This window comes from Pseudonocardia ammonioxydans (assembly GCF_900115005.1).
GTDB classification, from domain to species: Bacteria; Actinomycetota; Actinomycetes; order Mycobacteriales; family Pseudonocardiaceae; genus Pseudonocardia; species Pseudonocardia ammonioxydans.
This window is the reverse complement of sequence record NZ_FOUY01000024.1, coordinates 1-55,774: the sequence shown is the minus strand read 5'-3', so window position 1 is coordinate 55,774 and position 55,774 is coordinate 1. Positions and strand designations below refer to the sequence as shown.

Here is a 55,774-nt window from a genome sequence, read left to right as displayed (position 1 = left end):
GCGGACGGGGGATGGTGGGCACCGCTGCGGGTGCACCGGCTGACGGTGCCGGTGCTCCGGCAGGAGCTGCTCGCCGACGAGGTGCTCGCCCCGGTGTTCCGGCATCTGCGCGGCCGCAGGCGGCTCCCGGTGGATCCGGCGCGACGGCTGCGCGACCTGATCGGGGGCGGCGACGCGTGCGCTCCGGGAACGCCCGGGACTCGCCGGAGCGGAACTGGTTGAGGCCCCGCTCTCCTTCTGGCACTCTCATGGGTAGAGTGCCAAAGCGCGCAACCGAGACCATCGCCCCGGCACCCGCGACGGCGGGGCGCAGGTCGCACGCGAGCGCTGCTGACACCGGACAGAACCCGTGATACCGGATTCACCCCAGGAAGGGGAGGTCATCGTCGTGGCGAACATCAAGCCGCTCGAGGACAAGATCGTCGTCCAGGCCAGCGAGGCGGAGACCACCACCGCCTCCGGCATCGTCATCCCGGACACCGCCAAGGAGAAGCCCCAGGAGGGCAAGGTCCTGGCCGTGGGCCCGGGCCGGGTCGACGACAACGGGAACCGCGTGCCGCTCGACGTGGCCGTGGGCGATGTCGTCATCTACTCGAAGTACGGCGGCACCGAGGTCAAGTACAACGGCGAGGAGTACCTGATCCTCTCCGCCCGCGACGTGCTGGCCGTCGTCAACTGACGCCGAGCATCGCGTGACGCGTACCGCCCCGGGCGGTCCACCGGACGGGTGGTCCGGCCGGGGCGGTCGCGTTTCACCCGGTTTCCCCCGAGAGACCCACGAGAGGCAGCGAGAACGAACATGGCGAAGCAGATCAGCTTCGACGAGCAGACCCGTCGCGCGCTCGAGCGCGGCGTGAACCAGCTCGCGGACGCCGTGAAGGTGACGCTCGGCCCGCGCGGCCGGCACGTCGTCATCGACAAGAAGTTCGGCGGGCCGACCGTCACCAACGACGGTGTGACCATCGCCCGCGAGGTCGACCTCGAGGACCCGTACGAGAACCTCGGCGCCCAGCTGGCGAAGACCGTCGCGACCAAGACCAACGACGTCGCGGGCGACGGCACCACCACCGCGACCGTGCTGGCCCAGGCCCTGGTCAAGGAGGGCCTGCGCAACGTGGCCGCCGGCGCCGCCCCGGCCGCGCTGGGACAGGGCATCGCCGAGGCCGCCAAGAAGGTCTCCGACGTCCTGCTCTCCAAGGCGACCCCGGTCGACGCGGGCAGCCACATCGCCCAGGTCGGTGCGATCGCCTCCCGCGAGCAGGAGATCGGCGACCTGATCGCCCAGGCGATCCAGACCGTCGGCAACGACGGCGTGATCACCGTCGAGGAGGGCTCGACCCTCGCCACCGAGCTGGAGATCACCGAGGGTCTGCAGTTCGACAAGGGCTACCTGTCGCCGTACTTCGTCACCGACTCCGAGTCGATGGAGGCGGTGCTCGAGGACGCCTACATCCTGCTGCACCGCGACAAGATCAGCTCGATCCAGGACCTGCTCCCGCTGCTGGAGAAGGTGCTCGGCGAGGGCAAGCCGCTGCTGATCATGGCCGAGGACGTCGAGGGCGAGGCGCTGTCCACCCTGGTCGTCAACTCGATCCGCAAGACCGTCAAGGTCGCCGCGGTCAAGTCGCCGTTCTTCGGTGACCGTCGCAAGGCGTTCATGGACGACCTCGCGATCGCCACCGGCGGTCAGGTCATCAACCCCGAGGTCGGCCTCAAGCTCAGCGAGGCCGGGATGGAGCTGCTGGGCCGGGCCCGCCGCGTCGTCGTCACCAAGGACAACACCACGATCGTCGAGGGCGCCGGCGCCAAGGCCGACGTCGACGGCCGCGTCGCGCAGCTCAAGCGCGAGATCGAGGAGTCCGACTCCGACTGGGACCGCGAGAAGCTCCAGGAGCGTCTGGCCAAGCTCTCCGGCGGTGTCGCGGTCATCCGGGCCGGTGCGGCCACCGAGACCGCGCTCAAGGAGCGCAAGCACCGCATCGAGGACGCCGTGTCGGCGACCCGTGCGGCCGTCGAGGAGGGCATCGTCCCCGGTGGCGGCTCCGCGCTGGTGCACGCCGCGGCCGAGCTCGAGGGCGGCCTGGGCCTGACCGGTGACGCCGCGACCGGCGTCGCGATCGTCCGCAAGGCGCTGTCGGCCCCGCTGTACTGGATCGCCGAGAACGGTGGCGACGAGGGCTCCATCGTGACCTCCCGCGTCGCCGAGAAGGGCTGGGGGACCGGGTACAACTCGGCCACCCGCACCTACGGTGACCTGGTCGCCGACGGCGTGATCGACCCGGTCAAGGTGACCCGGTCGGCCGTCGAGAACGCGGCCTCCATCGCGCGCATGGTGCTGACCACCGAGAGCGCCGTGGTGGACAAGCCCGAGGAGGAGGAGCCGGCTGCCGCCGGTGGCCACGGCCACGGGCACGGGCACTGAGCCACCCCTTCCGGCACGACGACGGCGGGCGACCTGTGGGTCGCCCGCCGTTGTGCGTTGCGTGGCAGGAGAAGGACGTGCCGGGGCCCGGGGGTCGGTTCAGGCCGAGTCCAGGGACCGGTGCACGGGCTCGGTGGTCGCGTCCCCGGCGACCTTGAGCCTGCGGCGCGGACCGCGGATGATCGTGTCGCGTTCGGACTCGGACAGCCCGCCCCAGATGCCGTACGGCTCGTGCACCGCCAGCGCGTGCTCGCGGCACTGCTGCAGGACCGGGCACGAGGCGCAGACCTGTTTGGCGCGAGCCTCCCGGCGGGCCCGCGCGGGCCCGCGCTCACCCTCGGGATGGAAGAAGAACGCGCTGTCCATCCCCCGGCAGGCTCCCTCCATCTGCCAGTCGTAGATGTCGGCGACCGGGCCGGGAAGCCTCCGGATGTCCGCCATGTTTGTCACCTGCCTTCGACCTCGACCGTGTTGTGGGCCAGATTCCCGTCGATCGACGGGCGCAAACCTGATTCGAGGTGAACGATCGTGCACGTCCGGGCGACGGTTCGCCGCCGTACCGTGGCCGCGCTGCTCGGTGGCGGCGTGACCGGCCGGGACGCGGCCCGGGCCGCGTCCTCCCCGGACCCGCGGGTGCGCTGGGCCGCGGCGGTGGCACTGGGCGGGTTCGGCCACTACGCCGCCGCGGCGGCGCTACTGGGTCCACTGTGGCGGGACCCGCGGGTGGGCGCGGCCGTGCGGGCGCACGTCGCGATCACCCGGGCGTCGCACCTGCGGCAGCTGGGCGGGCACACCGCCGCCGCCCGGCTCGACGCCGCGGCCCTGCGCCTGGCGCTGCCGTCCACACCCGGTGGGGCGGCGTGCTCTGCCGCACCGGACGACGCTGCACCGGACGACGCTGCACCGGACGACGGGGGACCGGAGGCCGGGAGCGGCCGGTGGGGGCTGGACATCGCGGCGGCCACGACGGACGCGCTGACCGGGCTCGCGGCCGACGCCCTGGGACGGTTCGACGCCGCGACGGCCGGCGTCCTGCTGGGACGGGCCGGGGCGTGGTGCGGCCCGCCGGGATCCCGGACCCGGGTCCGGCACGGCTGGGTGCGGGCCGAGACCGCGTTGGTCGCCGGCGACCCCGGTGCGGCACTCGCCGCGGCGGACGAGGCACTGGCCGGCGCGCGTGCGCTCGGGTCGCTCCGGCACGTCCTCAAGAGCCGCCTCGTGCGGGCGGTCGCCGCGGGCGTGGCCGGCGAGGACCGGGCGTCGGTGCTCGCGGAGCTGGGCACCGTCGCGGCGGACGCACTCCGGACCGGCCACCTCCCGCTGCACCGGCCGGCCCTGCTCGCCGCGGCGGACCTGGCCGGCCCGGTCCGGGCGCCCGCGGCCGGCCCGCCGCTGAACGGGGCCGGCAGTGGCCCGGATGCCGGAGAGCAGGCGGCACGAACCGGACATCCGGCCGCCGATCAGGCGACGACGCCGGGCCCGGGCCACGCGGATGCCGGGGCGCGACACGCCGGAGCGTCACGGTCGGATACGCGCAGTCGCCAAACGGATGCGGAGTGTCGCCGACATGCGGTGTTGCACACTGTGAGCGTCCTCTATACGCGAAGTGACGGGACCGGGCGCGATCTGCTGCGGGAGTAGTGCTGGAAACCGGGCTCCGACGATGTACCGTACGGACTACTCCATTCGGCGACCTTTCACCCACATGACGCTGAGTCAGGTGGGACGAGGTTCCGAACGGAGGGCACAAATTCGCCCCGACCGTGTCAAGGTGAGAGGGTCACCCGCCGATTCGGAGGGTGAATATCACCCGGCTGCAGGAAGCTGCAGGAAGGAATCGTCGTGACGACGGTACTCATCTGCGACGATCGTCGCAGCGTCCGCGAGGGTCTGACCCGCGTCATGTCCGCGGTCCCCGGGGTCCAGCGCATCGACTGCGTGGCCCACGGGGACGAGCTCCTCGCCCGCTACGCCCGCCAGTCCGTCGACGTGGTCCTGGTCGGGACCCAGCGTGCGGTGCCCACCGGTGTGGAGGCGACCCGGCGCCTGGTCGCGGCCCACCCGCAGGCCAACGTCATCGTCTTCGGTGCCCCGGACGACGCCGGCAGCATCGCCGCGGCCATCGCCGGCGGCGCCCGTGGCTACCTGCGCTGGGACGCGTCGCGCCCGGAGCTGGTCGCCGCGCTCGCGCACACCCTCGCCAGCACCTCGGTGCCGACGCCGCGGGTCCCCACCGACCCGGGGGTCCAGCTCACCGAGCGCGAGCTGCAGGTGCTGCGGGGCATGAGCCAGGGCAAGAGCAACGGCCAGATCGGCCGGGAGCTCTACCTGTCCGAGGACACGGTCAAGACCCACGCCCGCCGGCTGTTCCGCAAGCTGGGTGTGCGCGACCGTGCGCAGGCCGTGGCCCACGGCTTCCGCCGCGGACTGGTCTCCTGAGCCACCCCTTTCGGCCGCACCCGTCCCCGACAGGGGAGCCGTGCGGTCGTTTCCGCGCCTCGTGTGACCACGTCGGTGGCCGGGGCGTCGGTGGCCGGGGCGACGGACCTGCCGGGCCGAGCCGAACCCCCGCGGTTCCGTTCCGGTGCCACCCGGCCCTGCCGCTGTGCCGGTGGACGACGCCGGTCGTGCTCCCCGCGACCGGACCGTGCCGCCGGACCGTGCCACCGTACAGCGCACCATCGGCCTCCGCCACGCGTAGTGGCACCAGGGCCGTTCGGCCCTCGATCCGCCGACGTCGTCGGGCGGCGAACGGTCGCCTCCGAGCCGGGAACAGTCACCTCCCGCCACGGCCGCACCATCAGTCACTCTCGCCTCTGACGTCACACGCTTCCCCGGGATCCCGATCTCCGGCGGCGCCGAAGCGGACACCACCGGCGCCGGGCGGTCCACGACCGGCCCGACGGCGGTGACGATCCTCATGCCGCCGGCCCGGCGCGCCGCGTGCGTCCACGCGGACCGCTCGCCGACCGTGCCCGCCTGATGACCGCGCGCACCCGCGGCGACGGGCAACCCGTCGCTCCGCACGGACGTCCGACCCGGTGTGAAGCGATTCCCGGGGACGGTCGGCGCTCGGATACGGTGGACACACCGTGGTCCCACCTGCCGTCACGCGGGTTGCCTCCACGATCGGATGACACTGACGCGGACTCGTAACGCCTGGACGGTTCCCCACGATGAGTGAATCAAGAGACGTACCCGACGAGTGGATCGAAGCCGCCATGGCCGGCGACCGATCCGCGGTCGAGCGCGTTCTCACCGTGATTCGGCCCCTCGTCGTGCGCTACTGCCGCGCACGGCTCGGGGTGGATCGAGGGTCCGTCTCGGCGGACGACGTCGCTCAGGAGGTGTGTGTGGCCGTGCTCACGGCGTTGCCGGGTTATCGGGTGCAGGGCCGCCCGTTCCTCGCGTTCGTCTACGGCATCGCGTCGCACAAGGTGATCGACGCGCACCGGGCGGCGTCCCGCAACCGGTCCGAGCCCGTCGCCGACGTGCCGGAACGGATGGAGTCGGCCGACGGCCCGGAGGCCCGCGCCCTTCAGGTCGAACTGTCCGAGGAGATGTCCAGGCTGCTGGAGGTCCTCCCCGAGAAGCATCGGGAGATCATCGTGTTGCGCGTGGTCGTGGGGCTGTCCGCGGAGGAGACCGCGGCAGCCGTCGGCTCCACACCGGGCGCCGTCCGGGTGGCTCAGCACCGGGCGCTGACCCGGCTGCGGAAGATCATGAATGAGCAGGTGGTCCGGGATGCGTGACCAGGATCCGAACGGTCCGGGCGCGCCCCCACCCTCCGACGACGGGCAGGAGGGCACGCCGGCGTCGGTCACCCGCGGCCGGTTCGGCGAGCCGCGTCCGGAGCGGGGTGGCGGGGCGAACGGGCATGACTACTCCCACCACAGCGGTGCCGACGGGCGCCCGGTCGGGAACCGTCTGGACGAGGCGGACGACGAGGGCCCGGTCGACCTGGTCGAGCTGCAGGCCGACGACGAGCTGATCAACGCGCTCTCGTCCGGTCTCGGTGTCTCGGTCCCGGGCAACCGGGGGTACGACGTCGACGACCGCCTGGTCGCGATGCTGTCGTCCTGGAAGGGCGAGGTCGACCGGGACCCGGTCCCGGAGCTCGTCGGGACCGACGAGGCCGTCCAGATGCTGCAGCCGGCGAAGCCCTCGCGGAAGATCTCGTTCCTGCGGCCGCTGGTCGCCGCCGCCGCGGTGGCGGCCTGTGCCCTCGCCGTCGTCTCGATCGGCGCGCACGAGGCCCAGCCGGGCGATGCGCTGTGGGGCGTCAGCAAGGTGCTCTACAGCGAACGTGCGGACCAGGTCCAGGCCGCGACCGACCTGCGCACGGGCATCGAGCAGGTCAACGCGAAGCTCGCCGCGGGCGACATCGCGGGCGCGCAGCGGGAGCTGGCGACCCTCGGGCCGCTCGTCGACCGGACCGATCCCGACATGCGGGACGAGTTCGCCCAGCAGAACCGGTTCCTCTCGGCCAAGATCGCGGAGACCCCGCCGGGGACTCCGACCGACCCGCGGGCACCGCTGCAGGACGGCACCCCGGCCCCACCGCCCCCGACGTCCACCGAGGGCACCCCGGACCGGTCGCCGTCGCCGCAGCCCGGCTCGTCCACGCCGGGCAGCACGACCGGTGGCTCCACCGGACCCGAGGGCACCTCGCCCGGTGGCACGCCGTCGCCGGGGGGCACCTCCTCGCCGGGGGAGACCTCCCCGGGTGGCACCTCACCGTCGCCGGGCAGCACGTCGCCGGGCAGCCAGGACCCGCGGGTGCTGGGCGGCCCGGGCGGGACCACGGACCCGTCGGAGAGCACCAGCCCGTCCGGCAGCACGACGACGGCCCCGCGGCCGCCGGCGACCTCGCCGACCACCGAGGGCTCGGCCGACCCGACGACCACGACGTCGACGACACCGACGGCGTCGGGGGAGGGCACCGGCGACCCGGCCGAGCCGACGTCGTCCACCTCGACCGGTGCGGTCAGCAGCACCCCGAACTGACCCAGGCACCACCGGCAGTACGCACGATGGCAGGACGCACGACGAAGGCCCCGGAGATCACTCCGGGGCCTTCGTCTGCGTGAGGTCGTCCTGCGTGGGGCCGGTCGCGGCCCGTGACCGTCAGTTGTCGTGGTCGAGGGTCGCGTCGGCGTAGCCGCGGCAGTACTCCCACGTGACGTAGTCGGCGGGGTCCGGGTTGAAGGCCGGCTCGTGCGGGCGCATCCGCCCCTCGTCGAGCAGCTGCTGCAGGCTGGCGCGCAGCAGGTTCCACTCGTGGAAGTGCTGCTCGCCGCAGTCGGTGCAGTCCACGACGACACCCCGGATGCCGCGCCCGGACAACAGGGCCTGGTAGACGGCCAGATCGGCGAGATCGGCCAGGATCTCGCCCCGCTCGGCCTCGGTCAGCGGGGGGATCTCCGAGTCACCGGAGTCCGTCCACGCGCCCGCGCCGTGGTCGTCCAGCGCCTCCATGGAGCGCGCAGGGTCATCCGGGTCTCCGGCGAACGGGTCCGGTGGCAGCGCCTCTGGTGACACGACGTACACGGTACCCGGATGAGGGGTCGGGCCCCGGCCCACCCCGCGACGGTGGACGTACGATGGGAACATGACGAGCGAGATCGGCGGTCTGCCGGAGAAGTTCGCGACGCTCGGACTGACGTTCGACGACGTCCTGCTCCTCCCGGCGGAGTCGGACGTGATCCCGAGTTCGGCCGACACGTCCAGCCAGGTGACCCGCCGGGTCCGGGTCCAGGTGCCGCTGGTGTCCTCGCCGATGGACACGGTCACCGAGTCCCGGATGGCGATCGCCATGGCCCGGGCCGGCGGGCTGGGGGTGCTGCACCGCAACCTCGCTGCGGAGGCCCAGGCGGCCCAGGTCGAGGTCGTGAAGCGGTCCGAGGCCGGGATGGTGACCGACCCGGTGACCTGCTCGCCGGACGCGACCCTGAACGAGGTCGACGCGCTGTGCGCCAAGTACCGGATCTCCGGCGTGCCGGTGACCGACGAGGGCGGCCGGCTGGTCGGCATCATCACCAACCGGGACATGCGCTACGAGGTCGACCAGGAGCGCCCGGTCTCCGAGGTGATGACCCGTGCCCCGCTGGTGACGGCGAAGGTCGGGGTGACCGCGGAGGCCGCGCTGGGGCTGCTGCGCCGGCACAAGCTGGAGAAGCTGCCGATCGTCGACGGCGGCGACGTGCTGCGTGGGCTCATCACGATCAAGGACTTCAACAAGACCGAGCAGTACCCGTTCGCCACCAAGGACCCGGACGGTCGGCTCGTCGTCGCCGCCGCGGTCGGGGTGGGTGACGACGCCTACTCGCGGGCCATGCACCTCGTCGAGGCCGGTGTGGACGTGCTCATGGTCGACACCGCGCACGGTCACTCCCGCCGGGTGGTCGAGACGGTCGCGAAGCTGCGGGCCGAGGTCGGCGAGCAGGTCGACGTCGTCGGCGGCAACGTCGCCACCTACGAGGGCGCCAAGGCGCTCGTCGAGGCGGGCGCGGATGCGGTGAAGGTCGGTGTCGGGCCGGGCTCGATCTGCACCACCCGCGTCGTCGCCGGGGTCGGTGCCCCGCAGATCACCGCGATCTACGAGGCGACCCGGGCGTGTGCCCCGGCCGGTGTCCCGGTGATCGGTGACGGCGGCATCCAGTACTCCGGCGACGTCGCCAAGGCCATCGCGGCCGGTGCGTCGACGGTGATGCTCGGCTCGCTGCTGGCCGGTACCGCGGAGTCGCCCGGCGAGGTCGTGCTCGTCGGCGGCAAGCAGTTCAAGACCTACCGCGGCATGGGCTCGCTGGGGGCCATGCAGGGACGCGCCGGTGCGGCCGGCCGCTCGTACTCCAAGGACCGCTACGCCCAGGACGACGTGCTGTCCGAGGACAAGCTGGTCCCGGAGGGCATCGAGGGACGGATCCCGTTCCGCGGGCCGCTGTCGTCGGTGGTGCACCAGCTCGGCGGCGGGCTCCGCTCGGGCATGGGCTACGTCGGCGCGCAGACCATCACGGAGCTGCAGCAGGCGAAGCTGGTGCGGATCACCGCGGCCGGGCTGAAGGAGAGCCACCCGCACGACATCACGATGACCGTCGAGGCCCCCAACTACGCCGCCCGATAGGCGCCCGGCCCACGACGGGTGGGGCGCGACGCGTCGGCGTGAGCGCGCGGCTTAGGGTGAGGCCGTGCGTGACCTCGTGGAGATCGGGATGGGCCGGGAGGCCCGACGAGCCTACGACCTCGACCAGATCGAGATCGTGCCGTCGCGGCGGACCCGCAGTTCCAAGGCGGTGTCGACCGCGTGGCAGCTCGATGCCTACCGGTTCGACATCCCGCTGGTGACCCACCCGACGGACGCGGTCGTGTCGCCTTCGTCGGCGGTGCGGATCAGCGAGCTCGGTGGCCTGGCGGTGCTCAACGCCGAGGGCCTCTGGGCCCGGCACGGCGACGCGGAGGGCGCCCTCGCGCGGGTCGTCGAGGCCGCGACCGGCGACGAGCCCGACTCGGCGCTCGCGGTGCTGCAGGAGCTGCACCAGGCCCCGATCCGCGAGGACCTGATCGCCGAGGCGCTGCGCCCGTTGCGCGAGGGCTCGCACACGGTCGCCGCCCGGGTCAGCCCGCAGCGGGCCCGGGAGCTCACCCCCGCGCTGCTAGCCGCCGGTGTCGAGGTGCTCGTCGTGCAGGGCACGATCATCTCCGCCGAGCACGTCGGCGCGGCCTCCGAGGAGGAGTCGGCCCAGGAGCCGCTGAACCTCAAGGACTTCATCAACGACCTCGACGTCCCGGTCGTCGCCGGCGGGGTCGGGGACTACCGCACCGCGCTGCACCTCATGCGGACCGGCGCGGCCGGCGTGATCGTCGGGTACGGCCAGTCCACCGCCACCACCACCGACGAGGTGCTCGGGGTCGGCGTGCCGATGGCGACCGCGATCATCGACGCCGCCGCGGCCCGCCGCGACTACCTGGACGAGACCGGGGGGCGCTACGTCCACGTGCTCGCCGACGGCGGGATGAGCACCTCCGGCGACATCGCCCGCGCCGCGGCCTGCGGTGCCGACGCGGTGATGCTCGGTGAGCAGCTCGCGGAGGCCACCGAGTCCCCGGCCGGTGGGCTGTACTGGACCTCGTCCGCCGCGCACCCGTCGCTGCCGCGCTCGGAGGTCACCGGGCTGGTCCGGTCGGGCCGGACCCTGGAGCAGGTGCTGCTCGGGCCGACCGCGAGCCCGTACGGGACGACGAACCTGTTCGGCGCGCTGCGCCGGGCGATGGCCAAGACCGGCTACTCCGACCTGAAGGAGTTCCAGCGGGTCGGGCTGAACCTGCGGAGCTGATGCCGACCGCCCTGACCGGCGGTCATCGGGTCGCGGGAGCCGCTCAGCCTCGGGCGTTGTCGAGTCACGGAGTCGGCGCCGAAGGCGGGTCGTCGGTGGAGAGCGCGGCGGTTGAGCCGACCGTCCTCTATCAGCGGCCTGGGCTTCGCCTTCAGATCACGCCGCCTCGGGCCATCGATACGCGACCGCGTCGATCACCACGCTCCAGAGCAGGACGGTCGCCACCAGCAGGAGACCGTCCGGTATCGAGCTCAGCCGGTCACCGGTCAGCCCGGCGCTCGCGGCCTCGGCGACGAGCACGACCAGCAGGACGTCGGTGATCCCGAGGCCACCGGACTCGCGCTGACCCACGAGGCGCAGCATCGCGGTCAGTGTCAGGAACGTGAGCGTTCCGCGGACGAAGATCTCCAGTACCGGAACGCTCATGCTGAAGATGGCATCCCAACCCGGCATCACACTCTCCCGACGACACGGTGGCAACGGCGTTCCGGACCCTCGACGACGAGCAGCGGCACCGGCCGGACGGCCGCTGTGACGACGGTGGTGCAGGTCTGAGGGAGGGCGTCCCGGGGGTCCGCCGGTCCCGCTCGGCCGGTGCCGTGGGCCCGTCGTCCGTGCCGGCCGCGGTCGTCACGAGTCGCCGTGCTCGCGGGCCTGCTGCTCGTGGGCCTGTTGCTCGAGGGCCTCGACGCGCTGCCGCTCGCGGAAGCCGTAGGTGGCGTGCCGGATGGTGGCCTCGTCCTCGAGGCCGGAGCCGACCGCGCCGGCGACCAGGCCCATCACGGTCGCCATCAGGGCGGTGTCGAGGTAGTCACCGAACCCGCACGGATGGCCCAGGTTCGTGGCCAGGTAGTCCGGGGTGATGAACAGCAGGCAGGCGAGCAGGACACCGGAGAACAGGGTGGCGAAGAAGACCACGGCGCCCATCGTGACGGTGAGCAGCGTGCTGGCGTTACGCAGCGTGGTGGGCACGTCGTCGCGGCGGGCCGGCGTGATGGACGGTTGCCACAGCCCGTGGCGGGTGACGATCCAGACGACGTAGATCGCGATCGCGGCGGCGCAGGCCAGCACGATCCGCCACTCCGACAGGGAGTCGGCCAGCATCCAGATGCTGGAGTAGAGCACTCCGAACGCGGAGCCGGCCAGGGAACCACCCAGCGCGGCCGACAGACCCCATGTCAGTTGCCAGGGCCGGTTCGCACGGGTCATGCCGAGCAGCAACCGGATCGTGCCGATCCGGTGGCCGAGCACGATCTTGCCACCGACGTCGTGGTCGGTCGGGTCGAGCACGTGCAGCGTGCGGGCACGGTGCAGGTGCGGGTCGTCGCGCAGCGGCGTCCGCGCCGAGCCGGGGGCGACGATGTCGGCGGCCATGTGGGTGGCCAGGAGTGCGACGAGGCGGCGGGTGCGGCGTACCAGGTCGGCGCCGCCGAGCGCCGGCAGCGACACCACCGCGGTGCTGTCGTCGGCACCGATCTCGGCCACCGCGACGCCGCGGCGATCGCGCAGAGGTGCGTCGGTCAGACAGACGGCCAGGTCCCAGTCGCTGGTCCGGACCCGTTCGCGGGCCCGGTCGAGCAGGCGCTCGTAGGTCGAGTGCGCCTCGAACGCCGCGCACGACCTCGACCCGCCACCGCACCGCCACGTCGGCCACTCGTTCGGGCAGCCGCGTCTGCAAACCGCTGTTCAGGCGGTCCGCGACCACAGTCGGGAGATCCGGATCGGCGAGGATCCCGACGACGACCTCGTGGCCCTCGGCGGAACCGGCCTCGCCCGAGGACGCTGCTGCAGCGCTCACGAGCTCGGACGCTGCTGAGCCAGCCGCCAGACCGCGCCCGTGCACTCCTCGGGCAGCGGCAGCATCGGGTGACCCTTCACATCGGTGCTCCACCGATGCCCGCCCCCGGCGTCGCAGTCGTAGAACCCGGACACAGGTGCACGTTCGCCGGGCTTGAGCGTGACCGTCTCATCGTTCTCGGCCATCTCCACGTCCTACCCACACTGCGCCGACGCATACGCCGACGCGGCGTCATGGAGTCGCTGTCGCGGTCCTGACCGCGGCTACCTCGTCACCGTGGCGCCAGCGGGAGCCGGTGACCGAGGACCTGACCGGCCGGTGAAGCCCACCCCCCGGGGGGCCGGCCGGCATCCCTACCGGCGAGGGAGTGAGAAGCCCCGCCGGGGGCGTAGGCCGCTCCGACCTCTGCTAGGACGACCAGGTCTGCGCGGCGTCGGCGCGCCGGAACGTCATCGTGACGTACGACGAGAAGCCCGCCCTCCGGGTGAACCGCACCGGCCGGATGCGCGATTCCACGGAGCCCAGCTTCCGGTACAGGCCCAGCGCGGGCGCGTTCGTGTCCTTGATGTCGCGCAGGACGAACTCCTCGAACGTCAGGCGGAGCAGATGTTCCATCAGCGCGGTGGGGACCCCGTGCCCTGGAACCACGGAGCTGTCGTGACGAATCCGATCTCGGCGAGGCCCGGCCGCGCCCCGTCGTAGGCGCCGAGGAACTGGTTGCGGATGATCAAATAGCTCGTCAGCCCGTGCCACCGGCCGAGACTGCGCTGGAGGGCCCTGCGCTCGGGCTCGAAGCACTCCTGGTCGCCTTCGGTGACCGACGCGACCGCCGCGGGCGCGCCGTCGACGAGCGCGACGACGAAGCGGTCGAGCAGGAGCATGTGCTCGAACGCATCGGCCAGCGTCTGCGGATCGGTGGAGAAGTACGCGAAGTCCTCGGCGAATCCACGCACGAGCACCTCGGTCGTCCTCCGCCGGCAGCTCTCGCCCAGCTCGTCGGCCCGGCGTATCTCGATCATGTCCCTCGTCCTCCGGTGAGCAGGCGGAGGACCAGTGCGACGCCGGACTCGCCGAACTCGTCATCCATGGCCCGCCGCATGGTCGCGATGCCGGACAGCGTCGCGAAGTAGTACCCCGTGACCTGCTCGGGGTCGCCGGCGGCGAACTCGCCGCATTCCTGGCCGCGTCGCACGAGGTCGGCGAAAGTCCGCCAGAAGGAGCGTTGTGCCGCGGCCATCCGCCGTGCCGTCCCCGGCGGGGTGTCGGTGAGGAACCCCTGATTGATGACTTGGAAGAACTCCAGCGCTCCGCGCTCTCCCACGATGTCTGCGAGGAACGTCATCGTGAAGTCCCGGACGAGCACGAGGGGTGACCCGTCGCGCTGGAGCCGCTCGGCCGCGGCGTCGAGGCCGGCCGAGGCCTGCGCGAGCAGGTGCTCGAACAATTGCTCCTTGCCGGAGTAGTGGCGATAGATCGACCCGGTGCTCAGCCCCGCCTCCGCTGCGATCTGCCGCATGTTCGCGGCAGCGAACCCGCGGCGAGCGAACACGCGGACGGCCGCCGTCTGGATCGCCTCCTGCGTCGCGGCGCGGAGGGACTCGTTCTGCTCCGGGGTTCGTGGCATCGCGCTCCGTCGAGTGAACTACGTTGAATGAACTGGTGTTCATTTTATTGCACCTCGCCCGCCTCCGCCATCACGGCCCGCTGTCGTTCATTTGGCGTGGGCGATGCAACGGGTCCGCGACGAGACGGTGCTGTAGCGCCTCGACATCCCCGGAGCCAACGCCGTACTGGACGACGCCGTCGCGGAGGCCGGGGCAAGCGACGCACCGGGTACGGGCCGGCGTCAGCCGCGCGCAGTGCCGGCGGACCACGCCGTGCGGTTCGTGCACACCGCGACGCCGTCCGCGACGCCTCCGGCGAGGACCGCCGCGCGCTGACAGAAGTGTGCCCACATGTGCAGCTGCAGCTCCTGGCTCAGGCCCAACCGGTCGTAGAACAGGTCGGCCACGGTCACCGCTGCGTGCCCAGGACTCGATCTCGAACAACAACTCCCCGGCCAGCATCCCGGCCCGAACTCGATCTGCCCTGCTTCGGGATGACCTCGCCGGGTGGCGAACCGGAAGCACGTCGGTCGACGGGCCACCACGCGGACCGGGCCGTCCCACGATCCCGGCAACCGTACTGCGGGTTCGCGGTGATCAGCCCGAACCGGCGGCCGGGCACGGCGGCGAACAGGTCGTCGCGGTGCACCGCCAGTCCGGCGTGGTGCAGCCGGCCGTTGAGCCGGGCCACGCAGGTCGCACGCCGCGACAGGTCGACGGCGCTGACCGAGCGGGCCCCGCTGCGTGCGGCGGCCAACGCGACGGTGCCGGTTCCCGTGCAGATGCGAGTACCTCGCGTCCGGACGCCCGGCCGGACTGCGCCATGGCGCGTGCGAGCAGCTCCGAGTCGGACTGTGGCCGGTAGACGCCGGGCGGGCAGAGCAGCAGCGCCGCCATGTCAGGACCCCGCCGTGTCGGGGGCGGGCCGGTGCACCGTGCCGGGCCGGTACGCCCACCGGTCGGTGTGGGTAAGCGTCACCATCACCGGAGACCTCCGCCGTACGGCACGGCTGACGCTCACCGGGTACCCACAGGCAGGACGTTCATCCGTACCGCGGACCGTGCCGGCGCACTCCCGGGAGCTGCGGGCGACGGCGAGGCCGGTGGTCTTCGACGCACAGCGGAACCGTGCTGATCGACAGGGCTTGGCCCGGGCGCATTGTCGGCACAGGGCCGGAAGCTCAGCTGTCGGTGCCGGCAGGCGTCGCCTGGCTCCCGAGCTCGTGGTGGCGGGTCGCCAGGGTCTCGGCGATGTCGGACAGCTTGACGTTGAGGTCCTGGGAGGTGCGACGCAGGATGTCGAACGCCGCACCGGCGTCGATGTTGCGGCTGGCCATCAGGATGCCCTTGGCCTGCCCGATGACGTCGCGGCTGTCGACCGCGCGCCGCAGGTTGGTCTCCATCAGCTGCGCGCTCGTGCCGGCGTGGGTGGCCGCCAGGGCGAGGGAGGCGTGGGTGGCGAGCAGGAGCACCTGGTCGGGGTCGACGTCGTCGAGCCCGTGCGGCTCGCGGGTGTAGATCGTGAGCGCGCCGGACGGGGCCCGGGCGGGCTCGGATCCGTTCTCCGAGCCGGGGCGGTCGACGCCGATCCGGGCCCGCAGGTGCGTGGACAGGACCGAACCGACGCCGAGTTCGCGGGCGGCCGGGGCCCATCGCGCCCACCGTCGTTCCGTCGACAGGTCGCGGGACAGCACGGGTACCGGGCTCCCCAGCTTCGCGGCCTCGATCGCGGGTCCCTCCTGCAGCTTGCGCTGCAGCTCGTCGATCTCGGCGGGCCCGGGCCCGTGTGCGGCGGCCACGTCGAAACGGTCGCCGGTCCGCAGCACCACGCTGATCCGCTCGGCCCGGGGCACGAGCCCGACGGTGGCGGCCACGATCTGGCCCAGCACGTCACCGACCGAGGCCGCGTCCAGCAGGCTGTAGGTCAGGACGGCGAACTGCCTGCCGAGCGGGCCCAGCGGGAACCCGTGGTCGCGCAGGGGTTCGCGGTGCTCGGTCGCGGCGTCGGTCCAGTCGCGGACGAACCGGTCCCGGTCGGCGTCCCACTGCCGTTCGTCCACCACTGGCTCCCTTCACCGGTCCATCCGGATCCGTTCCGGTTGGTCACTCGGTTGACATCCCACTCGCGTCCGCGACTCCTCGGACGATGTCCGATGCACCCCCGTCGCTGTTACCGCACATCTCACCGCGGTGAGGCCCGGGTGGCGAGCACACCCGTCTCTCGCGGCCGCCGCCCGCCCACCGGCCGGTCGGTGTGCGCGTCCCCGCCACCCCCCACGGTGTGACCGGGCTCGTCGGTGACCTCGGCGAGGCGTACCCGGGCCAGTCGCTCGACGAACTCGGGCAGGCAGGCGACGGGCGCACCGGCCAAGGTCAGTTCGCGCAAGCTGTCCTCTACCGCGGTCACGACGTCGCGGGTGGTCAGTCGCCCGGTCATGATGAGCAAGCTGAACTCGCCGCTCAACCGCCGGATCGCGTCGTCGCGGGCGCGGGCCGCGACGGGTCCCGCGGTCCGGGGGGCGGTGCTGGTGGTCGGGGCAGCGTTCACTCGGGGACCTCCCGATCGTCGGAGGACGGGCGATCATCGAAGGACTCGGAGTCATCGAAGGGCAGCGGCTGGTGCGGACCGTCCGCGGTGGGCGCGTGCTCGGATGTCGCCGGACGGGTGTGGCCGAGCTCGACACGGAGACGGTCGACCTCGGCGTTCGCGGCGGTGAGCTGCGACTCGCTGGCGGCCAGGTCGGTGCGGAGCTGGTCGATCGTCGATGCCGACTCCAGCGAGTGGCCGTCGTCGAGCAGCTCACGGAGCCGGGCGGCCCGCTCGAGCTGACGGCGGGAGTAGCGCCGGTGACCGCCCGCCGAACGGTGCGGGTTCACCACCCCTGCACTGTCCAGGCTCCGCAGGAATGCCGGCTCGACGTCGAGCAGGTGCGCGGCCTGGCCCATGGCGACGGCCGGGTAGTCGGGGTCGTCGAGCCGTTCTACTCCCATCCGGGACTCCTCTCGCGCTACGTGCCACCGGACACCGGGTGATGTGCATCGTCCACGGCAGGTCGTCGTCCGGTGAGCGGACGCTCCGGTCGTAGGTACTCACCGATCAGCACACCTGGACGAGTGCCCATGTGGTGACTGTAGCCCTAGGTGGCCATTACATCGTCTCCTCTCCTGCAGCAGACCTGGCGTAAATACTACACTGGTAACTGTAGATATACAGCATCCGCTGTCAGGGGCGATAGCGGCGGAGAGAGAGGGTGTCGATGGTGATGCGCGCGGCGTGGAGGAGTGTGCGCGCCCTGGTGGTCGGGGTCGGACTGCTCGTCCTGGTGCTGCTTGCGGCGGTCCTGATCGACCGGTGGGCGCGCGTTGGAGGCGTGGTGTGGGCAGTGGTCGCGTTGCTGACGCTTCCGCTGACGGGGGCCGGGATGATCCTCCACGATCACTGGGCGATGGCCAGGCGGGCGGGAGGGCGCGCGATCGAGCGGCGCCGACCGGACGCGCACATCAGCGCTTGACAACCGAAAAATCTCAACTCTAGAGTTGAGGTATCCGCCCGTTCGGGGCGGATAGTTCTTCGGCACGGCATGTGGTTGATCTGAGTCGAGGGCCCGCGGGCCCCGGAGAGGGGTGGTTCGTGATGTTGATGCGGACGGATCCGTTCCGCGCCCTGGATCGTCTCGCCGCGCAGGCGCTCGACACGACGGGAACGTGGTCGCGGCCGGCGGCGATGCCGATGGACGCGTGGCGACACGGTGACGAGTTCGTGGTCGAGTTCGACCTTCCCGGGATCGACCCGGACGCGGTCGAACTGTCCCTGGAGCGCAGGACCCTGACGGTCAAGGTGGAGCGTCGTCCGACGCAGGCCGAGGCCGACGACGTGGAGTGGGTCGCCTCCGAACGGCCCTACGGCGTCTGCTCCCGGCAGCTGATGCTCGGCGACGGTATGGACACCGACCGGATCCGGGCCTCGTACGAGGCCGGTGTGCTGCGGGTGCGGATCCCCGTCGCCGAAGCAGCCAAGCCCCGCACGATCGCGGTCGACAGCGGCCACTCGGCCGACCGGACCCAGATCACCGCCTGAGCGGGGTGCAGGGTGCAGGCACCGGGCCGGGCGCGACCGCCGTCCCGGCCCCTCCAGCGGTCTCCACCACGGTCGGCGCGCCCGACCGTGGACAGGCGGCCGGCGCCGGGGCGTCCCACCACGGGCGACCGGCGCCGGCCCGGCGAGAGGAGTGATGTTCGATGCTGATGAGGACGGACCCCTTCCGCGTGCTGGACCGGATGGCACAGCAGGCGTTCGACGCACCGGGGGGAACGTGGTCGCGGCCGGCGGCGATGCCGATGGACGCGTGGCGCCACGGTGAGGAGTTCGTGGTCGAGTTCGACCTTCCCGGGATCGACCCGGACGCGATCGATCTGTCCGTGGAACGGACCACGCTCACGGTCAAGGCCGAGCGCCGACCGCGGGCCGGTGAGCAGCCGGAGGAGATGGTGGCCTCCGAACGAGCCTACGGCGTGTTCTCCCGTCAGCTCCTCCTCGGCGACGGGCTGGACACCGAGCGGATCCGTGCCTCCTACGACGCCGGGGTCCTGCGCCTCCGGATCCCGGTCGCCGAGTCGGCCAGGCCGCGCACGATCGCGATCGAGTCCGGCACCTCGCAGGACCGTCCGCAGCTCACCTCCTGAGACGGCCCCCGCGGGGACACCACCCGCGGGGGGACGGCGCGTCTCCCGAGACCGTGCCCCGGCGCCGCCCCCTCCGGCGCCGGGGCACGCAGGGCTCTGCCGGGCTGCATCGCCGGGCCGGGACGGCGCAGCCTCTGTATCGTTCCCACGATGACCTTCGACCGGCACCCGACCTCGGCCGCCGGCCCGCCGAGCGCGAGGAGCCGCCCTTGAGCGTCGTCCGAGCCTCGGCGTCCGAGCCGACCCCCACAACCGACACCCCACGGGACGCGGGCGGCGCGGCGGCGCTGACGGTGAGCCCGTCCGGCCTCGTGCTGGAGGCCCGGCAGTCGGCCGCCGCTCTGTTGCCGCAGCTGCGGGCCGGGGAGCCGCTCGCGCAGGTCGTTCCGTGGCTGGCCCCCGCGCACGACGCGGCGTGCGGACGGGCGGAGGCGCCCGGACCGGTCTGCGACGTCGTCGACGGCCGTGCGGTGGACGCCCGCCCGGTCCGGCACGGCGACGGGTCGATCACCTGGTGGCTGATCGACGTCACCGTCGTCCGTTCGCTCCGCGACGAGCTGCGACTCGAACAGGCCCGCGCCTCGTTCCTGGCTGAGGCGTCCGCGGCACTGCTGGGATCTCTGAACGTGTTGCGCTGCATAGAGATCTCTGCTGACCTCGCGGCGAGCCGACTGGCCGATGCCGCCTTGGTGATCGCCCCCGAGACCCGGGGCCGGTGTCAGGTGGCGAGCGCGGTGACCGGCACCCGTACGGCCCGGACCGTGCTGCGCCGTATCGACACCGAGCAGCTGCCCGGTCTTGCGGAGGCATTGCAGGGTTTCCCGCCGGTGCCGTCGCGCTGGATCGACCCGGCCCTCGCCCCGGCCTGGCTCGCCCCGGACGGCTTCGGCGAGATCGGGTCCGTCGTGGTCACACCGTTGCCCGGCCACGGCGTCCCGGCCGGCGCGCTCGTGCTGCTGCGCCGCGCCGGTTCCGGCCCGTTCAGCGAGGGCGAGGAGACCACGGCACGCGAGTTCGCCACGCGGGCCGGACTGGCGATGTCGGCCGCCCGGATGTTCGCCGACCAGGCCTCGATCACCGACACCCTGATGCGGGAGCTGCTCCCGCCGACGTTGCAGCACCTTCACGGCGTCGAGTTCGCCGGTGGCTACCGGCCCTCCCAGGACCACGAGCGCGTCGGCGGCGACTTCTACGACGTCCACCCGGCAGTCGAGGGGTCGGGGGGGACCCTCGCGGTCCTCGGGGACGTGTGCGGCAAGGGCCTGGAGGCGGCCGTGTTCACCGGCAAGATCCGCAGCGCGCTGCAGGCGCTGTTACCGCTCGCCGAGGATCACCCGCGGCTGCTGCGTCTGCTGAACGACGCGCTGATCACCGACGCCCACGCCCGCTTCGTGACGATGGTGCTCGCCTCCGTGACCCGCCGCGGCGCGGACATCCGGCTGCGCCTGACCTGCGCGGGTCACCCACCGCCATTGATCATCCGGGCGGACGGCCGGGTGGAGGAGGCCGCCACACACGGCACGCTGATCGGCGCACTGCCGTCGATCGAGAGCACGACCTTCACGACCGCTCTCGCACCCGGCGAGACCTGCCTGCTCTACACCGACGGCATCACCGAGGCCCAGGGCGGCCCGCTCGGCCGGGACATGTTCGGCGAGGACCGCCTGCGGCGGGTCGCCGCCGAGTGCGCCGGGATGCCCGCCGAGGCCGTCGTCGAGCGGGTGCAGATGGTGGCCGCCCAGTGGGCCGGCCGCAACAGCCACGACGACATGGCCGTCATGGCCGTCACCGCGCCACACACCCACCACCTCGCGGCCGTCGACGGCCGTGGTCCGGGCCGGTTCACCGCATGAGTACACACAGCGACCGGACCACCCGGTACGCCGACCGGCTGTGGGAGGCGGTGCTGCGTCGCGCCCAGCACACCGCGGCCGAGGTCGTCGCCGACGCGCTGCGTGACGGTCTGGACGCCGAGTCCGTCCTGCTCGAGGTGATCGGGGCGGTCCAGGCGCGGGTCGGGCGCGAGTGGGCGGCGAACCGCCTGTCCGTAGCCCAGGAACACGCCGCTACCGCCATCAACGACCGTGTGATCGGCATCGTCGCACCGACCGGAGCAGCCCCGGTCGAAGGTGGGGGGCCCGGACGGGTCACGGTGGCCTGTGTCGACGGCGAGTGGCATGCGTTTCCCGCCCGGCTGCTGGCCGAGGTGCTGCGCCTGCGCGGTTTCGACGTCGACTACCTCGGCGCCCAGGTACCGTCGCCGCACCTGATCACGCATCTGCACCGCACCGGCCCGGACGCGGTGGCGCTCTCGTCGTCCCTCGCGGTCCGGTTGCCCACCGCGCACGCGACGATCTCCGCCTGCCAGGCGGCCGGAGTGCCGGTGATCGTCGGGGGAGCCGCCTTCGGGGCGGACGGCCGGTACGCCCGCCTGCTCGGTGCCGACGCCTGGGCGCCCGACGCCCGGTCGGCGGCCGACACCCTCGCGTCCGGATTGCCCACGCCGGAGCACCCGAACTCCCAGCCCCTCGACGACCTGCCACACCTGGCCGACCAGGAGTTCACGCTGGTGAGCCGCAAGGCCCCGGCACTGGCCGCCTCGGTGGTACACCGGCTGGCCGAGCGGCTCCCGGAGGTGGGCGACTACGACGACGCGCAGCGTGAACGGACCGCGGAGGACGTCCGGCACATCGTCGACTTCCTCGGTGTCGCGCTCTACACGGGCGATCCGGGCATTTTCACCGACTTCCTCGACTGGACCGCATCGATCCTCGCCGCACGGTCGGTCCCGGCACGGGTACTGGCTCCCGCCCTGGACCTGCTCGGCGAACAGCTGCGCGACTTCCCGCGTGCCGCGGCACTGGTGCGGTCGGCGTCGGCCGGGCGTTCCACGCCCGGGCCCTCGGCTGCGGGGGACCCGCCGTCGCCTGCAGCCGACCCGCCCCGGGACCGAACCGGAGAGCCGGCATGAACGACCTGGGGGAGCTGTCCCTGACCGGGAGCCGTCCTCGCGCGGACACCGCCCGGCTCGCGATCGCCGGTGATCTCGACCACACCAACGCCGACCAGCTGACGAAGGCGGTCGAGGAGCTGCTGGGCGAACACGGTGCGGTGCGCTGGCTCCGGCTGGACTGTGCGGGCCTGCAGTTCTGCGACTCCTACGGGCTCGCCTCGCTCCTGATGGTGCGCCGACTGGTGACCGCAGCCTCGGCCGAGCTGCACCTGGACAACCGCGCCCGCGCACTCGAACGGCTGCTCGTCGTGACCCACACCGTCGAGTACCTCACGGGCGCCTGCGACGACCGCGAGACGGAGCCGCGCGAAGCCCGGCCGGGACCGTTGCCGGAGAACTCGTCCGAGGGAGGCACCTGACGGTGGGGAGCAGGAGGCGACGCGACCGCACGACGTACTGGGGCGCCCGGTACACGCGCAGCTGGTTCACGCTGCTCGCCGGGATGCCCCTGCTGTTCGGCACCTACGTATCGCCCCTGGACGGCACGTCGGGCTGACTCCTGCTCGCACCGCTGACCGTGGTGATCATCGGCGCTGTGGCCGACCCCGCCGGCCGTCGTCCCGGACGAGGGCATCCGGCTCATCCTGCGGGGCACGACGACCCAGACGACGGGCCCCACCCATCCGTAGCCGGCGACCCGGCCGCGGAGCTGTCCACGGGCGGGACCCCGGCCGACACCGCGATCACGCCCGCCAGAACTACCAGGGTCAGCAGCAGACGGGCCGCCACCATCGTGCGATCACCAGCACCCTGTCCTCCCACCGGCGATCAGGTCGAGGCGCGAGGGTGCGGGTTGACGAGTGCTCCCTCGGGTACCCCCGCGCCATTGGGACGTCACATGAGCGTTGACCAGCGCGGAGGTGCGCTGCGGGCAGCAGCGGATCTTCCGCAGAATCTTCCAGCTCGTGAACATCGCGGTCGCGCGTTCACCGGGGCCGGGTTGCGTCGCGAGGGCGGCGCCGACGTCCACGCCGTGGCACGTCCAGCTTCGTGCCGCGGCGGCGAGGACGCCGATCGCTTTGCGGATGTAGCGGAACGCCGTGGTAGTGCCGATCCCGAACCCGGCGGCGAGGTCGTCGGGGTGAAGCCGCTGTCCCGCGAGGGGCCGGCAGACGACGACGAACCACCCATCGCTGTCGACCCGGACACCTGGCATCGGGTCAGGCACAACCTGTGGGCCCGTCCTGTGGTGGACGCCGTCGGGCCGTGGCTCGAATCGCGCGGCGCCGTCACGGATCCTGGTGGTCGCGGCCCTCGGCGACGCCGCCGAGTCCTGCTGTCTCCGCGCCCTTGCCGTCCCGCACCGGGGGTGTCGCCCGCTGAGGGCCTCCGGCGACGAGTCGACGCCCGTAGGCCTTGCTCACCTGCACGACAGCGATCAACAACACGACCAGCAGCGCGACGCTGAGCAGCGGAACGAGGTCGACCGGCAGGGTGTAGGCCATGACGATCCGAGCGACGGCGTCGAGGAGGAACGCCATGCCCCATGCGAACGTCATGACGCGCAGGACACGGCGGAACGTGGCGTCGTTCGCCCAGTCACGTTCCCATGAGCGGGCGGTCGTCGCGGGCAGCAACGGCAGGGTGGCGGACAGCAGGAAGGGGCGGGGGAGCCACAGTGTGGCGATGATCCAGAGGCCGACCAGTCCGGTCAGGTAGCTCTCGCGGGCCAGCAGAAGCCGCGGATCACCGGTGAGGAAGCCGATGGCCGTGCCGGCGCCGAGGATCGTGAGGGTGAAGACGGCCGGCAAGCCGATCCGGCGTTCGGTGACGAACCTGTAGACGAGTGTCAGAACGGGCACCACGCCGCTGAGGATCAGTGCGAGCCACTGGTTCACACCGACCCACCGCAATCCGTAGAACAGGGCCAGCGGCGCGGCGATGTCGAGCCCCATCATGACGAGCTGCGCGCGGGGGTCAGGCCGATCCGGTTCCGGCGGCTTCGTCGCCATCAGGGGCTCTTCGCGGTGGCGAGTCCGACGAGCGTGATCAGCTCCCGGGTGTAGGTGCCGATGTCGAAGCGCGGATCGCGGCCGATCCTGCCGGCTGCGGCGTCCACAGCCGCGCGGATCGCGATGGCCATGGCGCGAGTGGCGAAGTCGCGGAACTCGCCGGTCTCCTGACCATGACGCAAGGTGCCCTCCAGGTGCTCGATCAGCCCATCGTCCTGGGGGCCGTAGCGCGGGGAACCGTCCGCGTCCCGGAAGTTCATGACGATGTCGGTCAGCACCCGCACGAGGTCGGGATTCGCACCGATGAAGGCCAGGTTCGCCTCCAGGTACCCCCTCAACGCCGCAGTGGCGGTCGGCGCCTCCTCGAGCCGTGTGTCGATCAGTCGACCGGCCCGGCCGAACAGTTCGAGCGCCACCTGTTCGGTGAGCTCGTTCTTGCTGGTGAAGTGGTAGGCGATCACTCCCTTGCTGATGCCGGCTCGCTTCGCGATCTCGGCGAGGGATGAGCGCGCGTAGCCGAGCTCGCTCATCGTGTCGATCGCGCACTCCACGATCTGGATCCGACGTGCCTGCTCGGTGAAGGTCGACGATTGACCAATCGTACTAGGATTAGACCGCACGTTCAGACCGTAGCACGGTCGGTCAGTAATCTGAAGGCTCCGGCGCCGCGACGGAGGTGGCGGGGGGACGCCGGAAGCCACGGGTCGGGAGAACCCGATATCGATCCTCGGGCGGACCGGCTCGGTCGTCCCCGCCCGGCTGGCGAGACTCGGACCATGAGCGTCGTCACACATCCCGCCACCGGTTCACGAACGACACGGGCCGGGGTCGACCTGACCTGGTTCGCCGTCCTCACAATGCTGGTCAGTTGGGTCCCGCTGGCCATGACGATCGCCGTCGGCCGGCCGGGTGACGTCTGGTTCCTCGTGGGTACGTCCGGGCCGACGCTCGCCGCGCTGCTGCTGTGGCTCGCGGGACACCGGCGGCCGCGCGGCCCGGCGCGTCCCGTCCTGACCCGGGTCTGGGCGTGGGTTCCCGCCGCGCTGGCACTCGGGCTGCTCCCGTCGGCGGCCGCCGTTGCCCTGGCAGGTCCGATGTTCGACCCGGCGGCCGCTGCGACGATGATCGAGGACGTCGGCGGCCTGTTCCCGGCCCTGATGATGCTGCTCCTCGCGGGGCCACTCGCCGAGGAGTTCGGCTGGCGCGGATACGCCCAGCCACGGCTGTGCCGCCGGCTCGGGCCGGTCGCCACATCCGCCGTCCTCGGCGCCGGATGGGCGGTGTGGCACCTGCCACTGTTCTTCGTTCCCGGCACCAGCCAGGCCGAGATGGGCATCGGATCGCCCGCAGCGACGTTGTTCCTCATCTCCTTCCTGCCGCTGTCCTATCTGTTCTGGTTCGTCACCGAGCGGCTCTCCGGCGGTGTCGCTGGTGCGGTGCTCATGCACGTGGCGCTGAACACCGGAGTCACGTTCGGTGGGATCTCCTCGGACGCCGCGATGGGGGTCGTCCTGGGGACCGCGACTCTGGTTTCACTGGCGGTCGCAGCCCTCGGGCCTCGCGCTGCCTCCCTCACTGCAACGGCCCGGACTCCGGCACGACCGGTGCGATGATCGCGACGTAGCCGCGCGGCGGGTGAGCAGAGCCCGGACACCGAGCTCGAGGCGGTGGCGTTTTGGCTACTCCCGGCCCGGATCGGCGATGCGGGTGGACCCGGCTCCCGCGCCGTCCTCGGTGGCGGGATCACCGGGCACCTGCCACAGCCGTCACGGCGACGCAGGCCGCGGGCCGGTCTGGTCGTCGTGCCGCTCGTGGCCGCACTGGTCCTCCCACCCGACTACCTCGGCTCCACACTGATGCAGCCGCCCGGAGTGAGCGACTATGTGATGATCGCCTGGCTGTCGATGTCGATGGGCACGGTCGCCGGCGCACTCGGTTCGGGATTCGCTGACGAGGACGCCATCCGCCAGGCCGCCTGCAGCCGCCGCGAACAGGAACGCCGTGCCCGGCTGAGCCGGCAGGAGCCCGACGGCGCCGACACCAGCCAGGAATGACCCGCACCTGCTCAGGAGCCCAGGACCAGCCGAGCGAGCGGCCGGATGAGGTTCGGCGCCGGGGATCAGCAGGGGGATCTTGCGATCCGCACGCACCAGAAGCAGCACTCATGTTTGCGGCCCAGACCGCGCGGTAACCCCCTAAAGACATTCCGCGTCGAGTTGAGGACCAGCTCACCGGTCCGCCTTGAGCCGACACACCCTCTCTGTTGCAGTGTTCGGCTCGCTCAGCACCGGAGAGTGCCTCATGATGCCCTCGCATGCCGGTTCCCCGTCGCCCGGCCCCGCCCGACTGACGATCGAGACACCCGCGCCGGGTGTCCGGCTGCTCGGTGTGAACGGCGTGCTGGACTCGGGCGCCGGAGCACGGCTACTGCGCCTGATCGACTCGCAACTGCTGCTGGCCCGCGGCGGCCACAAGCGAGTCGTTGGTGTGATCGTCGATGTATCGCAGCTGGAAGCGCTCGAACGAGGTGGGTCCCAAGCTATCGAGCACGCCCGCTACGCCTGCACCCGGCGCAACATCGAGTTCGCGATCGCAGGCCATCCGTCCGGGCTCACGGCCGCGAGCGTCTCGGCACGCACCCGCCTCGGACAGGTTCGCAGTTTTCCCACCGTGGACGCGGCCCTGCGCTCGGTCGCCCGTGACTCCGTCGCTGATCGACACGAAGCCGCAGCACATCTCGGCACCAACTAGCCACTGAAAGGGCCAGTCCCGGTGCTTTCCGACGTCGCTCAAGGAATGGCCAGGTCCGAACCCTCATCCACCTTCGCCGGCGTGCTCGAGAATTGCGCTGGATGTGACGAATCCGCTCACAGCAGAAATGCAACGCGCCGTCCGCGTTCGATAGCTGAGGGGCACGGCTCCACCCCGACCCCGTCCACCTTTCCCGACCGGAAGGAGAGCCACCTCCGATGCACTACGACGAGCTGTGCGCCGCCGTGCGCACCCGAACCGATCTGAGCACCGCCAACGAGGCCAGTACCGCGATCACCGGCACCATCGAGCTACTCGGCCGACGACTGGCCGGAGGCGAGCCTGCCAACCTGGCTGCCCAGCTGCCGGGCGAAGTCCAAGAGACCCTTGTCCGCCACACCGGTCCTGCCGAGGCCTTCGACGTCGACGAGTTCCTGCAGCGGCTGGCCGACTACGAAGGCCCAGGCCGCACCCCCGAGCAAGCCCCGTGTGCACGCCCGGGTAGTGCTGGACCTGTTGGGCCAGTTCGTCAGCCCCGGCGTGCTCGACAACGTCCGGTCGCAGCTACCAGCCGGATACGCTGAGCTGTTTCCCGGATGACCTACGACATCGTCTCACCCCGGGTGTGATCTCCCCGCCACCTTCTCGACGGCGCGGTCGGCCAGGGCGTCGGCGAGGCACGGGATCGAGCCCCCGGACGGGCCCGATGGTGCATTCCGAACCCGGGAGCCGCTCGCGCCGCGTCCGATCGTGACCACGGCGACGGCCGGCTCCGGCTCCCCACCTCGCGTGTGCCCGCCCCGCCGGACCCTGCGAGCGGGCCGGAGCCCGCCCGGTCCCTGCGCGCCGAGATCGCCCGCGAGATCGCAGCACGACGCGCGGCCGCGCGGGCCCGACGAGCCTCCGACCGGGACGCGGTGAGCACGCCACGGACCGGAGCCGTGGAACACGGGCGCGGCGCCGCCGGACGGGTGGTGTCGGCGGGTCGCACGTAGCGGATCCGGAGATCGGCACGAGGCCACGGGATGCACCGCACGGTGTGCGCCGTCCCGCTCCCGGGGCGGCGCCGGGCACGTCGGAGAGGACGACGACGATGAGTGCAGACCCGCAGGCCGCCCCACCCACGGCACCGGCCACGGCCCCACCGCGCACGGTGCCGGTCGCGGCCGGGACGAACCTGAGGCGCGGGGTGTCGGTGCTGGGACCGAACAACATCATCGGGGCGCCGTTGCCGGCGGGTTCCTACACCGCGCTGGGCCAGTGCGCCGGTGGCTCGGTCACCGAGGGCAACGCGGTCAACTTCTGGTGGGTCAAGATCAGTAGCACGCACGGGGACGGGTGGGTCTCGGCGGTACGGGTCCTGGAGGGCGGCAACAACCAGCCGATCGCGGGAGTGGCCGAACTGCCCACCGTCCAGGCCTGACGGTGCTCCGGGCCGGTGTCGGTCGCCGCGCCGGCCCGGGTGCGGTGCGGGCCCCGGTGATCGTCACGGCGGTGGCCCGGACGACGTTTGCCGAGGGCCCGGCCGGGCAATCCGCGGGGGACGGGCGCCGTCGGAGTGTGCGGCGCGTTCCGGGTGCCGGCACGGGTGCCGTACTCCGGGCGGAGCCCGCCGCTTCAGCAGCAGCGGCGGCGGCCCGTGTCCGCGACAGGAAGGGGACCGTGTCCATGTCTGCCTACGTGACGGCGAACCCGGCGACCGGCCGGACCGAGAAGGAGTTCCCCGAGCTCGACGCTGCGGGGGTGGCCGAGGTCCTGGGCCGCGCGCACGGGGCCTACGCCGGATGGCGAGGCACGCCGGTGGCCGAGCGGGCGCAGATCCTGACCCGGGTCGCCGAGGCCTACGAGGCGCGGCGGGACGAGCTGGCCACCCTGATCGCGACCGAGATGGGCAAGCCGATGAAGGAGGCCGCGGGCGAGGTCAAGCTCGCGGCCGCGATCTACCGCTGGTACGCCGAGCACGGGCCGGACCTGCTCCAGCAGGAGGTGCTCGACCCGCAGGGCGCCGCGGAGTCCCTGGTCGAGACCGAGGCCGTCGGCCTGCTGGTCGGGGTGATGCCGTGGAACTTCCCCTACTACCAGGTGGCCCGGTTCGCCGCGCCCAACCTCATGGTGGGCAACACGATCATCCTGAAGCACGCGCCGATCTGCGCGGCCTCCTCGGAGGTCATGGCGGAGATCTTCCACACCGCCGGTGTGCCCGCCGACGCTTACATCAACGTGTTCGCGACCAACGAGCAGATCGCCGACATGCTCGCCGACCCGCGCGTGCGCGGCATCTCGCTGACCGGCAGCGAGCGGGCCGGGGCCTCGGTGGCCGAGACCGCCGGGCGGAACCTGAAGAAGGCCGTCCTCGAGCTCGGCGGTTCCGATCCGATGATCGTTCTCGACGACGGCGACCTCGAGCGGACCGCCACGGTCGCCGCCAAGGCTCGGCTGATGAACGCCGGCCAGGCCTGCAACTCCCCGAAGCGGATGATCGTGCCGAACGACAAGGTGGACGACTTCGTCTCCGTGCTCGTCCGGACGTTCGAGTCGGTCCGGGTGGGCGATCCCACGGACCCGGACACCCAGGTCGGCCCGCTGTCCTCGGTCGGGGCGCGGGACGGCGTGGTCCGGCAGGTCGAGCGGGCCGTCGAGCAGGGTGCCACCCTCCACACCGGCGGCGGCGCGCTCGACGGCGACGGCGCCTTCATGCGTCCGGCCGTGCTGACCGGCGTCACCCAGGACATGGACGCCTACTCCGAGGAGATCTTTGGCCCGGTCGCCGTCGTCTACGGCGTCGACTCGGTCGACGAGGCCGTCACGCTCGCCAACGACGTGAGCTTCGGCCTCAGCGGATCGGTGTGGGGCAGCGACATCGACCGCGCACAGCAGGTCGCCGACCGGCTCGAGGTCGGCATGGCCTACGTCAACGAGCACGGCACCACGCTGCCCGGGCTCCCCTTCGGCGGCGTCAAGCGGTCCGGCTTCGGTCGTGAACTCGGCCGGTGGGGGATGGGCGAGTTCGTCAACACCCGGCTGCGCCGGACCGCCAAGGCCAAGGGCTGACCGGCGGTACACCGTCGAGGCGGGCGGCGTTGGCCAGCAGTCCGAGCAGGAACATCGAGCTGACCAACGCGGTCCCGCCCGCCGACACGAGCGGGAGCTGCTGCCCGGTCACCGGGAGGAGACCCACGACGTAGCCGACGTTCATCGCGGCCTGTGCCACGAACCAGGTCGCGGTGGCGGCGGACACGATGCGGAGGAACGGGTCCCCGGTCCGGGCGGCGATGCGCAGTCCGATCCGGCCGAGCGCGCCGTACAGGGCCAGCACCGCGAGGCCGCCGAGTAGGCCGAGCTCCTCACCGATCACGGCGAAGATGAAGTCGTTGGCCGCGTTGGGCAGGTAGTCCCACTTCGCGCGGCCCTGGCCGAGCCCGGTGCCGAGCACACCGCCGTCGGCGAGGGAGAGCAGCGCCTGCCGGGACTGGTAGCCGGCCCCGAGCTCGTCGCCGGAACCGAGGAACGCGACGATCCGGTCGCGCCGGTACCCGGCGGTCCAGCCCAGCACGGCCACACCGAGCACGGCACCGCCGCAGAGCCCGGCCAGCAGCCTGCTCGGTGTCCCGGCGAACCACAGCAGCGCCAGCATGATCACGCCGAGGGCGACGGTGGTGCTCAGCGCAGGCTGCAGCATCAGCAGTGCGGCCATCGACAGCGCGACCGGCACCACCGGGAGCAGGGCGACGGCGCCGCGACGCACCGTCCGCCCGCGCAACGCGAGCACGTGCGCGCCCCAGAGCAGCAACGTCGTCTTGGCCAGCTCGCCCGGCTGCACGGTGAGGCCGCCGATCGAGACCCATCTCCGGGCACCGCCGCGCACCTCCCCGACACCGGGGACGAGCACGGCGATCAACGCCACCAGGCACAGGAGCAGGAGCACCGGGGTCCAGGCGCGGATCCGTGCCGGCGGGACCCGCATCGCGACGGCGAACGCGATCGCGCCGGCGACGAGGAAGAACAGGTGCCGTACGAGCGCGGCGGTGGCGGCACCGTCGGTCACGCCGCGGCCGCCCGCGGAGGCCGAGAGCACCATCACGAGACCGACCAGCAGCAACGCGCCGACCACGGTCAGGAGCAGGTGCAGCGACGGGGCCCGCTCGAACCGGGCCGCGCCGGCCCGCAGCCGTGATCGGCGCGATGGTTCAGTCATGGGTGACCGGGAGCGGCCGTACCGCCCGGCCGTCGCCCGGGCCGGTGTCGCCGGCGCCGCCTCCCGGCACGGTCGGCGCCGCGCGGGCTCGTCGCGCGCGGGCACCGGCGCGGTGCCTGCGGAGCTTCCAGGCGGCCACCCCGGCCACGATCCCGACGGCGAGCACCACCCAGCCGAGCACGCCGAAGGTGTGCTCGAGCCGCTCGGCCGCCTCGCGGAGCAGGTAGCCGGCGGTGACGTGCAGGGCCGCCCAGACCGTCGCGCCGAGACCGGCGGCGGGCAGGAAACGGTGCAACGGCAGTCCCGACGCCCCCGCCGCGGCCGGCGTCATCGTCCGCACGACCGGGAGGAAACGCGCGCCGAGCACCGCCCACGGCCCGTGCCGGCGCAGGGTGCGGGCGGCGTCGTCCCACCTGTCGCGTCCCATCCTGCGGATCAGGCGGGTCTCACGCAGCCGCGGGCCGAGCCGGCGGCCGATCGTGTAGCCGATGGCGTCCCCGCCCAGCGCGGCGCCGGCGACGACGCCGGTCACCAGGGCCGCCGCCGGCACGTCGGGAACGGCCATGGCGGCCGCGAGCAGCACCGTCTCGCCGGGCAGGACCAGGCCGACCGCGAGCGTGCACTCGCCGAGCGAGACGACGCCGGCGACGAGCACCACCACCCACACCGGGACGGAGCCGAAGAACTCGATGATCTCGGAGATGGGAGCTCCTCGGGTTCGGGGACGGGTGGGTCGGGCGGATCTGCCGATGCCGGCGCAGCGGTGTCAGGCGCTTCCCCGCGCCGGCCGTCCGTCCGGAGGGCGGCGCCGCGCCTGCTGTGCCGAGACGATCGACCGCACCACCGTGACCACATCGGGGTCGTCGATGACGTAGATCTGGTGGCGCCCCTCGCGGCGTGCCCGGACGAGCCCGGCGAGCTTGAGCTTCGCGAGGTGCTGGCTGACCGCGGCGACCGGCTGGCCGAGCGCGCCGGCGATGGTGCCCACGTCGCACGGCCCGTCGGCGAGCAGCCACACGATCTGCAGCCGCGAGGGGGCGCTGAGCATGCCGAACGCCGCTGCGGCGTCGGCCAGCAGTTCGGGATCGAGCAGCTGCGGCTCCGGTCGCTCCGGCATCGCTCTCCCAACAGTTGCACCATTCGCGCAACTGTTACGGTACGCGGCGGGTCCTGCGCCCGGGACCCGGGACCCGAGGAGCACGCCATGGACCGGACGACCGAGGCGGTTCGCGCCACGGCGGGTCCCGCGTCGACCCTCGCGCCCGGCCGGCCCGCCGTGGACGGCGAGGCGGCCCTGCGGCGCTGGGCCGATGCGGACGCGTTCGTCCTGCTGCGCGGTCTGGAGACCTCCCGGCGTGGCCTCACCGAGGACGTCGCCACGGCACGACTGGTCGAGTACGGGGAGAACGCGCCGGCGGTCGAGCGCCGCGCGGCGGCGGGCTGGTTCCGTCACGCCCTCGCGAGCCCGTTCGCCGGGCTGATGGCCGTGCTCGGCACGCTGCTCGCACTGGCCGAGGCCCCGGCGAGCGCCGTCATGGTTCTGCTGATCGCCGTGCTCGGTGTCGCACTGCGGCTCTGGCACCGGGTCCGCGTCGACCACGCCGGCCGGGTGCTGCGCGCCCGGATCGGCACCACCGTCACCGTCCGGCGGCGCCCGGCGCCGGGATCGGCCCCGCGGGAGCGCGAGGTACCGCCGGAGGACCTGGTGCCGGGCGACGTCGTCGTGCTCCACGCCGGCGACCCGGTACCCGCGGATGCCCGGTTGCTGCGCGCCCGGGACCTGCTGGTCGATCAGTCGGCGCTCTCCGGGGAGCTGCTGCCGGTGCCCAAGGCGCCGCCGGTCGGTGCCGGGGCGTCCGGTGGCGGGCCGGCGCGGCGCCGGATGCGGAGCCGTCCGCGGTCCGCGGGCCCGGTGACCGGGCTCGGGTCGTTGCTGTTCGCCGGCGCCACGATCACCCGCGGCGAGGCCACCGCCGTCGTCCTCGCCACCGGCCCCGCGACCCACGCCGAACAGCTCGCGGGCCGGGCCCGTCACCCCCGTCCGGAGTCCGCTGTGGACCGTGGCGTGCGGTCGGTGAGCTGGACGTTGGTCCGGTGCATGCTCGTCGCCGCGCCGCTGGTGCTGGTCGTGAACGGGATGGTCTCCGGGGACGTGCGGCAGGCGCTGCTGTTCGCCGTCGCGGTGACGGTCGGGCTGGCTCCCGAGCTGCTCCCGCTCATCGTTGGGACGACCCTGCTGCGGGGCGCGGCCGGGCTCCGCGACGCCGGCGTGCTGGTGACCCGGCCGGAGGGCATCCAGGACCTCGGTGCGATCGACGTGGCCTGTCTGGACAAGACCGGGACGCTGACCGAGGACCGCGTGGTGTTCACCCACTCGGTCGACCTCGACGGCCGGCCCGATCCCGGCCCGGGCGACGCCGCCGCGGTCGCGGTGCGGTTCCAGACCGTGCCCCGCGACGGGATCGACGAGGCACTGGCCGAGGCGGGCCGGGACGGGTCCACGGTGCTCGCCCGGGGACTGTTCGCCCCGCTCGACGAGCTGCCGTTCGACCACCTCCGGCGCCGTGCCGCGGTGGTGCTGCGCGACGGTCACCGGCCCGGCGCGCTGGTGATCGTGCGCGGGGACCCGGACACCGTGCTGCCCCGCTGCACGCACGTGGTCCGCGGCGGCGAACCCGTCGAGTTCACCCGGGCGCTGCGCGCCGCGGCGGCCGACGTGGCCGACGGTCACCGGGCCGGCGGCATGCGGGTGGTCGCGGTCGCGACCCGGCACGGCTCGGAGCACGATCCGGACCCCGAACGCGAGCTGCTGCTCCTCGGGTTCGTCGGCATGGTCGATCCGGTGCGCGCCTCCGCGGTCGCCGCCGTCGAGCGCTTCCGCACCCAGGGCGTCGCCGTGAAGGTCCTGACCGGCGACGACACCACGGTCGCCGAGCAGGTCTGTGCCCGCGCGGGTATCGAGGTCGGGGACGTGCTCGACGGGGCGGCCCTGGACGCGCTCGACGACGGTGCGCTGACCCGCGCCGCGGCGCGGACCACGCTGTTCACCCGGCTCGGCCCGCTGCAGAAGGAGCGGGTGGTCAGGGCCCTGCAGGCCGCCGGGCACACCGTCGGCTTCGTCGGTGACGGCGTCAACGACGTCGGCGCGCTGCGGGTGGCCGACGTCGGGGTCGGCGTCGACGGTGCGGTCCCGGCGGCCCGGGCGGCCGCCGACATCGTGCTCACCGACCGTGGACCCGGTGCGGTCGTGACCGCCGTCGAGGAGGGACGGCGCACGCTCGGACGCGCCACCCGCTACCTGACGGTGGCCGCGGCGCTCAACGTCGGCAGTGCGCTGTCGGTGGTGGTGGCCGCCGCGGTGCTGCCGTTCCTCCCGCTGCTGCCGACGCAGCTGGTACTGCAGAGCGTGCTGTTCGGCATGGCGGCGTTGTCGCTCCCGTTCGACCGCGTCGAACCCGGCTGGCTCGCCCGGCCGCGGCGCTGGGACACCCGCGGGATGCTGCGGTTCATGGTGGTCCTCGGGCCGCTGTCCTCGGCCTTCGACCTGGTCACGTTCTGGGCCGTCTGGCACTACCTGGGCCTGGACACACCCCAGGAGCAGGCGGTCTTCCAGGCCGTCTGGTTCATGGAGGGTGTGCTGTCCCAGGTGCTGGTGCTGCTCCTGCTGCGCACCCGCGCCGGCCGCCCGACCCGTCCCGTGGTGCTGACCGTGACCGCGGTGGTGGCCACCGGCCTCGCCCTGCCGTTCACGCCGCTCGCCCCGCTCTTGGGGATGGCCACACCGCCGTCCGCGGTGTGGCCGCTGCTGGCCGCGGTGGTGACCCCGTTCCTGCTGTGCGCGGCCGCGACCCGGTCGCTCTACCTGCGTCACGTGCTGGGCATCCACCCGGCGGACAAGGACCGACGATGACCCCTCCCGGACCGACCCAGCTCCTGATCGTGCTGCTCGCCGTCGTGCTGCTGTTCGGGGCGCGGAAGCTGCCCGACCTGGCCCGCTCGGTCGGCCGGTCGAGCCGGATCCTGCGCGCCGAGCTGAACGCCGACGCCGGGCCGGACCCGACCGGTGCGGACGACGACGCGGACCGTGGCGGGAACGGGCCGCCTCCGGCGCCCGGTCGCTGAGCCCCGGCCCGCACAGGGCACATCCGGAGCAGGGCACATCCGGGACAGGGCGCATCCGGGACAGGGCGCATCCGGACAGGGTTACGGGGAAGAGGGGGACATGGACGCGAGGAGCACGACGCCGTCCGCAGCAGACCGGTCGGCGGCCGACCGGGCCGAGCAGCTCACCGGCCTGCTGGGTCGCGCCCTGGCCGACGGCGATGTCGCCGCGGTCGCCGCCCGGGCGGGAGAGCTGAGCCCGCGCGACCTGGCCGAGACGCTCGCCCGCTGCGACTCCGCCGATGCCGGGGTGCTGTTCCGCCTGCTGGACAAGGACACCGCGGCATCGGTGTTCGAGGAGATCGACGCGGTCAGTGCCCGCCGGGTGCTCGACGGCATGCGCGAGGAACGGGTCGCCGAGCTCGTCGAGGGGCTCGACCCGGACGACCGCGCCCGGCTGATCGGCGAGATGCCCGCGTCGGTGGCCCACCGCGTCCTCGCGGGGCTGGCCCCCGACCGGCGCCGGGCCACCGCCGCGCTGCTCGGGTACCCCGCCGGGTCCGCGGGCCGGCTGATGACGCCCGAGGTCGTGAGCCTGCACGCCGGTGGCACCGTGACCGAGGCACTGGCCCGGGTGCGCCGGGTCGGCGGCCCCGCCGAGACCGTCTACACACTGCCGGTCGTCGGCCCGGGCCGGCGGCTCGAGGGGGTGGTGACCCTGCGCGAGCTGGTGCTCAGCCCGCCCGACACCCCGCTCGACGAGCTCGTCGACACCGGGGCCCCGTGGGTGCGGGCCACCGCCACCGGCGAGGAGGCCGCGCGCCTGCTCGGCGGCTCCGACCGGATCGCGCTGCCGGTGGTCGACGACGAACGGCGGCTGCTCGGCCTGGTCACGATCGACGACGCCGTCACCGAGCTCGAGCGCGCCGACTCCGAGGACGTCGCCCGCCAGTCCGGGGCCGCGCCGTGGGCGGGGCACTACATGACCGTCGGCGTGCTGTCGCTGGCCCGCTCCCGGATCGTGTGGTTGCTGCTGCTCCTGGTCGCCGCCACGCTGACGGTGAACGTTCTGCAGTACTTCGAGGACGTCCTCGCTCAGGTGACCGCCCTGGCGTTGTTCGTCCCGCTGCTGATCGGCACCGGGGGCAATGCCGGCGCCCAGGCCGCCACGGCCAGCGTCCGCGCGCTCGCGGTCGGCGAGGTGCGGCCCTCGGACGTGCTCGCGGTGATGTGGCGCGAGGCCCGGGTGGGTGCCGTCCTGGGCGCGATGCTGGCGGTCGCCGGACTGGTGATCGGGACCGCGCTGGTCGGCGCGCGGATCGCGCTCGTCGTCGGGCTCTCGCTGGTCGCGATCTGCGCCTGGGCCGCGACCATCGGGGCGACGATGCCGCTGGTCGCCCGGCGGCTCGGGATCGACCCCGCGGTGGTCTCCGCCCCCGCGGTGACCACCCTGGTCGACGCCACCGGGCTGGTCATCTACTTCAGCGTGGCGCAGCTCGTGCTGCAGTTCTAGAGCGGCGCCTGCCCGGCTACCCGAGCCCCGCCGCGCGGGTGGCGCCGCGGTTCTCGACCAGCCACCGGGCGACGGCGACCAGCTTCATGTTCGTGTCCTGCGAGGAGCGGGCGAGCATGGCGAACGCCCGGTCCTCGTCCACGTCGAACCGTTCCTGCAGGATCCCCTTCGCCTGGCCGATCAGGTCCCGCGTCTCCAGGGCCGTGTGCAGGTGGGACGCATTGTGCGCGCCGTAGAGCAGCACGGCCGCCTGCAGGCCGAACAGCCCGGCCAGCATCCGCGCGGACTCGTCGAACGCGTCCGGCCGGTGCGAGTACAGGTTGAGCGCGGCGTACAGGCCGTCGCGGGTCGCGAGCTGGGTCGACAGCAGGGACCGGAAACCGCGCTCGACGGCCTCCGGGGCGAAGCGTGGCCAGCGCCGCGTGCACTCGTCCGAGGCGAGGTCGGGCGCGTAGACCAGGCCGTCCTCCGGCGGGTTCTCGGCGGCGGTGATGCAGGGGCCCTCACCGAGCCGGGACTGCAGCTCGTCGAGACCGTGGAGCTCGTCGCCCGTGGGGTGCCTCGACGAGACCCGCGAGTTCTGGGTGACGGTCAGGCCGCCGACGTCGGCGCCGGGCACCGTCCGGACGGCCGACTGCACGATCGCCGAGACCGTCTCCTCGAGGTCGTGGTGGTCCCGCCGGCGCACCATGTCCCGCGCCACGCGGTCCAGGCTCTTCAGGAGCAGCGCCCCGTCGTCGCCGTCCGGCATCCGCACTCCGTCCCATCCGAGTCCGCGGGCCCGCACCACGGCGCCATGCTGCGCAGCCGGGCCGTACCGCAGGGTCTACCACTGTCGTCCTGCGGATAAACGCTGCCGGCCCGGTCCGGCCCCGCGGAGGCAAGAGGTCCGCTCCGCTCAGCCGGCCGGGGCCGGCGCCGCGCCGGTGACCGTCGCGACGAACTCCGCCGCCCGTTCCTGCAGGCCCGTGCGGCGCTCGTCCACGGTCGTCCCCGGCGTGGGCCGCAGTGCCGCGGTCGCGTGCTCCTGGCGCACGTGCTCGGCGCAGGCGAGGTCGGCGCAGATGTAGGTACCGACGGTGTCGCCCTGGCGGCCCTTGGAGCCGGCACGGGCGGCGGCGAACAGCGCCACTCCGCCGACCGAGTGGGTGGTCCGGCACAGCGCGCACATGGCGGCGGCCCGGGTCCGGCCGGCCGCGGCGCGCAGCACGATCCCCACCGGCCCGTCCGCGGTCGGCACGAGCAGCACGCCCCGTTCCGGCGCCTTCGGGTCGCGCCAGCCCGCGACGTCGTCGAGCTGGTCGGGGTCGAGCTCGCGGACCGCGGCGGGCAGCACCATCCGGGACGCCTCGCCCCGGGAACAGTTCGCCATGGCCCGACGGATCCGGGTCTCACTCGGTCTGGTCACGGCGCAGGACGGTAGGTGCACCGGGCGCCTGCGGCCATCGGATTCCCGCGTGCCGGAGATCCGCACGCCGTCCGGGCCCGGGCATGATGGTCCTCAGCCGCCGTGCCGCAGCCGAGGAGGAGCACCGGATGAACCGACCCACCGCCGGGTCCGCCATGGGAGGTGGACGCGCGTTCGTCGACGCGACCGGGACGCCGGTGCCGCTGCGCGGGCCGATCACCCAGGTCGTCGCGACGGACCCGGACGTCGGTGCGCTGCTGCTGGAGCTGGGTGCACGGGTCGTGGGCTGCGCCGGCGAGCTCGACGGCGTCGGCCCGGTCGGTGGCGACCGTGCTCCCGACCCCGGCGCGGTGGCCGAGGCGCGCCCGGACGCGATCGTCACCGGGGTCGTGGACGGCGGCACCCACGACCTCGCCGACCCCGCCGTGCTCCCGCGGCTGCGCGAGGTCGCGCCGGTCGTCGCCGTCGACCTGGGGCGGCGGGCGGCCTCCGCCGCCGACCTGCGTGCCCTGCTCGGGGCGGTCCAGCCGCCCCCGCACCGCTCCCGCGGCCGGCACGAGTAGGACCGAGTCCGATCCGGGTGCCGGCCGCGGCACTCAGGCGGTCGCCCCGCGGATCGCGCGGATGCCGACGGCCAGTCCGACCGCGGCCGTGACGACGGCGGCGACGAAGCCGTTCAGCACCGCCGGGTCGGCGAGGGTCCCGGAGAACAGGGCCCGCTCGGCGTCCACGACGTAGGTCAGCGGGTTGACCAGGGACGCGACCCGCATCCACTCCGGGCCGGTCTCCAGCGGCAGCATCATCCCGGACAGGATCAGCAGCGGGAACAGCAGCGACTGCTGCACCGCCCAGAAGATCCACTCGGTCCTGCGGGCGGCGATCGCGAGCGCGTAGGACAGCGCCCCCACCCCGACCCCGAAGACGCCGAGCAGGACCAGCCCGACCAGCACGTGCAGCGGGTACAGCGCGAAGCCGAACGGCACCGCGACCAGCGTGACGATGGCGGCCTGCACGACCAGCGGCGTCAGTTCCTTGAGCGCCCGCCCGACCATCAGCGACGACCGCGCCAGTGGCGTCGCCAGCATCCGCTCGAACGCCCCGGTCATGATCTCGAACTGCAGGTTGGCGCCGGTCATCGAGGTCCCGAACATCGTGATCATGACGATGACCCCGGGCAGGAACCACTGCAGCGACGACCCGCCGAACATCCCGCCGTCGCCCGCGAGCCCGGACAGCAGCGGCCCGAACAGGCCCAGGAACACCAGCGGCTGGACCAGGCTGAAGATCAGCGAGAACGGGTCCCGGACGATCGTGAGCGTCTCCCGCCACCACACGTTGCGGATGTCGGTGAGGACCCCGGTGGACCGGGGGGCCAGGACGGTCATCAGGCTTCCCCCTCGCGCAGGCTGCGGCCGGTCAGGTGCAGGAAGACGTCGTCGAGCGTGGGCCGCCGGGACTCGGCGGCCAGCACCTCGATCCCCGCGTCGCGCAGCTCGCCCAGCAGCGGGGGCAGCGCGTGCGCGGCCGCGGCGACCCCGATGGTGAGCGCCCGGCCGTCCGGGGCGGCGTGCTCCTCGATCTCCCGTTCTGCCCTGCTCGGATCTGGGCCGTCCGGTTCCGGGCCGCCCCGGCTGTCGTCGTCCGTGGCGCCGGCGGCGACGGCTCCGGCGGGCACGGCGGCGCCCACCCGGGCGAGCACCGCGCGGGCCGCGGGGACGTCGGCCGCGGCGACGGTCACGGTCAGCCGGTCACCGGCCCGCTCGGCCTTGAGCCGCTCGGCGGTGTCGTCGGCGATCACCAGCCCGTGATCGATGATCACCACCCGTTCGGCCATCGCGTCGGCCTCGTCGAGGTAGTGGGTGGTCAGCACGATCGTCGTCCCGTGCTCGGCACGGATGCGCAGGATGTGCTCCCACAGGTTCGCCCGGTTCTGCGGGTCCATGCCGGTCGAGGGCTCGTCGAGGAACAGCAGGCGCGGCGAGTGGACCAGGCCGAGCGCGATGTCCAGGCGGCGCTTCTGCCCGCCGGAGAGCGTGCTGACCTTGCGCATCCCCAGCCTGCCCAGGTCCAGGGTGTGCAGCAGCCGCTCGGTGTTCGCGGCCGCCTCGGCCCGGGACAGGCCGTAGAACCGGCCCTGCAGGAGCAGCTCGTCGCGGACCCGGTAGTTGTGCCCGGCGCCGTCCTTCTGGCCGATGTAGCCGATCCGCCTGCGCACCTCGGCCGGGTGTGCGGCGACGTCGAGGCCGGCGACCTCGGCGCGCCCGGAGCTGGGCGGCAGCAGGCTGGTGAGCATCCGCAGCGTCGTCGACTTCCCCGCGCCGTTCGGGCCGAGGAAGGCGACCAGCTCGCCGGCGGCGACGTCGAGGTCGATGCCCCGCACCGCCTCGACGGTCTCGTTCCCGACCCGGAAGTGCCGGGTCAGTGCTTCGGTGTGGATCAACAAGAGTCCTCTCGCCGTACGCTGTACCGAGTGGCGAGGCGATACAGTACGCCGTACGGGGAGAAAGTGCGAGGGAGTTTCGGTGTCAGATCAGGAGCACGTGGCCGGGCCGGAGCAGTGGGGCACCCCCGAGGGCCGGGCGATGATCGAACTGCTCTGGGACCCGCCGCCGCCCGCGCGCCGCGGGCCGCGCCAGCGGTTGACCCTGGACCAGGTCGTCGAGGCCGGGATGGCCGTCGCGGCCCGGTCGGTCGACGAGCTGTCCATGCGCAAGGTCGCCCAGGAGCTCGGCGTCGGCGCGATGAGCCTCTACACCTACGTGCCGGGCCGCGACGAGCTGTTCGAGCTGATGATCGACCGCGCCTGGGCGGGCCGGAAGCTGCCGGACACCGGGCTGCCGTGGCGTGCGCAGGCGGAGTTCCACGCGCACGAGGCCTGGCGGATGTACCGCGAGCACCCGTGGCTGATCAGCTCGAACCTCTGGCGGATGCCGCTGGGCCCGCACGTGCTCGACGTCCAGGAGGACCTGTACCGGGTGATGCTGCTGACCGGGCTGGCCCCGGGGACCGTCGTCCGGTCGGCGGGGCTGATCGAGTCGCACGTCTTCGGCACGGCCCGGGCGGCGATCACCGACACCTCGCTGGCCGCGCGTACCGGGGTCACCCAGGACGACTACTACTCGTCGCGGGCGGGTTTCTGGGGCACCTACTACAGCGAGGAACGGTTCCCGACCATGCTCACGCTGTGGAACGCCGGCGGGTTCGACGAGGCCGCCGACGCCGAGTACCCCGAGGGCGACTGGGAGTTCGGCCTCCGGCTGATCCTGGACGGCATCGAGCGGCTCGCGGCCTGACGGCGGCGGCACGTCCCGGCGGGGTGGCTGCCCGGTACGGCCACACGGTGACCGGCGTCGCGTCGTTACCCTGGTCGCGTGCAGACCCCGACCGTCCTCGTCGTGGACTACGGCGCCCAGTACGCGCAGCTGATCGCCCGCCGGGTGCGCGAGGCGGACGTGTACTCCGAGATCGTCCCGTCGTCCACGCCCGTGTCCGAGATCGTCGCCCGCGAGCCCGCCGCCGTGATCCTGTCCGGCGGCCCGGCCAGCGTCTACGCCGAGGGCGCCCCGGAGCTCGACCCGGCGCTGTTCGAGGCGGGCATCCCGGTCTTCGGCATGTGCTACGGCTTCCAGGCGATGGCCCGGGCGCTCGGCGGCGAGGTCGCGCCGGACGGCACCCGCGAGTACGGCCGGACCGAGATCGCGCTCTCGGACACCCCGGGGACGCTGCACGAGGGCCTGCCGGGCACGCACCCGGTCTGGATGAGCCACGGCGACTCGGTGACCGCCGCGCCCGCGGGTTTCACGGTGACCGCGTCGTCGGACCGGGTCGCGGTCGCCGCGTTCGAGGACACCGGCCGCCGCCTCGCCGGCGTCCAGTACCACCCGGAGGTCGGCCACTCCCCGCACGGCCAGGAGGTGCTGCGGCGGTTCCTGCACGACGTCGCGGGCATCACCCCGAACTGGACGACGGCGTCGATCATCGACGAGACCGTCGCGGCGGTCCGGGAACAGATCGGCGACGGGCACGCGATCTGCGGGCTCTCCGGCGGTGTCGACTCGGCGGTTGCGGCCGCGATCGTGCAGCGGGCGATCGGCGACCGGCTGACCTGCGTGTTCGTCGACCACGGGCTGCTGCGGGCCGGTGAGCGCGAGCAGGTGGAGAAGGACTTCGTCGCGGCCACCGGGGCGAAGCTGCACACCGTCGACGCCGCCGACCGGTTCCTGGACGCGCTCGCCGGGGTCACCGACCCCGAGCAGAAGCGCAAGATCATCGGCCGGGAGTTCATCCGGGTCTTCGAGGCCGCGACCGCCGAGGTCGTCGCCGACCACCACGTCGGGTTCCTGGTGCAGGGCACGCTCTACCCGGACGTCGTCGAGTCGGGCGGAGCGTCCGGCACCGGTCAGACCGCCACGATCAAGAGCCACCACAACGTCGGCGGCCTGCCCGACGACATCGAGTTCGCGCTGGTCGAGCCGCTGCGCGCGCTGTTCAAGGACGAGGTCCGCACTGTCGGTGCCGAGCTCGGCCTGCCCGAGGTCATCGTGCGGCGGCAGCCGTTCCCCGGCCCCGGCCTGGGCATCCGGATCATCGGCGAAGTCACCCGGGACCGGCTGGAGACGCTGCGGGCGGCCGATGCGATCGCCCGCGAGGAACTGAGCGCGGCCGGCCTGGACGAGGAGATCTGGCAGTGCCCGGTGGTCCTGCTGGCCGACGTCCGCTCGGTCGGGGTGCAGGGCGACGGCCGCACCTACGGCCACCCCATCGTCCTGCGGCCGGTGTCCAGCGAGGACGCCATGACCGCGGACTGGACCCGGCTGCCCTACGACGTCCTCGAGCGGATCTCGACCCGGATCACGAACGAGGTCTCCGAGGTCAACCGGGTCGTGCTCGACGTGACGAGCAAGCCGCCGGGCACCATCGAGTGGGAGTGACGTGAATCGGGGCGGGGCCGGTCATACCGGCCCCGCCCCGCTCCCGCCCGGGTCCAGCGCCCGACCCCCGTCGGGGCGCGACCGCTCGGGCGGCGCGGACGTCGGCGACGCTCCCCAGCCCGCCGGCGTCCGTGTTGCCTCCTTAGTCGTCCGACGGGGCCCGGGAGTTACGCAGGCTCGCCGCCAGGAAGACGATGCCGGCCACGACGGCCGTTCCGGCGAGCAGCCAGCGGATGTCGACGACCTCCCACGGGCCCGTGCCGGTGATGCCGGCCGCGGCGACCAGCAGCGCGAGGATGCCCACCACCAGCGTGATGACGTCCGGGCGGCGCTTCCGGGTCTCGTTGTCAGCCATGATGTTCACTCCGCAAGCTCCGTTCAGCGCCGATGTTCACTCCGCAAGCTCCGTTCATCCACGCTGCACCTCCACCGCTCCCATCTCCGACCGCAGGTCGAGCTCCAGGACCCGCCCGCCGGGACCGTCCGGGCCGGGGTCGGTGACCACCAGGCTCGGGTCCTGCCCGGTCCGCGACTGCCCGTCGATCGTCACGTCACCGAACCCGGCCGATCCGTGGACCCGCAGGTCGGCGTTCTCCGGTACCCGCACGGAGACCACACCGGCTCCGATCTCCGCCCGGGTGCGGACCGGGCCCTCGGCGCCCGGCTGGGCGGTCAGGTCGAGCCGGGTCAGGTCCAGCTCGATGGCCCCGGTGCCGCGCCGGTACTCCGGCGCCAGCTGGGCCGCCGTGGCCGGGGACTCCTCGATCGGGCCGAACCCGCCGCGCACCGCCCAGCCGTCCGGTCCGAGTGCGCCGTTGAGCAGCGTCGTCATCCCGGTGACCAGCGCCAGCACCACGGCGAACGGGATGAGCCAGCGCCCGGCGCGCCGGAACGCCCCGATCAGCAGCCCGACCCCGACCACGGCCAGCGCGGCCCCGGGGACCGCGGACGCCGGCAGCACACCCGGTGCGGTCAGCGCGACGACCCCGACCATCCCGGCGACGACGAGGGCGACCGCGAGCGTCACCGGTGTCAGCTTCGAACGCGGGGGCGCCGGCGGGGCCGGCTCCGGGCCGGGCTCGGGCAGGTCCCAGGCGAACGGCGCGACCCCGAGCGGGTCCCAGGCCGGTGGTGTCCGGACCGGCTCGGCCCGGGCGTGCAGCGGCGGGACCGGCGCGGTCGGTGCCGCCGGGGTGGCCGGTGGCTGCGGCGGGACGGCCCACGGTGCCGGCGCGGTCGGGGCGGCCGCCGCCTCCCGGCTGCCGGGCCGCGACCCGCGGGAGAGGTGCAACGCGACCAGCAGCCCCAGCGTCACGACCGTCGCGATCATCCGGTCGACCGGCATCACCAGCGGGATCGCGAGCAGGGCCGCGACGGTCAGCAGGACGACCGACAGTGCCGACGTCGTCCCGCTCCGGGCCGGTGCCGGCGCGCCGGGCGGACCGGCGTCGGGCAGCACGGCGCACCCCGCCAGGTAGAGCGGCAGTCCCGGGCCGGTGACCGCGGCGACGACGAAACCGACCCGCACCAGGGTCGGGTCCAGGTCGTAGCGGCGGGCGACGGCGGCGGCGACCCCGGCGAGCTTGCGGTCGTCGCGCGGTCGCAGCGGCCGGGAGTCCCACATGTCGCGCAGGGTGTCCATGCCCTGCGCGGCGACTCGCTGTGTCCCCGGCTCCGGGGCCCCCGTTCCGTTCATGGTGACCAGCCTGCCCCGCGCCGCCGCCCCGCGGTCTCGGGGACAACCCTGAGACACCCCTGGAAGGAAACCGGAGGGGGACCGTCGCGACGCGTGTGACCATGGACCCGTGAACAGCCCGAACCCATCCGTGCACGGGGCGCCCCCCGGGAACCGGGACGGCGCGTCGTGGTGGACGCGCTCGCGCACCGCACGCCTGCGGTCGGGGGGCCCGGCGTGCGCCACCGAGGTCGTCGACGACCCCGGTGCGACGACCGCGCCCGTCCGCTCCGCGGACCCCGGTGACGACCGTGCCCCCGACGGCGCGGAGGCGGGCACGGGTGGCACGGCCCCGGACGGCACAGCCCCGGCGGGCACAGCCCAGGACGGCGCAGCCCCGCAGGGCACAGCCCCGGCGCGCACAGCCCAGGAGGGCACAACCCCGGACGGCACGGCCCAGGAGGGCACAGCCCCCGAGGGCACCGCCCCGGGGAGTGCGGGAACGAGGCACGACGCGGCCGGTGACTCCGCGGAGGAGTCCTCGGACGGCGGACCGGACACCACGGCGTCGGAGGACGCGACCGCGGACCAGCCCCCGGCGGGGGCAGGGACCGCACCCGTCGACCGCCCCGGCGCCCCGGCCCGGGCCCCGCTCGCCCGGCGCCGGTCCGGCCGGATGCTCGGCGGGGTCGCCGGCGGCGTGGCCGACCACCTCGGTGTCGACGCCCGGTGGGCGCGGGCCGCGTTCGTCGTCCTGACGTTCCTGGGCTGGGCCGGCGTGCTGGCCTACGGCCTGCTGTGGGTGTTCGTCCGGCAGGAAGAGGACACCGGGGTCGAGCGCACGGTCACCCGCTCCGAGCGGCTGCAGGCGGCCGGTCTGCTCACCCTCGGCCTGGGGCTCTCGCTCGTCGCGGCCACGTCCGGGTCGACGGTGCTCGGCTGGATCGCCGGGCCGCTGGGGCTGGCCACGGTGGGCGCCGCGGTCGTCTGGCGGGAGGCCGACGAGGCGCAGCGCAGGCGGTGGGCCCGCGACGCCCGCACGCGCGTCGTCGGGGGACGCGCGGCGCTGCTGCGGACGTTCCTCGGCGCCGCCCTGGTCATGACCGGGCTGATGGTGTTCCTGCTCGGACAGCTCGACCTCGGCCAGGTCCGGTTCGGGATCCTGGCCGCGCTCGCGACCCTGCTCGGTGTCGTCGTGCTGACCGTGCCGTGGTGGATGCGGCTGGTCCGGGACCTCGGCGAGGAGCGACGGGCCCGCGCGGTCGAGGCGGAACGCATGGAGATCGCCGCGCACCTGCACGACTCGGTCCTGCAGACGCTGGCGCTGATCCAGCGCCAGGCCTCCGACTCCCGCGAGGTGCAGCGGCTGGCCCGCGGTCAGGAACGCGAGCTGCGGGCCTGGCTCTACGGCCCGGACGGCCGCGCGCGGGGCGGCGACGGTCACGGGGCCACGACCGAGACGACGCTGTCCGCGGCGATCACCCGGGTCGCCGGGGAGGTGGAGGACACCTACGCCGTCACCGTCGGGCCGGTGCTGGTCGGTGACGCCGAGCTCGACGCCGACCTGCGTGCCCTGGTGCTCGCGGCGCGGGAGGCTATGGTCAACGCGGCGAAGCACTCCGGTACCTCCGACGTGGACGTCTACGTGGAGGTGGAGCAGGCCTCCGACGAGGGGCCCGGCACGGCCGAGGTGTTCGTCCGGGACCGGGGCCGCGGTTTCGACCCGGATTCGGTGGACGGCGACCGGCACGGTCTGGCCGACTCGATCCACGCACGGATGAACCGGCACGGCGGCACGGTCCGGATCCGCACGGCTGCGGGCGAGGGGACCGAGGTACGGCTGTCGATGCCGCTGGCAGAGGGGGAGACCGCATGAACGACGAGGCGCCGATCCGGGTCTACCTGGTCGACGACCACGCGCTGTTCCGGTCCGGCGTACGTGCCGAGCTGGACCGCGGCGACGGGCGCACGCCGGTCGTCGAGGTGATCGGCGAGGCCGGCTCGGTGGACGAGGCGGTCGCCGGCATCGGGCACCTCGTCCCGGACGTCGTGCTGCTGGACGTACACCTGCCCGGCGGTGGCGGGGCCGAGATCCTGCGCCGCGCGCGGGCGGCCGGCACCGAGTCGGTGTTCCTGGCGCTGTCGGTCTCCGACGCGGGGGAGGACGTCATCAGCGTCATCCGGGCCGGTGCGCGCGGCTACGTCACGAAGACGATCTCGGGGCGGGACCTGGCGGACGCGGTGCGCCGGGTCCGGGTCGGGGACGCGGTGTTCTCGCCGCGCCTGGCCGGGTTCGTGCTCGACGCCTTCTCCGACCGTCCGGGCGCGGCGCCGCCGGTGGACCCGGAGGTGGACCAGCTGACCAAGCGAGAGCGCGACGTGCTGCGGCTGCTGGCCCGGGGCTACGCCTACAAGGAGATCGCCGGGGAGCTGTTCATCTCGGTGAAGACGGTGGAGACGCACGTGTCCAGCGTGCTGCGCAAGACGCAGACGTCGAACCGGCACGAACTGTCCCGCTGGGCCACCGACCGGAGGCTTGTGTAGGTCGCCCCGCGACCGGAACGGGCGTCGGCCCGGACCCGTGGTGATCGGGCCCGGGCCGACGCCCGTTCGTGGTTCCGGCGGACTCAGCTGTCGCCGTCGTCGCTGCTCTCGCTGCTGCTGCCGTCGGCGCTGCTGCTGCTGTCGCTGTCGCTGCCGCCGCTCGTGCGGTCGCTGCGGCTCTCGTCGCTGCTGCCGCTGCCACCGGAAGCACTGCTGCTCTGGCTGTCGTTGCTGTTCTTGCCGCCGCCCAGCAGGGAGCCGGCGCCCTTCGTGACACCGCCGAGCACCCCGCCGACCGGCTCGGTCACGGTCGACACGACCCCGCCGACCGGCTCGGTGACGGTGTTCAGCGTCTTCCCGACCGGCTTCGTGACGCCGTCCAGCGGCCCGGAGGCGCGGGACTCCCCGGACTCCGAACCCGAGTCCGAGCCGGACGTCGAGTCCGAGGAACCCGACTTCTTCTTCGCCGAGGTGTCGAGCAGCCCAGTGACGGGCTCGGCGGCGTCCAGGATCGGGCCGGTCAGCGGCTTGGTCGCACCGAGCACCGGCTCGGTGACCGGGGACAGCGCGCCGAGGACCGGCGTGGTGACGGGCTCGAGGGTGTCGGTCAGCGGCCGGGTCACGGGCTTGACGGCGTCGGTCACCGGGGACACCGCGGAGGTCAGCGGGGAGGCGACCCCGCCGACGGTCTCGCCGACCGGGGCGGCGGCCTGCGCGACCGGCGAGGCGATGCGGCCCACGGTCGAGCCGAGCGGCCGGGTGTTCTCCGTGACGTCCTGCAGGGGGCCGGTGCTGGTCCCGCCCGCGGACGGGGCGCGGGCGTCGAGCGGCTCGATGAGGTTCCCGGCCGGTGCGCGGTCCGGGTTGTTCACGGCCTGGACGACCCCGAGTCCGCCGAGCGGGGAGCCGGTGCCGGTGGCGCCGGTCCCGGCGGTGCTCGGAGCGCCGGACCCGGCGTCGGCCGGGTCGGACGAGACGGACCCGGTCCCGCTCCCGGAGCCGGTGGACGGTGCGGGCGTCACGGGCGTGCGCTGTGCGGGGATCGCGGCGGCGGCGCCGGAGCCGGCGCTGGTCGAGACCTGACGCAGCGCACCCGCGGCGGAGGAGGACTGCTGCGGGAACGCGACGTCCATCCAGTCGGTCGCGCCGGGCGCCGTCGTCGGCAGCTCCGGCAGCGGGGAGGCGAGGGCGACGTTCGCCGGGAGGTACTGACCCGGCAGCGTCTCCGGTGTGTCGGCGGCCGCGGGCAGGCCGATCCCGGGGAACAGCCCGTCGGCGGCGGCCTGGGCGTCGGAGTCGTGCGAGGTGGCGCCGTTGTAGAGGGCGGCGCCCAGCACCGAGCCCGCGGCGACGAGCGCACCGGCGACGGCCCCGGCCCGCCGGCGACCGGACGTCGGCCGGGCGGGCCAGCCCTGGGACCGGTCGGCCTGGTCGCCGGGCCGCGGCAGGTCGATGTCCGGCCAGCCACCCGGCGCGCCGGCGGCGGGCACGTCGGCCGGGACGGGAGCGACGGGCGCACGGCCCTCGCGGCGCAGCAGATCGCCGACGGACAGCACGGGGCCGGTCATCGGCCCTGCGCCGTGGCGGGCATCGCCCGAGCCGGCCGTGTTGCGGGCCAGCAGTTCGGCGACGCTCACCGTCTCGTCGGGCCCGGTGGCGCCGGGGGAGCCGGGGAGCGGGGCGCCGGTGGGAGTGTCGGTCACGGCCGCACGTCCTCCTTCGGGGTCGTCTCGACCGGGAAAGGTCTACCCGAAGCCGGGGCGATCCCCAAGTGATCACCCTCCGCTCGTCGCACATCACTCGTTCGAGTGGTATCCGTTCGTCGGGCGTATCCGACCGTTCGCCCTGCTCGTTACCGGTTCAGGCAACCCCTGTACGACGACGACGGGTCGAAAGTCCCAGGTCGGACATGCGCTGCGTGTACGCCCCGTCACACCCCGTGGGGTTCGCACGAATCGACGAGCGGTCCCCCGTTTTCCCGGCGCACACGGTGAGCGGTGCGCGGCAGTGGTGGTACCGCGCTCACCGGCTCCCGAGGCGTCCGCGGCCGAGGCGCAGCAGCATCATCGCGAGTTCGCGGCCCTCCGGCCCGAGCGCGGCGAACCGGTCGAGCACCGCCATCTCCCGGCTGTAGACGATGCGCGGGCCGCCCGCGGCCATGCGCGCGGCACCGATCCGCTTCGAGACCTCGGTCCGGCGCAGGATCGCGTCGAGGATCTCGGCGTCGAGCCGGTCGATCTCCGTGCGGAGCTCGTCGATCTCGGAGTCCGCGCCGTTGGGCAGCGCGTCTCCGGTGTTCCCGGTGGCCGCCGTGTTTCCGGCGTTCACGGTGTTTCCGGCGTTCACGGTGCTTCCCACGGGGTTGCTCACGGTCCTGGTCTCCTCGTCTCGGTCGTGCGTGGCCTGCCGTGGACCGAGGACGTGTGAGCGCCCCGGGTCCACCGGACTCCGGGGCGTGCTGGTCGATCTGTGCTCAGACGGTCTGTGCTCAGACGGGGTGCGCAGCGGGTGCCGGAGTCCGGGACCCGTAGCGAAATCGCCCGTCGGTGTGCACGCGGCCGAGTGTAGACCCCGTCCGCCGGTGTTCCACCGACGCCGGAGCAGGAGTGTCGGACCTCGCGCGTACCGTGTTGCTCGCGATGAGTGCGCTGTTCGAACTCCCCGGTACGAGCCCGGAGGGCGTCACCGCCCCCGAGCCGAAGACCTCGCGTGGCCGCCGGCTGCTCGAGGGCCTCAACGACCGGCAGCGGGAGGCCGTGGCCCACGCGGGAACCCCGCTGCTCATCGTCGCGGGCGCGGGTTCGGGCAAGACGCGGGTGCTCACCCACCGCATCGGCTGGCTGCTCGCCGAACGCGGGGTACACCCCGGCGAGATCATGTCGATCACCTTCACGAACAAGGCCGCGGCCGAGATGAAGGAACGGGTCGACGCGCTCGTCGGCCGCCGCTCCGGCCCGATGTGGGTGTCGACCTTCCACTCCATGTGCGTGCGCATCCTGCGCCGCGAGGCCAAGCACCTGGGCGTGCGCAGCGCGTTCTCGGTGTACGACGCCGACGACTCCCGCCGGCTGGTCGGCATCGTCGGGCGCGACCTGGAGCTCGACCCGAAGAAGTTCGCGCCGCGCGCGCTCGCCGCCCAGATCTCGAACCTGAAGAACGAGCTGCTCTCCCCGGAGGACGCGGCCGACCGGGCCGGCACCGATCACGAGCGGCGCATCGCCGAGGTCTACGGCCTCTACCAGGCCCGGCTGCGGCAGGCGAACGCGTTCGACTTCGACGACCTGATCATGGAGACGGTCTCGCTGCTGGACCGGATGCCCGCCGTCGCGGAGTACTATCGGCGCCGGTTCCGGCACGTGCTCGTCGACGAGTACCAGGACACCAACCACGCGCAGTACGAGCTGGTCCGCCAGTTGGTCCGGCCGGCCACGGCCGAGGCGCAGCCGGCCGAGCTGTGCGTCGTCGGCGACTCCGACCAGTCGATCTACGCGTTCCGCGGTGCGAACATCCGCAACATCATCGAGTTCGAGCAGGACTTCCCGGACGCGCGGACGATCCTGCTCGAGCAGAACTACCGCTCCAGCCAGACCATCCTGTCCGCGGCGAACGCGGTGATCGCCCGCAACCCCGAGCGCCGGGACAAGCGGCTGTGGTCCGACGCGGGCGACGGCCAGAAGCTCGTCGGTTACGTCGCCGACAACGAGCACGACGAGGCGTCGTTCGTCGCGAAGGAGATCGACCGGCTCGTCGACTCGGGGGAGTACCGCAACAGCGACATCGCGGTCTTCTACCGGACCAACAACCAGTCCCGGGTCTTCGAGGACGTGTTCCTGCGCGTCGGGCTGCCCTACCGGGTCGTCGGCGGCGTCCGGTTCTACGAGCGGCGCGAGATCCGCGACGCGCTGGCCTACCTGCGGGTGCTGTCCAACCCGGAGGACACGGTCAGCCTGCGCCGCATCCTCAACGTGCCCAAGCGCGGCATCGGTGACCGGGCCGAGGCGGTGGTGGCGGAGTACGCCGAGCGGGAGCGCACGTCGTTCGCCCGCGCGTTGCGCACCGCCGCCGAGGAGCCGGAGAAGGTACCGGCACTGGCGACTCGCTCCCAGAAGAACATCGCCGGGTTCGTCCGGATGCTCGACGAGCTGCGCGAACTCGTCGACCGCGGCGAGGACACGGCCGAGATCCTGGAGGCCGTCTACGGCCGCACCGGGTACACCGAGGAGCTGCAGGCCTCCGAGGACCCGCAGGACGGGACCCGGATGGACAACCTCGCCGAGCTGGTCACCGTCGCCCGCGAGTTCGCCGGCGACGCCGCGGTGGCCGACCTGACCGCGCTCTCCACCGACCCGGAGGTCGCCGGCGGCGCGATCGGGTCCGGGACCGCTCCCACCGGGGATACCGAGGACGACCTGCCCGCCGAGGGGCCCGGCAGCGACGACGCCGACTTCGCCCCCGAACCCGGCTCGCTCGCCGCATTCCTGGAGCGGGTCGCGCTGGTGGCGGACGCCGACTCCATCCCCGACGACGACTCCGGCCTGGTCACCCTGATGACCCTGCACACCGCGAAGGGCCTGGAGTTCCCGGTGGTCTTCCTGTGCGGCTGGGAGGACGGGATCTTCCCGCACATGCGCACGCTGGGTGACCCGAAGGAGCTCGCCGAGGAGCGACGCCTGGCCTATGTCGGCATCACCCGGGCCGAGCAGCGGCTGTACCTGTCCCGCGCGATCGTGCGGTCGGCGTTCGGGCAGCCGAGCACCAACCCGGCGTCCCGGTTCCTCGACGAGGTGCCTGCCGAGCTGACCGAGTGGCGGCGCACCGAGGAGCAGCTCGTCGCGGAGCGGCCGTCCGCGCCGGTCGGCCGGTTCGGCTTCGGCCGCCAGAGCGGGCGTGGGGGTGGCGACCGTGGCGACTGGAAGGTGCCCGAGCGCAGCCTGAACAACACCTCGCTGCAGCTCGACGTCGGTGACCGGGTCAACCACGACAAGTACGGCCTGGGAACGGTGATCGCGGCCGACGGCGTCGGTCCACGGGCGACGGTGACGATCGACTTCGGCTCGGGCGGCACGGTCCGGCTGATGCTGATCGGCGGCGTCCCGATGCAGAAGCTCTGACCCGACCCGACCTGGCCCCGTACCGCCCGGCAGCGCGGTCAGTCGTCGTCCGCCTCGCGCGGTTCGGCCGCGGCCTCGCTCTGCGTGAGGATGTCGGTGCTGCCGAACGCACCGTCGACGTCGACGGTGATCTCCCGGGCGCCGGTGCCGCTGCAGGCGGTCTCGCAGTCGGTCGAGCCGAACACCTTCCACCCGCCGGCGACGACCCGGGCGTCGTCGGGCACGACCACCCGGACGCTGCCGAACAGCACACCGACGTCGACCCGGTCGGCGGTCTCGGCGACCCCGATCGTGCGACTGCCGAACACGACCGTGCCGTCGTCACCGGAGAGCAGGTGTGAGCCGCCCCAGAGCACGGCGCCGAGCACGACGACCGTCCCGAGCGCGGACCCGGCGCGGCGCGCGAACTCGGTGACGGCCTCACGCACCGGGGTCTGTGCGGCGACCTCACCGGTCGCCTGCGCCTGCGCCTGCGCCGGCGCGCGGTCCGGGGGCAGGTCCGTGGTGAGCTCGGTGAGATCACCACGGGTGCGGGCCGCCCATGCTCGGGCGGCCCGTTCCTCGTACTCCTCGAGGCTCAGCCGGCCCTCACCGTGCGCGCGCTGCAGCCGGGCGTCGACCGCCCGGCGTTCCTCGTCCCCGACCCGGATGCTCCCGTCGTCCGCCACCGGGCCAGTCTTACCGGTCCGCGCGCGGCAGGGAACCGGATCTCGGACTCAGGCGTCCTGACCGCCGGTCGCGTGCGCGACGTCCAGGCCGCGCTGGATCAGCCACGGCAGCGGGTTGGTCTTGCTGCCGTCCGACTCCCAGATCTCCAGGTGCAGGTGCGGTCCGGTGGACTGGCCCCGGTTGCCGACCTCGGCGATCTCGTCACCGGCCCGGACCTCCTGGCCGACCTCGACCAGCGACCGGTTGATGTGGCCGTACACCGAACTGGTCCCGTCGGTGTGCTTGAGCACCACCCACATGCCGAAGCCGCTGGCGGGACCGGCCTTCTCCACGACACCGTCGGTGAGGGCGAAGATCGGGGTCCCGATCGGCGCGGCCAGGTCGATGCCGTAGTGCTGCACGCCCCAGCGCGCGCCGAACCCGGAGGTGAACCGGCCGGAGGTCGGCATGACCAGCGGGTCGCCGTCGTACACCACGGCCTTGGGCGCGCCGTGCGACATCGCCCCCGAGATCGCCCGCTCGACCTTGGCCGCCTTCTCCCCGAGCCGCGCGGCCTTGGTGATGCTCGCGACGTCGACCTCGGTGGTGTCGTCCAGGCTCGGCAGTGTCGCGGGCTGGACGAGCTGCTCGCCGCCGATCGCCGGGGTCGCGGTGGGCGCGGTGGTGTCGGCGGGCCGGGACTCGGTCGAGACCGGGAGCATCGCGGAGGCGGAGAGCTTGGCGTAGGACTCCTCGACCGAGGACTCGCCCGCGAGGCCGGGGATCCCGAGGGTCCCGGCGACCGTCTGCCCGGCCGCGACGAGCGCGCCACCGGCCGCGGCCGCGACCGTGACCCGGGCCCGCGACACGACCGGCGGAGTCTGCGGGAGCTGCTGCTCCCCGGCGGGGTGCGCCGTCGGGCGCGACCGGGACGCCGAGACCACCGGGCGCACCGGACGAGCCGTGGACGAGCCGTCGCGGTGCGGTGCGCGGTCGCCCGCCGCTCCGGCGGGACGGGCTTCCCCAGGACGAGTGTCGGAAGGACGTGCGTCGGCGGGCCGGGCCGAGCCGGGTCGAGCTCCGGCGGAACGGGCCTCGCCGGGTCGGGCCTCGGCAGGACGGGTATCGGCGGAACGGACCACGCCGGGGCGGGCCTCGCTGGGTCGGGCGTCGGCGGAACGGGTCGCGCCGGGTCTGGCGTCGGCGGGCCGGGCGCCGGCGTGGTGGAGGTCGCCGGGGTGGGCCGCGGTCGGACGGTCGGTGGTCCGGGGGTCCGGCCGGGTCGCCGGGCCTGCCGGTGGCACGTCGGAGCGGCGCGCGGGACCGGCGGACGGAACCGGGCGAGCCGGCGGGCCGGCCGGGTGGGCACCGGGCCTCCCCGGGCGGGTCGCGCCGAGCGGCCGCGGAGTGCGGTCGGGCCCGGACGGAGGCGCCGATCGGTGCGTCGGCGCGTACTGCGGGGCCCGTCCGGGGCCGGACGCAGGTGCCGTGCGGGTATGCGGTCCCGGGTGGCCCGGAGGCTGCCCGGGAGCCGGGATCGGACGGTCCTGCAGGGCCGCGGTCGGCCGTGATGCCCTGCGGTCGCCGGTCGACGGGTGGGCAGGCGGGAACGACGGCGGAGGCGCCGTGTTCCGGTGGCCGCCCGCGGCCGCAGGCACGTCGGGGTGCGTGCCGGGCCGGAGCTCCGGTCGGACGGCGCCGCTGGGGGAGCGGTGGCGCGCCAAGACCTGCCCTTCTGGTGTTCAGGTCGTCGCGGGCCGCTCGGCGGTGGTCATCGGAGTGGGGGCTCCGTCGGGGGTGACGCCGTTCGGGGGTTCGGCGCCGGCCACCGTGATCGGTCCGTGACGTGGACAACGCGACGGTAACCGCTGGCCCGTGGCAGGGCAACGGCGGCCTGCCGAGGCGGTCCGGGCGGTCGAAGATCATCGACAGCCGGTCGGATCGGCGCGCCGGAGGGGGTGGCTGCGAGGTCGCGCGGGTGGGCGGTCGTCCTCGCACGCCCGGCGCAGCGTGGCGGCCCGACGGGGCGTCGATGTCGCGGCGGGTGACCGCCACCGCGGTGGTCCGATCGGGTGGAGCGGGACGCGGTCCGCCGGGTCGTCCGACCTCCCCGGACGACGGTCCCGGCCCGGTGAGCCGGCTCACGATCGGTGGTCCGGCCGGGGTGCCCGGGTGGTGCGCGCCACTCGTCCGGCGCTTCTGAATCGAGCCGGAGCCCAGCGCTGCCCCAAAGGGGTGACAACGGTCACCAGGCCAGGTCAGGCCCGGTGCGGACGGCGTGGCTAGGCTCCCCGTCGCAGCACGACCGACGTCCGCGACGGCTGCCGCCCGCAGGAGCGGGGCGCGCCCCCGCAAGCCGGGATGGCCGCGCCGGTCGCGGCGAGAGCGAAGTGGAGCGGGAGAGCCGAGTGGACCTGTACGAGTACCAGGCGAAGGACCTCTTCGCCGCGCACGGAGTCCCGGTGCTGCCGGGCAGGACCGTGGACAACGCCGCCGACGCCGCGGCCGCAGCGTCCGAGCTGGGCACCGCCGTCGTGGTCAAGGCCCAGGTCAAGACCGGCGGCCGGGGCAAGGCCGGCGGTGTGAAGCTGGCCCAGAACGCCGACGAGACCAAGGAGAAGGCCGAGGCCATCCTCGGTCTGGACATCAAGGGCCACACGGTCCACCAGGTGCTGGTGACCGAGGCCAGCGACATCTCCGAGGAGTACTACTTCTCGTTCCTGCTGGACCGCTCGAACCGCACCTTCCTGGCCATGTGCTCGGCCGAGGGCGGCATGGAGATCGAGGAGCTGGCCGTCGAGCGCCCGGAGGCGCTGGCGCGCATCGCGATCGACCCGATCGCCGGTGTCGACAAGGCCAAGGCCGACGAGATCGTCGCCGCGGGCAAGATCCCGGCCGCGGTCGCGGACGAGGCCGCGAACGTGATCGTGAAGCTGTGGGAGACCTTCGTCGCCGAGGACGCGACCCTGGTCGAGGTCAACCCGCTGGTGCGCGACCCGCAGGACAAGGTGATCGCCCTCGACGGCAAGGTCACCCTGGACGAGAACGCCGCGTTCCGCCACGAGGCGCACGCCCAGCTGGTCGACGAGCGG

Annotated in this window: 60 protein-coding genes and 1 pseudogene (1 of these 61 cut by a window edge); 32 read left to right on the top strand and 29 right to left on the bottom strand. The window is 73.4% G+C overall.

What is annotated here, in order from left to right; all coding sequences use genetic code 11:
- The 3 genes from BM093_RS21710 to groL all read left to right on the top strand — a co-directional run.
- Positions 1–222: the end of a hypothetical protein gene (locus BM093_RS21710; protein ID WP_143105472.1), read on the top strand. The gene continues 228 nt to the left of window position 1, outside the view; the window shows 222 of its 450 coding nt (coding positions 229–450); the start codon falls outside the window, past its left edge; it ends in the stop codon at positions 220–222.
- Between the two features lie 166 nt (positions 223–388).
- Entirely contained in the window at positions 389–679 is a 291-nt protein-coding gene (groES, locus tag BM093_RS21705) for a co-chaperone GroES (RefSeq protein ID WP_010225616.1), read from the top strand.
- 120 nt (positions 680–799) lie between these two features.
- Positions 800–2,422: a chaperonin GroEL gene (groL, locus tag BM093_RS21700; protein ID WP_093347892.1), complete on the top strand. Its 1,623-nt coding sequence runs from the start codon at positions 800–802 to the stop codon at positions 2,420–2,422.
- Between the two features lie 99 nt (positions 2,423–2,521).
- Here the strand turns inward: groL and BM093_RS21695 are convergent, their stop codons facing one another.
- On the bottom strand, positions 2,522–2,863 hold the full coding sequence (locus BM093_RS21695; RefSeq protein WP_093347889.1) for a WhiB family transcriptional regulator: 342 nt from the start codon (positions 2,861–2,863) through the stop codon (positions 2,522–2,524).
- Positions 2,864–2,950: 87 nt separating this feature from the next.
- Between BM093_RS21695 and BM093_RS21690 the strand changes: the two genes are divergently transcribed.
- The 4 genes from BM093_RS21690 (at position 2,951) to BM093_RS21675 (ending at position 7,429) form a co-directional block, all read left to right on the top strand.
- The gene (locus BM093_RS21690) at positions 2,951–4,063 is read left to right on the top strand and encodes a hypothetical protein (protein ID WP_143105471.1); all 1,113 of its coding nucleotides are present in this window, start codon (positions 2,951–2,953) and stop codon (positions 4,061–4,063) included.
- Positions 4,064–4,264: 201 nt separating this feature from the next.
- A complete protein-coding gene (locus BM093_RS21685; RefSeq protein ID WP_010225624.1) occupies positions 4,265–4,861 on the top strand; it encodes a response regulator transcription factor in 597 nt (198 codons plus the stop codon).
- Between the two features lie 737 nt (positions 4,862–5,598).
- A complete protein-coding gene (locus tag BM093_RS21680; protein WP_093347881.1) occupies positions 5,599–6,174 on the top strand; it encodes a sigma-70 family RNA polymerase sigma factor in 576 nt (191 codons plus the stop codon).
- Positions 6,167–7,429, top strand: coding sequence for an anti-sigma-D factor RsdA (locus BM093_RS21675; protein ID WP_093347878.1), 1,263 nt, complete (start codon positions 6,167–6,169; stop codon positions 7,427–7,429). Before BM093_RS21680 ends, BM093_RS21675 begins: the two co-directional genes overlap by 8 nt.
- Before the next feature lie 120 nt (positions 7,430–7,549).
- On the opposite strand, the gene BM093_RS21670 is transcribed toward BM093_RS21675, so the two are convergent.
- Positions 7,550–7,963, bottom strand: coding sequence for a DUF5319 domain-containing protein (locus BM093_RS21670; RefSeq protein ID WP_245773692.1), 414 nt, complete (start codon positions 7,961–7,963; stop codon positions 7,550–7,552).
- Positions 7,964–8,033: 70 nt separating this feature from the next.
- On the opposite strand from BM093_RS21670, the gene guaB reads away from it, so the two are divergent.
- Positions 8,034–9,545: an IMP dehydrogenase gene (gene guaB, locus BM093_RS21665; protein WP_093347872.1), complete on the top strand. Its 1,512-nt coding sequence runs from the start codon at positions 8,034–8,036 to the stop codon at positions 9,543–9,545.
- A 64-nt stretch (positions 9,546–9,609) separates the two neighbouring features.
- A complete protein-coding gene (locus BM093_RS21660) occupies positions 9,610–10,755 on the top strand; it encodes a GuaB3 family IMP dehydrogenase-related protein (protein WP_093347869.1) in 1,146 nt (381 codons plus the stop codon).
- 156 nt (positions 10,756–10,911) lie between these two features.
- Here BM093_RS21660 and BM093_RS21655 read toward each other — a convergent pair whose 3' ends face one another.
- The 11 genes from BM093_RS21655 to BM093_RS21620 form a co-directional block, all read right to left on the bottom strand.
- Positions 10,912–11,181 (bottom strand): DUF421 domain-containing protein, encoded by a 270-nt coding sequence (locus tag BM093_RS21655; RefSeq protein WP_143105470.1) that lies wholly within the window; start codon positions 11,179–11,181, stop codon positions 10,912–10,914.
- A 204-nt stretch (positions 11,182–11,385) separates the two neighbouring features.
- Positions 11,386–12,240 carry a hypothetical protein gene (locus BM093_RS21650; RefSeq protein ID WP_093347863.1) on the bottom strand — a complete coding sequence of 285 codons (855 nt, stop codon included), beginning with the start codon at positions 12,238–12,240 and terminating at the stop codon, positions 11,386–11,388.
- A 309-nt stretch (positions 12,241–12,549) separates the two neighbouring features.
- Complete coding sequence (locus tag BM093_RS21645; protein WP_093347860.1) at positions 12,550–12,738, bottom strand: hypothetical protein; 189 nt, start codon at positions 12,736–12,738, stop codon at positions 12,550–12,552.
- Between the two features lie 223 nt (positions 12,739–12,961).
- Positions 12,962–13,168 carry a hypothetical protein gene (locus BM093_RS36710; RefSeq protein WP_218162861.1) on the bottom strand — a complete coding sequence of 69 codons (207 nt, stop codon included), beginning with the start codon at positions 13,166–13,168 and terminating at the stop codon, positions 12,962–12,964.
- Positions 13,168–13,572, bottom strand: a complete 405-nt coding sequence (locus BM093_RS21640) for a hypothetical protein (RefSeq protein WP_218162860.1) — start codon at positions 13,570–13,572, stop codon at positions 13,168–13,170. Before BM093_RS21640 ends, BM093_RS36710 begins: the two co-directional genes overlap by 1 nt.
- Positions 13,569–14,177, bottom strand: coding sequence for a TetR/AcrR family transcriptional regulator (locus BM093_RS21635; RefSeq protein ID WP_093347857.1), 609 nt, complete (start codon positions 14,175–14,177; stop codon positions 13,569–13,571). The genes BM093_RS21640 and BM093_RS21635 overlap by 4 nt, the downstream gene beginning before the upstream one ends.
- A gap of 222 nt (positions 14,178–14,399) precedes the next feature.
- The gene (locus tag BM093_RS36090; protein WP_177238625.1) at positions 14,400–14,570 is read right to left on the bottom strand and encodes a hypothetical protein; all 171 of its coding nucleotides are present in this window, start codon (positions 14,568–14,570) and stop codon (positions 14,400–14,402) included.
- Entirely contained in the window at positions 14,567–14,941 is a 375-nt protein-coding gene (locus BM093_RS38550; RefSeq protein ID WP_483880040.1) for a methyltransferase, read from the bottom strand. The genes BM093_RS36090 and BM093_RS38550 overlap by 4 nt, the downstream gene beginning before the upstream one ends.
- Before the next feature lie 397 nt (positions 14,942–15,338).
- Entirely contained in the window at positions 15,339–16,217 is an 879-nt protein-coding gene (locus BM093_RS21630) for a GAF and ANTAR domain-containing protein (protein ID WP_245773691.1), read from the bottom strand.
- Positions 16,218–16,339: 122 nt separating this feature from the next.
- Entirely contained in the window at positions 16,340–16,705 is a 366-nt protein-coding gene (locus BM093_RS21625; RefSeq protein WP_093347854.1) for a hypothetical protein, read from the bottom strand.
- A complete protein-coding gene (locus tag BM093_RS21620) occupies positions 16,702–17,148 on the bottom strand; it encodes a helix-turn-helix domain-containing protein (RefSeq protein WP_093347851.1) in 447 nt (148 codons plus the stop codon). Before BM093_RS21620 ends, BM093_RS21625 begins: the two co-directional genes overlap by 4 nt.
- Positions 17,149–17,408: 260 nt before the next feature.
- Here BM093_RS21620 and BM093_RS21615 point away from each other — a divergent pair, with 260 nt between their 5' ends.
- The 7 genes from BM093_RS21615 to BM093_RS37970 all read left to right on the top strand — a co-directional run bounded on the left by BM093_RS21615 (position 17,409) and on the right by BM093_RS37970 (position 22,349).
- Positions 17,409–17,669 carry a hypothetical protein gene (locus BM093_RS21615; protein ID WP_093347848.1) on the top strand — a complete coding sequence of 87 codons (261 nt, stop codon included), beginning with the start codon at positions 17,409–17,411 and terminating at the stop codon, positions 17,667–17,669.
- Positions 17,670–17,791: 122 nt separating this feature from the next.
- A complete protein-coding gene (locus BM093_RS21610) occupies positions 17,792–18,235 on the top strand; it encodes an Hsp20/alpha crystallin family protein (protein WP_093348083.1) in 444 nt (147 codons plus the stop codon).
- 161 nt (positions 18,236–18,396) lie between these two features.
- Complete coding sequence (locus tag BM093_RS21605) at positions 18,397–18,840, top strand: Hsp20/alpha crystallin family protein (protein ID WP_093347845.1); 444 nt, start codon at positions 18,397–18,399, stop codon at positions 18,838–18,840.
- Between the two features lie 209 nt (positions 18,841–19,049).
- Positions 19,050–20,693 (top strand): PP2C family protein-serine/threonine phosphatase, encoded by a 1,644-nt coding sequence (locus BM093_RS21600; protein WP_093347841.1) that lies wholly within the window; start codon positions 19,050–19,052, stop codon positions 20,691–20,693.
- Positions 20,690–21,811 carry a cobalamin B12-binding domain-containing protein gene (locus BM093_RS21595; RefSeq protein ID WP_093347837.1) on the top strand — a complete coding sequence of 374 codons (1,122 nt, stop codon included), beginning with the start codon at positions 20,690–20,692 and terminating at the stop codon, positions 21,809–21,811. The genes BM093_RS21600 and BM093_RS21595 overlap by 4 nt, the downstream gene beginning before the upstream one ends.
- The gene (locus BM093_RS21590; RefSeq protein WP_093347834.1) at positions 21,808–22,212 is read left to right on the top strand and encodes an STAS domain-containing protein; all 405 of its coding nucleotides are present in this window, start codon (positions 21,808–21,810) and stop codon (positions 22,210–22,212) included. The genes BM093_RS21595 and BM093_RS21590 overlap by 4 nt, the downstream gene beginning before the upstream one ends.
- A 2-nt stretch (positions 22,213–22,214) precedes the next feature.
- Entirely contained in the window at positions 22,215–22,349 is a 135-nt protein-coding gene (locus BM093_RS37970; protein WP_281248724.1) for a hypothetical protein, read from the top strand.
- Positions 22,350–22,844: 495 nt separating this feature from the next.
- Here BM093_RS37970 and BM093_RS35255 read toward each other — a convergent pair.
- The 3 genes and pseudogenes from BM093_RS35255 to BM093_RS21575 all read right to left on the bottom strand — a co-directional run.
- Positions 22,845–22,925, bottom strand: a pseudogene (locus BM093_RS35255) (helix-turn-helix domain-containing protein); the annotation flags it as partial.
- A gap of 157 nt (positions 22,926–23,082) precedes the next feature.
- Positions 23,083–23,805 carry a VC0807 family protein gene (locus tag BM093_RS21580; protein WP_093347831.1) on the bottom strand — a complete coding sequence of 241 codons (723 nt, stop codon included), beginning with the start codon at positions 23,803–23,805 and terminating at the stop codon, positions 23,083–23,085.
- A complete protein-coding gene (locus BM093_RS21575) occupies positions 23,805–24,425 on the bottom strand; it encodes a TetR/AcrR family transcriptional regulator (RefSeq protein ID WP_093347828.1) in 621 nt (206 codons plus the stop codon). The genes BM093_RS21580 and BM093_RS21575 overlap by 1 nt, the downstream gene beginning before the upstream one ends.
- A gap of 156 nt (positions 24,426–24,581) precedes the next feature.
- Here BM093_RS21575 and BM093_RS21570 point away from each other — a divergent pair, with 156 nt between their 5' ends.
- The 6 genes from BM093_RS21570 (at position 24,582) to BM093_RS21545 (ending at position 29,607) form a co-directional block, all read left to right on the top strand.
- Positions 24,582–25,418: a CPBP family intramembrane glutamic endopeptidase gene (locus tag BM093_RS21570; protein WP_093347825.1), complete on the top strand. Its 837-nt coding sequence runs from the start codon at positions 24,582–24,584 to the stop codon at positions 25,416–25,418.
- A 198-nt stretch (positions 25,419–25,616) separates the two neighbouring features.
- Positions 25,617–25,859: a hypothetical protein gene (locus BM093_RS21565; RefSeq protein ID WP_177238622.1), complete on the top strand. Its 243-nt coding sequence runs from the start codon at positions 25,617–25,619 to the stop codon at positions 25,857–25,859.
- 214 nt (positions 25,860–26,073) lie between these two features.
- Positions 26,074–26,556, top strand: coding sequence for a hypothetical protein (locus BM093_RS21560; RefSeq protein ID WP_093347818.1), 483 nt, complete (start codon positions 26,074–26,076; stop codon positions 26,554–26,556).
- Between the two features lie 218 nt (positions 26,557–26,774).
- Positions 26,775–27,140: a DUF2267 domain-containing protein gene (locus tag BM093_RS21555; RefSeq protein ID WP_093347814.1), complete on the top strand. Its 366-nt coding sequence runs from the start codon at positions 26,775–26,777 to the stop codon at positions 27,138–27,140.
- Positions 27,141–27,649: 509 nt separating this feature from the next.
- Complete coding sequence (locus BM093_RS21550) at positions 27,650–27,979, top strand: hypothetical protein (RefSeq protein ID WP_093347811.1); 330 nt, start codon at positions 27,650–27,652, stop codon at positions 27,977–27,979.
- 245 nt (positions 27,980–28,224) lie between these two features.
- The gene (locus tag BM093_RS21545) at positions 28,225–29,607 is read left to right on the top strand and encodes an NAD-dependent succinate-semialdehyde dehydrogenase (protein WP_093347808.1); all 1,383 of its coding nucleotides are present in this window, start codon (positions 28,225–28,227) and stop codon (positions 29,605–29,607) included.
- Here BM093_RS21545 and BM093_RS21540 read toward each other — a convergent pair.
- The 3 genes from BM093_RS21540 to BM093_RS21530 form a co-directional block, all read right to left on the bottom strand.
- Positions 29,567–30,751, bottom strand: coding sequence for a peptidoglycan glycosyltransferase FtsW (locus BM093_RS21540; protein ID WP_093347805.1), 1,185 nt, complete (start codon positions 30,749–30,751; stop codon positions 29,567–29,569). The two genes, BM093_RS21545 and BM093_RS21540, sit on opposite strands and share 41 nt — an antisense overlap.
- Positions 30,744–31,418, bottom strand: a complete 675-nt coding sequence (locus tag BM093_RS21535) for a DedA family protein (protein ID WP_093347802.1) — start codon at positions 31,416–31,418, stop codon at positions 30,744–30,746. Before BM093_RS21535 ends, BM093_RS21540 begins: the two co-directional genes overlap by 8 nt.
- A gap of 99 nt (positions 31,419–31,517) precedes the next feature.
- A complete protein-coding gene (locus BM093_RS21530) occupies positions 31,518–31,868 on the bottom strand; it encodes an ArsR/SmtB family transcription factor (RefSeq protein WP_093347799.1) in 351 nt (116 codons plus the stop codon).
- 87 nt (positions 31,869–31,955) lie between these two features.
- Between BM093_RS21530 and mgtA the strand changes: the two genes are divergently transcribed.
- The 3 genes from mgtA (at position 31,956) to mgtE (ending at position 36,365) form a co-directional block, all read left to right on the top strand.
- Positions 31,956–34,661: a magnesium-translocating P-type ATPase gene (gene mgtA / locus BM093_RS21525; protein WP_093347796.1), complete on the top strand. Its 2,706-nt coding sequence runs from the start codon at positions 31,956–31,958 to the stop codon at positions 34,659–34,661.
- The gene (locus BM093_RS37965) at positions 34,658–34,873 is read left to right on the top strand and encodes a twin-arginine translocase TatA/TatE family subunit (RefSeq protein WP_093347792.1); all 216 of its coding nucleotides are present in this window, start codon (positions 34,658–34,660) and stop codon (positions 34,871–34,873) included. Before mgtA ends, BM093_RS37965 begins: the two co-directional genes overlap by 4 nt.
- A 100-nt stretch (positions 34,874–34,973) precedes the next feature.
- A complete protein-coding gene (gene mgtE, locus BM093_RS21515) occupies positions 34,974–36,365 on the top strand; it encodes a magnesium transporter (RefSeq protein WP_093347787.1) in 1,392 nt (463 codons plus the stop codon).
- A 16-nt stretch (positions 36,366–36,381) separates the two neighbouring features.
- Here mgtE and BM093_RS21510 read toward each other — a convergent pair whose 3' ends face one another.
- Together BM093_RS21510 and BM093_RS21505 are read right to left on the bottom strand one after the other, a co-directional pair.
- Positions 36,382–37,116 (bottom strand): GAF and ANTAR domain-containing protein, encoded by a 735-nt coding sequence (locus BM093_RS21510; RefSeq protein WP_093347784.1) that lies wholly within the window; start codon positions 37,114–37,116, stop codon positions 36,382–36,384.
- A gap of 147 nt (positions 37,117–37,263) precedes the next feature.
- A complete protein-coding gene (locus BM093_RS21505; RefSeq protein ID WP_093347781.1) occupies positions 37,264–37,773 on the bottom strand; it encodes an FBP domain-containing protein in 510 nt (169 codons plus the stop codon).
- Positions 37,774–37,901: 128 nt separating this feature from the next.
- Between BM093_RS21505 and BM093_RS21500 the strand changes: the two genes are divergently transcribed.
- Positions 37,902–38,336, top strand: coding sequence for a TroA family protein (locus BM093_RS21500; RefSeq protein ID WP_143105468.1), 435 nt, complete (start codon positions 37,902–37,904; stop codon positions 38,334–38,336).
- 33 nt (positions 38,337–38,369) lie between these two features.
- On the opposite strand, the gene BM093_RS21495 is transcribed toward BM093_RS21500, so the two are convergent.
- Complete coding sequence (locus BM093_RS21495; RefSeq protein ID WP_093347770.1) at positions 38,370–39,158, bottom strand: ABC transporter permease; 789 nt, start codon at positions 39,156–39,158, stop codon at positions 38,370–38,372.
- Positions 39,158–40,213: an ABC transporter ATP-binding protein gene (locus BM093_RS21490; protein ID WP_093347769.1), complete on the bottom strand. Its 1,056-nt coding sequence runs from the start codon at positions 40,211–40,213 to the stop codon at positions 39,158–39,160. The genes BM093_RS21495 and BM093_RS21490 overlap by 1 nt, the downstream gene beginning before the upstream one ends.
- Before the next feature lie 82 nt (positions 40,214–40,295).
- Here BM093_RS21490 and BM093_RS21485 point away from each other — a divergent pair, with 82 nt between their 5' ends.
- Together BM093_RS21485 and guaA are read left to right on the top strand one after the other, a co-directional pair.
- A complete protein-coding gene (locus BM093_RS21485) occupies positions 40,296–41,066 on the top strand; it encodes a TetR/AcrR family transcriptional regulator (RefSeq protein ID WP_245773690.1) in 771 nt (256 codons plus the stop codon).
- A gap of 78 nt (positions 41,067–41,144) precedes the next feature.
- Positions 41,145–42,704 carry a glutamine-hydrolyzing GMP synthase gene (gene guaA, locus BM093_RS21480; RefSeq protein WP_093347768.1) on the top strand — a complete coding sequence of 520 codons (1,560 nt, stop codon included), beginning with the start codon at positions 41,145–41,147 and terminating at the stop codon, positions 42,702–42,704.
- Positions 42,705–42,846: 142 nt separating this feature from the next.
- On the opposite strand, the gene BM093_RS21475 is transcribed toward guaA, so the two are convergent.
- Together BM093_RS21475 and BM093_RS21470 are read right to left on the bottom strand one after the other, a co-directional pair.
- Positions 42,847–43,059: a hypothetical protein gene (locus BM093_RS21475; protein ID WP_093348074.1), complete on the bottom strand. Its 213-nt coding sequence runs from the start codon at positions 43,057–43,059 to the stop codon at positions 42,847–42,849.
- 54 nt (positions 43,060–43,113) lie between these two features.
- Positions 43,114–44,400, bottom strand: a complete 1,287-nt coding sequence (locus BM093_RS21470) for a PspC domain-containing protein (protein ID WP_093347765.1) — start codon at positions 44,398–44,400, stop codon at positions 43,114–43,116.
- A 109-nt stretch (positions 44,401–44,509) separates the two neighbouring features.
- Here BM093_RS21470 and BM093_RS21465 point away from each other — a divergent pair, with 109 nt between their 5' ends.
- Both BM093_RS21465 and BM093_RS21460 read left to right on the top strand, forming a co-directional pair.
- A complete protein-coding gene (locus BM093_RS21465) occupies positions 44,510–46,255 on the top strand; it encodes a PspC domain-containing protein (protein WP_281248721.1) in 1,746 nt (581 codons plus the stop codon).
- The gene (locus tag BM093_RS21460; RefSeq protein ID WP_093347762.1) at positions 46,252–46,923 is read left to right on the top strand and encodes a LuxR C-terminal-related transcriptional regulator; all 672 of its coding nucleotides are present in this window, start codon (positions 46,252–46,254) and stop codon (positions 46,921–46,923) included. The genes BM093_RS21465 and BM093_RS21460 overlap by 4 nt, the downstream gene beginning before the upstream one ends.
- An 83-nt stretch (positions 46,924–47,006) precedes the next feature.
- On the opposite strand, the gene BM093_RS21455 is transcribed toward BM093_RS21460, so the two are convergent.
- Together BM093_RS21455 and BM093_RS21450 are read right to left on the bottom strand one after the other, a co-directional pair.
- The gene (locus BM093_RS21455; RefSeq protein WP_093347755.1) at positions 47,007–48,626 is read right to left on the bottom strand and encodes a hypothetical protein; all 1,620 of its coding nucleotides are present in this window, start codon (positions 48,624–48,626) and stop codon (positions 47,007–47,009) included.
- Between the two features lie 319 nt (positions 48,627–48,945).
- The gene (locus BM093_RS21450) at positions 48,946–49,251 is read right to left on the bottom strand and encodes a chorismate mutase (RefSeq protein ID WP_218162864.1); all 306 of its coding nucleotides are present in this window, start codon (positions 49,249–49,251) and stop codon (positions 48,946–48,948) included.
- Positions 49,252–49,562: 311 nt separating this feature from the next.
- Here BM093_RS21450 and BM093_RS21445 point away from each other — a divergent pair, with 311 nt between their 5' ends.
- Positions 49,563–52,034 carry a UvrD-helicase domain-containing protein gene (locus tag BM093_RS21445; RefSeq protein WP_093348059.1) on the top strand — a complete coding sequence of 824 codons (2,472 nt, stop codon included), beginning with the start codon at positions 49,563–49,565 and terminating at the stop codon, positions 52,032–52,034.
- A 38-nt stretch (positions 52,035–52,072) separates the two neighbouring features.
- On the opposite strand, the gene BM093_RS21440 is transcribed toward BM093_RS21445, so the two are convergent.
- Together BM093_RS21440 and BM093_RS21435 are read right to left on the bottom strand one after the other, a co-directional pair.
- Positions 52,073–52,702, bottom strand: a complete 630-nt coding sequence (locus BM093_RS21440; protein ID WP_093347750.1) for a DUF1707 SHOCT-like domain-containing protein — start codon at positions 52,700–52,702, stop codon at positions 52,073–52,075.
- A 48-nt stretch (positions 52,703–52,750) separates the two neighbouring features.
- Positions 52,751–53,626, bottom strand: a complete 876-nt coding sequence (locus BM093_RS21435; RefSeq protein WP_245773689.1) for a M23 family metallopeptidase — start codon at positions 53,624–53,626, stop codon at positions 52,751–52,753.
- 1,446 nt (positions 53,627–55,072) lie between these two features.
- Between BM093_RS21435 and BM093_RS21430 the strand changes: the two genes are divergently transcribed.
- The coding region (locus tag BM093_RS21430; protein ID WP_281248720.1) for an ATP-grasp domain-containing protein at positions 55,073–55,774 on the top strand (702 nt) is incomplete at its 3' end.

Coding starts and splice junctions, on each gene's coding strand:
- BM093_RS21595 (WP_093347837.1), top strand. CDS start 20,690: ATGAGTACACACAGCGACCGGACCACCCGGTACGCCGACCGGCTGTGG.
- BM093_RS21545 (WP_093347808.1), top strand. CDS start 28,225: ATGTCTGCCTACGTGACGGCGAACCCGGCGACCGGCCGGACCGAGAAG.
- BM093_RS21475 (WP_093348074.1), bottom strand. CDS start 43,059: ATGGCTGACAACGAGACCCGGAAGCGCCGCCCGGACGTCATCACGCTG.
- BM093_RS21460 (WP_093347762.1), top strand. CDS start 46,252: ATGAACGACGAGGCGCCGATCCGGGTCTACCTGGTCGACGACCACGCG.
- BM093_RS21655 (WP_143105470.1), bottom strand. CDS start 11,181: ATGAGCGTTCCGGTACTGGAGATCTTCGTCCGCGGAACGCTCACGTTC.
- BM093_RS21590 (WP_093347834.1), top strand. CDS start 21,808: ATGAACGACCTGGGGGAGCTGTCCCTGACCGGGAGCCGTCCTCGCGCG.
- mgtE (WP_093347787.1), top strand. CDS start 34,974: ATGGACGCGAGGAGCACGACGCCGTCCGCAGCAGACCGGTCGGCGGCC.
- BM093_RS21445 (WP_093348059.1), top strand. CDS start 49,563: ATGAGTGCGCTGTTCGAACTCCCCGGTACGAGCCCGGAGGGCGTCACC.
- BM093_RS21640 (WP_218162860.1), bottom strand. CDS start 13,572: ATGATCGAGATACGCCGGGCCGACGAGCTGGGCGAGAGCTGCCGGCGG.
- BM093_RS21495 (WP_093347770.1), bottom strand. CDS start 39,158: ATGACCGTCCTGGCCCCCCGGTCCACCGGGGTCCTCACCGACATCCGC.
- groL (WP_093347892.1), top strand. CDS start 800: ATGGCGAAGCAGATCAGCTTCGACGAGCAGACCCGTCGCGCGCTCGAG.
- BM093_RS21605 (WP_093347845.1), top strand. CDS start 18,397: ATGCTGATGAGGACGGACCCCTTCCGCGTGCTGGACCGGATGGCACAG.
- BM093_RS21645 (WP_093347860.1), bottom strand. CDS start 12,738: ATGGCCGAGAACGATGAGACGGTCACGCTCAAGCCCGGCGAACGTGCA.
- BM093_RS21530 (WP_093347799.1), bottom strand. CDS start 31,868: ATGCCGGAGCGACCGGAGCCGCAGCTGCTCGATCCCGAACTGCTGGCC.
- BM093_RS21675 (WP_093347878.1), top strand. CDS start 6,167: ATGCGTGACCAGGATCCGAACGGTCCGGGCGCGCCCCCACCCTCCGAC.
- BM093_RS21610 (WP_093348083.1), top strand. CDS start 17,792: ATGTTGATGCGGACGGATCCGTTCCGCGCCCTGGATCGTCTCGCCGCG.
- BM093_RS21500 (WP_143105468.1), top strand. CDS start 37,902: ATGAACCGACCCACCGCCGGGTCCGCCATGGGAGGTGGACGCGCGTTC.
- BM093_RS21570 (WP_093347825.1), top strand. CDS start 24,582: ATGAGCGTCGTCACACATCCCGCCACCGGTTCACGAACGACACGGGCC.
- guaB (WP_093347872.1), top strand. CDS start 8,034: ATGACGAGCGAGATCGGCGGTCTGCCGGAGAAGTTCGCGACGCTCGGA.
- BM093_RS21470 (WP_093347765.1), bottom strand. CDS start 44,400: ATGAACGGAACGGGGGCCCCGGAGCCGGGGACACAGCGAGTCGCCGCG.
- BM093_RS21510 (WP_093347784.1), bottom strand. CDS start 37,116: ATGCCGGACGGCGACGACGGGGCGCTGCTCCTGAAGAGCCTGGACCGC.
- BM093_RS37965 (WP_093347792.1), top strand. CDS start 34,658: ATGACCCCTCCCGGACCGACCCAGCTCCTGATCGTGCTGCTCGCCGTC.
- BM093_RS21695 (WP_093347889.1), bottom strand. CDS start 2,863: ATGGCGGACATCCGGAGGCTTCCCGGCCCGGTCGCCGACATCTACGAC.
- BM093_RS21550 (WP_093347811.1), top strand. CDS start 27,650: ATGAGTGCAGACCCGCAGGCCGCCCCACCCACGGCACCGGCCACGGCC.
- BM093_RS21540 (WP_093347805.1), bottom strand. CDS start 30,751: ATGACTGAACCATCGCGCCGATCACGGCTGCGGGCCGGCGCGGCCCGG.
- BM093_RS36710 (WP_218162861.1), bottom strand. CDS start 13,168: ATGGAACATCTGCTCCGCCTGACGTTCGAGGAGTTCGTCCTGCGCGAC.
- BM093_RS21555 (WP_093347814.1), top strand. CDS start 26,775: ATGCACTACGACGAGCTGTGCGCCGCCGTGCGCACCCGAACCGATCTG.
- BM093_RS21580 (WP_093347831.1), bottom strand. CDS start 23,805: ATGGCGACGAAGCCGCCGGAACCGGATCGGCCTGACCCCCGCGCGCAG.
- BM093_RS21635 (WP_093347857.1), bottom strand. CDS start 14,177: ATGCCACGAACCCCGGAGCAGAACGAGTCCCTCCGCGCCGCGACGCAG.
- mgtA (WP_093347796.1), top strand. CDS start 31,956: ATGGACCGGACGACCGAGGCGGTTCGCGCCACGGCGGGTCCCGCGTCG.
- BM093_RS21620 (WP_093347851.1), bottom strand. CDS start 17,148: ATGGGAGTAGAACGGCTCGACGACCCCGACTACCCGGCCGTCGCCATG.
- BM093_RS21680 (WP_093347881.1), top strand. CDS start 5,599: ATGAGTGAATCAAGAGACGTACCCGACGAGTGGATCGAAGCCGCCATG.